This window comes from Candidatus Cryosericum septentrionale (assembly GCF_003570995.1).
GTDB lineage: Bacteria > Caldisericota > Caldisericia > Cryosericales > Cryosericaceae > Cryosericum > Cryosericum septentrionale.
On sequence record NZ_QXIY01000004.1, the window covers coordinates 1 to 48,859 of the forward strand.

Genomic DNA, 48,859 nt, shown 5'->3' on the forward strand with positions numbered 1-48,859 from the left:
CCTACCGGCGGTACGAGTGGCAAGTCCGGCAGGAAACCCAACATGAACCTCATCATCTCGGACTGGGCACTGCCATACGTTGCGTTTGCTGAATCGAAGGGATTCATCACGGCCGAGCAGGCCACTGCCCCGAAGCATCAGCTCACGAGGGGTGAACTGGCAGACATGGTCGTGAAGATGCGGTTCCCGACGGTGGTTATTCTGCACACCAACGATTTCCATGGCAACCTGGTGCCAGCGATCGATGCCAACAAGAACAGCGTCGCTGGGGCGGCCCGGGAGGCCACCATCATCAACAGCGTGCGCAGCACATTCGGGAAGGATCATGTTTTGCTTGTGGATGCGGGCGATGCCATTCAAGGCGCCACAGTAGCGAACCTGTTCCAGGGCAAGAACGTGATAGAGGTTTACAACGCGATGGGCTACAACGTGGCTACACTCGGCAACCACGAGTGGGACTACGGCCAGCAGGTCCTGAAGGACCGGATTGCAGAGGCCAAATTCGACTATGTGAATGCCAACGTGACGGGCGTGAACCTTGGGTGGAAGTCGAATGTCATCAAGAATGTGGCCGGGATCAACATCGGGCTGTTCGGTGTCATAACGTCCGACCTTCCCATTATCGTTGCGACGTCAAGCCTGACCGGCGTCGGTGTCGCGGATCCCATAACGACAGCGCAGAACCAGATTGTCGACCTGAAAGGACAGGGAGCACAGTACATCGTTGCTCTGAGCCACTGCGGGTATGACAATGGCGGCGCTCCGCTGGACCCTGCTATCGCCGCGGGAGCTCCTGGCATCAACCTGATCATTGGTGGTCACTCTCATACTGTCCTGAAGACAGAGGTCATGGTTGGCAAGACCATGATAACTCAGACCGGCACTGCCGGTGCGTACGTCGGCAAGGAAGTCATCGGTTTCACGACATATCAGGGGAAGGTCATCAGGCAGAACGTCTCGTATGAACTTGTACCAACTGTAACCTCTGTTCCTGAAGACCCGGCCATCAAGGCTATCGTCGACGGCTATAACAACCAGTTGAAGGGTAAACTGAGTGTCGTCGTCGGCAAGGCTCTCGTAGCACTTGACGGCGAGCGCGCGGACGTGCGCACGAAAGAAACCAATCTCGGCAACTACGTCACCGACTGGATGCGCATCTCCACAGGTGCGGACATCGCGTTCGAGGACGGCGGCAGCATTCGCGTCAGCGTTCCTGCAGGTGACGTCACGGTAGGCAGCGTTTATAGCGTGCTCCCGTTCGACAACTTCCTGGAAGTCCTCGAGATCAAGGGGTCCACGCTCAAGGCTGCCCTCGAGAACTCTGTCAGTGCCTATCCCGCCCAAGCCGGTGCGTTTGCTCAGGTGTCCGGATTCAGCTTCACGTTCGATCCGTCCAAGCCGGTGGGTTCACGTGTCGTCAGTATCACCAAGGACGGTAAGTCCATGGACATGGACGCCACGTACAAGCTCTGCGTTCAAGATTACACAGCGCTCGGGGGTGATGGGTATGCAATGCTGGTGGGGTCAAAGGTCGTCTACAAGTCCAGCGAGTGGATGCGTGACGGTCTTGTCGCCTATATCACGGCACATCCAGAGATCAACCCGACGGTTGAGGGTCGAATCACTATCGTCAAGCCATAACAGATTATCGACTGATTCGTCAAGGGGGCCGGCAGTCGCCGGCCCCCTTGTGTTTGACCGGTGTTGCACATCTGTCGAAAGAGGAGACAATCCATCCATGAACACAGTGAAGACGATGACGCATGAGCAGCAGGAACGTCTCAGATCAGCTCTGACCGTGGGTGGTGGCATCGAGGACCCGGAGTTGCCTGTGGGAACGTACTTTCTCACCAGGAGTGAAGGTTCGGTCGTCACCGCCTATCGGAGCGGCAAAGTTCTGTTCCAGGGGCAGGACTGCGACAGGCAGGTTCGGCTCGCGGAAGGAATTCTGGCTCACGCCAAACCGGCGAGTAAGGGTCTCGAATTCCCGATCGTCGGGGGAGATGAATCTGGCAAGGGGGACTTATTCGGTCCGCTTGTCGTTGCCGCGTTTGCCGCTCGCGACGAGTCAGAGCGACGGGAGGTCGTGCGTGCCGGGGCACGTGACTGCAAGCTCATGACAGATGCGGAAGTGCATGCCGTCGCGACGAGACTGGACGGTATCGGTATATCGAGCATCCGCGTCCTCATGCCCCAGGAGTACAACGCACGATACGCGGGTGTGCACAATGTGAACGTCTTGCTCAATGAGGTCTATGCTGGGTTACTGCTCGAATTGGCAACTGCATCGAAGGCTCACACCGTCATTCTGGACAAGTACGGTGGACGAGCGATGGCCCTTTGGAAGAGTCCGCAGAGCTTCCGCTTCGTCGTGGAAACGCATGCAGAACGGTATCCCGAAGTGGCTGCTGCTTCCGTTCTTGCCAGGGCCGCATTTCTCGACGGTCTCGAGCGTACGGCAAGAAACAGTGGAGTTGTCCGGCTGCCAAAGGGGGCTTCGATGGAAGCGCAGGCATTCATGCGACGCCTGGCGTCAGACAAGGGCAAGAACGTGCTTCGGTCGGTCGCAAAGGTGAATTTCGCTCCCGTGAAGGCGTGCCTCGAAAGCTTGTTCTAGACGGGGCCAGTGATTGTAGTCCGGTTGACAACACTACCCGGCCACGTAGTATATATGCTGATTTCCGCAGTGAAACCTTCACACGAGGAGACGCCTCATGTTTAAACCCGTATTGCCTGCCGACAAGGTTGTCGAGCAGGAGGTGGCCACCATCCAATTCTGGGAAACCGGTCATGTCTTCGAGAAGTCGCTTGAACTAAGCAAGGACAAGGAGCGCTTCGTGTTTTTCGAAGGGCCGCCGACCGCCAACGGAAGACCCGGCGTGCATCATGGCCTGGCCCGTGTTTTCAAGGACACGGTTCTGAGGTACAAGGCGGGTACAGGCTACTATGTTCCTCGCAAGGGTGGTTGGGACTGCCAGGGTCTGCCCGTGGAGATCGAGGTCGAGAAACGACTCCACATCAGCGGCAAGCAGGAGATCGAGGAATACGGCGTCGAAGCATTCGTGCGGGAGTGCAAGAGCAGCGTTTTCACTTATAAGGCGGAGTGGGAGAAGATGACCAGCCGCATCGGTTTCTGGCTGGATACCGAACATGCGTATGCGACCTACACCAACGACTACATCGAATCGGTGTGGCATATCCTCAAGACCTTCTACGACAAGGGGTTGCTGTACCAGGGACACAAGGTCGTCCCCTATTGTCCGCGCTGTGGGACGGCTCTCTCGATACACGAGGTCGCGCAAGGCTACAAGAACGTCACCGAGGAGACAGTCTTCGTCAAGTTCTCCCTGACGTCGGATGGACTGGAGGGTGTCAAGGCGCTGGTCTGGACGACGATGCCATGGACTCTGCCGAGCAACGTCGCGCTTGCGGTCAACCCGGGCCTAGAGTACTCAGTCGTCGAACTGGAAGGTGAACGGTATCTGCTGGCCTCTGCGCGGCTGGCGGCCGTGTTTGGTCATGACGCTGAACACGTGGCACTTGTGCGCACGTATCTCGGAAGCGAGCTTGCGGGGGTTCGATATGAGCGCCTCTATGACTATGCCAGTGTCGAACCCTGGGAAGAGGTGCGTGGGTGGCGCATTGTCACCGCAGACTACGTGACGACGACAGACGGCACAGGCATCGTTCATCTGGCACCTGCGTTTGGCGAAGACGACCTCAGCGTTGGACTGAAAGAAGGACTTCCGTTCGTGCAGCTTGTAGATCCTGCCGGCAAATTCACGTCTGAAGTGACCCTGTGGGCTGGCAAGGATGCCAAGGGAAGCGACCCCAATATCCGGCGTCAGCTCAAAGCTGACGGGAAACTGTTCAAGACAGAGAGGATCGAACACGACTATCCCTTCTGCTGGCGATGCGATACACCTCTTCTCTACTACGCCAAGGACTCGTGGTTCGTCCGCACGACGGAGTTCAAGGACCGGATGGTTGCGAACAATCAGGAGATTACCTGGTACCCCGACCACATCAAGGACGGGCGATTTGGCAACTGGCTGGAGAACATCAAGGACTGGGCGCTGTCCCGCGAACGCTACTGGGGAACTCCATTGCCCATCTGGGTCTGCGATTCCTGTGGACACCAGCATGCGGTAGGTTCCATCGCTGAACTCAACGAGATGGCTGTCAACCCGGATCCCGAGGTCGAGTTACATCGTCCTTATGTGGACAAGATCGAACTGCGGTGTCCGGTATGCGGTAGCACTATGCACCGTGTTCCAGAAGTCATCGACGTCTGGTTCGACTCTGGTTCGATGCCGTATGCACAGTGGCACTATCCATTCGAGAACCAGGACGAGTTCGCAAAGATGTATCCAGCCGACTTCATTTCTGAAGGAATCGATCAGACGCGTGGGTGGTTCTACACCCTGCACGCTATCTCCACGGCCCTCAACGACAGGCCCGCGTTCAAGCGTTGCATGGTGCTCGAACTGGTGCTCGACGAGAAGGGCCACAAGATGAGCAAGCATGTCGGCAATGACATCGACCCTTGGAGTATTCTCGATAAGCAGGGGGCAGATGCGTTCCGATGGTCCCTGTATACGAGCACTCCACCCTGGTACCCGAGACGGTTCGGGCCGAACGTAGTGGCCGACGCCCTCAAGAACTTCATCATACCACTTCGCAACGTCTACAGTTTCTTTGTGCTGTACGCCAATATCGACCACTTCGATCCGAAGGTTGCCCAGCTGCCATTCGACCAGCGGCCAGAACTGGACCGGTGGCTTTTGAGCCGGTTCCAGGTGCTCGTCCGGGATGTGCGTGCAGATATGGAGACCTATGATATCAATCCGGCGACGAAGCTCATTCAGGCTTTCGTCGAGGAGCTGAGCAACTGGTACGTGCGCCTGAGCAGGCGGCGTTTCTGGAGAAGCGAAAACGATACTGACAAGCTGTCGGCGTACGAGACGCTCTACAGGGTCCTGGTCGACCTTGCCAGACTGCTGACGCCGTTCACGCCCTTCATGTCGGAGGAGATCTACCAGAACCTCGTCCGGTCGGGTAATGTCGAGGCCCCGCTTTCTGTGCACTTCCTCGACCTGCCCGAGTTTGACAAGTCTATGTTTGACCCACAGCTTACGGTCGCGATGCAGGAGGTCATGGATGTCGTGTCGCTGGGAAGGTCAGCAAGGAAGCAGGCGGGCGTCAAGACTAGGCAGCCGTTGAGTGCAGTGACTGTTTACACCCATGACGCGCAGGCTCATGAAGTGCTGGTTTCCCATGCCGACATCATCCGCGATGAGCTGAACGTCAAGTCTATTGCCGAAGCGACTCACGCTGCGGACATTGCCGAGTTCACGCTTCGGCCTAACCTGCCTGTACTCGGTAGGAGGGCCGGAACATCGATCCCCGCCATCCAGAAGGCACTGGCCACAGATCCAGAGAGAGTCTATGCCGAGCTTGAGAGCACTGGCCAAGCTTCACTGGATCTGGACGGAACGGCATTCCTGCTGACGAAGGATGACGTCATCAGCGCGGTCTCAGGGAAAGGTGGACTGTTCGCAGCGTCGGGGGCAAACATTGTCGTGGCGGTCGATGCTACCGTCACGCCGGAGTTGCGAGCTGAGTGGTATGTGCGCGAGGTCGAGCACTTTGTTCAGGGACAGCGCAAGGACAAAGGCTATCAGGTGACGGATCGTGTACGACTTGCTTTGACGTGTACCGATGCTGCAGTGACGGCCGCACTTACCGCTGCGGCGCAGGACGTGGCCCAGGAAGTCCTCGCAAACGAGGTGACGGTGGTCACTGGCCCGGTCGAGGACAGTGTCGAGGCCCTGGAGCTTGAAGGTTCGAAAGTAGCGTGCCGACTGGAACAGTAAGGGCGTTCCGGCAGTAGCAACACGTTCACTTTCCCGGTAGAGTCTCCTGTCTTCAGCAGGAACTCTGCCGGGGATCTATTTTCATCGAGAACAACTCGGTTATGGTTGGTTGGTCACCACACACTCGGCACTGAGGGTCGCGTTCAAGTGGCACGAGCTCGAAGCGATTGTCCTCTCCATCCATGAGCAGCAGCTTGCCGGCTAGCCAGTCTCCGCACCCCACAATGTACTTGAGCACGTTCTGTGCAACGATGGAACCGATGATGCCGGGAGTGGTGCCGAGAATGCCGCGAGCTCTCTCCTCGCGTGCCATGGCAGCAGTAGGAGACTTGGGGTACAGGCAGCGGAAGCAGGCTGTTGTTCGCGGGATGACCGTGAATGCCATTCCGTGGAGGTTGCTTACCGCACCGACGAACAGCGGCTTGCCAAAAAGGACAGCAGCATCCGAAACGAGATATCGCGTGCTGTAGTTGTCTGTGCCGTCGACGACCATGTCGTAGGCGCTAAAGAGAGCATAGGCGTTGTCCGGATCCAGTCGACTGGGATAGGCCTCGATACGTATTTCCGGGTTCAGTGCCACCAACCGTTCCTTTGCGACAAGAGCCTTGGGTTGACCGATGTCTCCCGTGGAGTAGAGCACCTGCCGGTTCAGGTTGGACAGGCTCACGGAGTCTCCGTCGACCACTCCTATCGTACCCACTCCAGCGGCAGCCAGGCACAGCAGGATCGGAGAGCCAAGTCCTCCGGCTCCCACGACCAGAACAGACGCTTTTGCCAGCTTCTCCTGTCCCTGAGGGCCGACCTGTTTCATCCATAGTTGACGTTCGTAGCGACGCCCGGCGGGGGCCTCGCACGACGACGTGCGTACGTGTTTCGATGAAGTCATGTTGTTGCCTCCTCCGGCACGAAGAGTGCATGCAGTCCGAACGGTAGCGCGTACGGAAGCCATGCGCGGGCTTGTTCGGTCATTGTCGCAGCATCCAGAATCAGGACAAATGAACGTTTTGCCAGAACATTGAGCACGATAGTCAGTAGCCAGCCTTCTCCTTCTCGGCTGTCCGCAGCAGCGGGAACAAGAATTGGAGCGCCGGGGAGACAGTTGTCGAAGGACCACTCGATGAATCGACCGGTCGTCACGTCGGAACGGCACAGCCGGTCGATCGGCTCGCCTGTTCTCGTTGGCCCCGCCGCGAACAGGATGGTGTGCGGCCGCATCGAAAACCTGGCGTCTACCACGTAGAACTCTCCCGGCGGGCACCTCAGTGGCGAGCAAAGGACTCGCTTGTGCTCCAGGTCGATGACGAGGCGGGTCGCCAGTGGAGCGGGAAAGTCGCCTGCAGGAACCTCTCCATGGTCGAAAGTCAGAGAGTCGAGGATACTCGGATCCGCATATGCGGCAAGATCGACGATGATCTGATCTCCGTCGTCCCAGGCATTGATGTGGTGGAGTGCGAACAGCGGGCGCGTGGAAAGTGTCGTCTTCAGTGCACCTGTCCTCCGGTCGACGACCAGGACTCTACTCCCTCGCCCCGCATCCCAGACGTAATTTCGCAGGTACGGACGTCTGGATGAGCTCAGGGAGCGCGGATATGCCGTGAAGGGCCCTTCGACGAGAACGACCCATCGTGGCGTTACACTGAAGGAGTGCATGTATCCAAGGCGCGACGACGGGATAGCACAGAGGCGTCGCGTTCTTCCTTCAGGATTGGTGACTGTAATGACGTATGCGGCGGGATCCCCATTGCAGAGCGACAGGTCGAAGCGCTCTCCAGTGAGCCGGTCGAAGACGGGGTGTGGCGAAGAGGCACAGCATCTGTGCAGGTGCGCCCATCGCTTTGTGCGTACTGTCGCCAGCGTCGTGGGATCGATCAAGATGCTCTGTGGCGTATCGCCGAGAGCCTCGAGCTCGTTTCTCCAATGCGTGATGTTCATGTTGGCGTTGTCGTCGGAGAAATGACTGCGCCGGTGGACGGACGGGAAGTCGAAACCACCAGCCGGCAGGGCGTCTTCCGTCAGAGCCCGACGATACCAGGAACTTGCAAGAAAGCGGTTGCTGCAGGTGACGCCGTGTGATCCAAAGGTTACTGATGAGAGGAGGGCAAAGCCATCCAGCCAATGTCCAACAGTGTGACCCCCAATCTCGAACCTGCCGGGGCCGATTCTGTACATGGTGCCGACGAGGCCGGGAGGAACAAGTCCCGTGACGCTGAGGGGTACGCTGGACACTTCATCGAGAAGCGAAGTGAAACCAATGCTGTATCTGGGAGCATATCCTGGGTTCATGGCCGCTCGACAACATCAAGAAATGTGCAAGATGACGATAATGCCAGCATCCGTGTAATGCTGGCGGAGAGGGTGGGATTTGAACCCACGAACGAGGGAACCCCGTCACCTGCTTTCGAGGCAGGCGCTTTCAACCGCTCAGCCACCTCTCCGTTTGGACCTGATACGTGCAAAGAACTGCTGCAGGACAGCTTCGGCATCAGCGCGCAACAAACCAGAAACCACCTCTGGAGCATATCCAAAAATAGGCTGCGTAAGCATGTTGCCATTGCTGCCGACTGCTCCATTGTCGAAATCGTACGCTGAGAACACCACCCGCTGTACCCTCGCAAGAGCTATTGCGCCAGCGCACATTGGACACGGCTCAAGAGTAACGTACAGGACGCATCCGTCCAAGCGCCAATCTTCCAGACGCTCGGCACTAGAGCGCAACGCGAGCATCTCGGCATGTGCCGTTGGGTCCTTGGCGCTCTCTCGCATGTTGTGTGTGGAAGCAAGCAACTCACCAGCCCTTGTAACAACACATCCCACAGGGATCTCTCCTTCATCAAGGGCACGCCTGGCCTCGTCAAGCGCAAGGAGCATGCAATCAACATCAGTGAGAGCCATGTCAGGACTGGTGCGCCCGACAGGAATCGAACCTGTAACCTACGGTTCCGTAGACCGTCACTCTATCCAGTTGAGCTACGGGCGCACAGCGATGATTGTATTCCATTTCCCCCGGTTGGCAAGAAGAACAGTGAGGATTGCTGGGCAACGTGGCAGTAGTGACGCGCACAAATCTGTTATAATCTAGTTGCCGATGGGAACAAGAGCTGAGATCTGCGTCATAGGTGGTGGTGCTGCCGGAATGCTGGCGGCATTGTCTGCTGCAAGGTACCTCACAGCCTCTGGCCACGATGGCTCAGTCCTCATCCTGGAACGGAATCGGGTGCTTGGCAGGAAGCTGGCCATCACAGGCAAGGGCAGGGCAAACGTGACTAATGCGCGTTCACTGGACGAGTTTGTCCAGGCCTTCGGCCCTTCCGGCCGATTCCTCTACCCGGCTTTCGAGTCCTTTTTCTCGGATGACCTTGTCGCCCTTTTTGCCGAAGTCGGCCTGCAACTTAAGACGGAGCGGGGTGGCCGAGTGTTCCCTGTGACGGACAAGGCGCAGGACGTCGTCCAGGCTCTTGGGCTGCTTCTCGTGCGAGACGGCGTTGATACCCTCTACTCGGCTCGGGTCCGAAGTATCGATTCTGAGTCCGGCGACTGGACGATCGGCCTGGAGTCCCGTGGGCCCTTGCGCTGCCGGGCCGTGGTCGTGGCCACAGGTGGAAAATCTTATCCTGGTACCGGGTCGACAGGAGACGGCTATGAGCTTCTTGAGCATGTGGGCCATCATCCCGGTCGTCTGCTGCCTGGCCTGGTTTCCCTGCACTGTCCCGAGAAGTGGCTGAGAGAACTTGTGGGGATCTCGCTCGAAGGCGTTGCTGTGGAGGCATGGGTTGGCCCTAAGTTGTTGGCTCGAAGGCAGGGAGAAGTCATGATAACGGACCGAGGGATTGGGGGTCCGGCCGTGCTGTCGCTGAGCCTGGCCGTCACACCGGCTCTGGCCGAGAGCCACGCTGTCGTGCTGTGCATGGACCTGCGGCCCGAGAAGACACTGGCCCAAGAGCTTCACGACATCGAGGCTTGTGGGAATGCCGATGAGATCCTGGTGAATGTCTCGAGGTTCCTTCCGAGGCGGATGGCGCTTGAGCTGATGTATGTGTGGGGCATTGAAGGGAAGGGCAGCACACCATTACCCAAGAAAACCCTTGCAGCAGTCGCCCGATCAGTCAAGGGAGTGGAGCTGAGATGCACAGGGGCCGACCCTCTCGCCTCTGCGATCATCACGCAGGGGGGAGTGCCTCTACGAGAGGTCGACCCACGATCCATGGGATCGAGACTCGTTCCCGGATTGTTCATTGCCGGCGAGCTCCTGGACCTGCAGGCTGTCACCGGTGGCTATAATCTGCAGGCAGCTTTCTCGACCGGATTTCTGGCCGGAAGGTGTGCGGCCGAATACGTTGCCAAATCACCAAATGACAGTAAACTTTAAAGGTTAAAGAGGTGACAACGACATGGCTGAAATCGGAACGACCAAGGTAAAGCGGGGTTTGGCAGAGATGTTCAAGGGTGGCGTCATCATGGACGTCACGACGGTCGACCAGGCGAAGATTGCCGAAGAAGCCGGTGCAGTGTCAGTGATGGCACTCGAACGGATTCCGGCTGATATTCGCAGGGAAGGCGGCGTCGCAAGGTCGGCTGACCCGGGACTTGTCGAGCAGATCATGGACGCCGTCTCGATTCCCGTCATGGCCAAGGTGCGAATCGGACACATCTCCGAAGCACGGATACTGGAGTATATGGGCGTCGACTTCATTGACGAGAGCGAAGTGCTGACTCCCGCTGATGTTACCTATCATATCGACAAGTGGCAGTTCAAGATTCCCTTCGTATGCGGAGCGCGCAATCTGGGCGAGGCGCTGCGGCGTGTCAGCGAGGGAGCTGCGATGATCAGGACGAAGGGCGAGCCGGGCACCGGAGACGTCTCTGAGGCGGTCACCCACATGCGAGCGGTCATGAACGAGGTTCGCAAGGTGCAATCGATGCTTGAGGATGAACTCGTGGTCGAGGCGAAGGACCTTGGGGTCAATGTTGAGCTACTGCGCGAAGTGCGTACGCTGGGACGTCTTCCCGTGGTCAACTTTGCAGCGGGGGGCATTGCTACCCCGGCCGACGCGGCGCTCATGATGACGCTTGGGGCCGATGGTGTTTTTGTGGGTTCTGGCATTTTTAAGAGTTCGGATCCGCTTCCGAGAGCAAAAGCCATCGTGGCGGCAACGACTTACTGGGAAGATCCTAAGGTGCTCTTCGAGGTAAGCAAGGGCTTGAAGGAAGGTATGTCGGGCATAGACGCACGCACGCTCGTCGAGCTGGATAAGATGCAGGTGAGGGATAGCTAGACGTGGTCATCGGCGTCCTCGCTCTTCAGGGCGACTTTCGAGAACACGCTAACATGGTGCGGTTCCTCGGGGCGGAGGTCTGTCTCGTCCGTCTCCCCGACGAAGTCGACTTGGTGGATGGGCTGATCATCCCGGGAGGCGAGAGTACGACCATGGGGAAGCTCATGGTCAAGTACGGAGTGGATCGAGCTATCGTCGACCGTTTCAACGCAGGCAGACTGGCGATCTATGGCACGTGCGCAGGAATGATCGTTTTGGCCCTGGATATTGAGGGAAGTCAGGCACAGCCTCATCTGGGACTTCTGGATGTGACTGTTCAGCGGAATGCGTTTGGACGTCAGAAAGAGTCGAGCGAGGAAGATCTGGAAGTCCAGGGGCTGGGTACACCATTGCATGCGCTGTTCATTCGGGCGCCGGTGATCGTCCGGACAGGACCTTCTGTAGAGGTACTGGCAAGGGTAGCACAGGGGCCGGTCTATGTGCAGCAGGGAAGGCTCCTTGCTTCTTCGTTCCATCCGGAGCTTGGAAGCGATACGAGGGTACATGAACATTTTCTGCGATTGGCAGAACAGAGCTCAAATCAGGAGGTCTAGATGTCTGGGCATTCCAAGTGGCACAATATTCAGGCCAAGAAGGGCGTAGAAGACGCCAAGCGTGGTCGTGCTTTCACCAAGATCACTCGTGAGATCATTATCGCGGCGAAGGCAGGAGGAGGGAGCACCGAAACGAACACGCGGTTGAGGGCGGCTGTAGAAAAGGCCAAGTCAGCAGGTATGCCCAATGACAATGTCAAGAAGGCAATCATGCGTGGAACCGGAGAGATGGAGGGTGTCAGCTACGAGGAGACCTCATACGAAGGTTACGGCCCCAATGGCACTGCATTCATCATCCAGGCCTCGACTGACAACAAGAACCGCACTACTTCGGAAATCAGAAGGATCCTCTCTCAGCACGGTGGTGCGCTGGGCGAGAACGGGTCTGTCAGCTGGGGTTTCGAGCGCAAGGGTTCGCTGGAAATCGATCCGGCTGACAAGGCATACGACGATCTGTTCATGATTGCAGTCGACAGCGGCGCAGAGGACCTCAAGCAGGATGATGAGACCACGACCGTCATCACCGGACCTGAGGATGTCTATAAGGTGCGCCAGGCTCTCGAGGCTGCCGGGATTGTCGTGAAGTCGGCGTCTCTGGTCATGATCCCCAAGACCCTTGTTGCCGTCGCCATTGACGATGCGCGAAAAATCGCGCGGCTGGAGGAAGCGCTGGACGAGCACGATGACGTCAGCGACTACTTCTCCAACTATGAGATGAGTGACGACGTCATCAAGCAGCTGGAGCAGGAAAGCTAGAGACTGTATGCTTACTCTGGGAATCGACCCCGGATTGGCACGCATCGGCTACGGTGTCGTCTCGTCAGACGGCGACACTGTAGCCCTTCTTGACTATGGGTGTCTGGAGACCCATCCTGGTACGCCATATCCAGACAGGCTCAAGTACATCTACGACGGCGTCCGCCGACTCGTCCGCAGGTACAAGCCGGACGCAGTGGCGCTCGAGTCCCTGTTCTTCTTTCGAAACGCCCGGACGGTCATGAGGGTCAGTGAGGCGCGCGGAGTCATTGTCCTTGCCATCGGCACATGTCACGTTCCTGCGTTCGAGTATACCCCTCAGCAGGTGAAGCAGGCCGTCTCATCATATGGCATGGAGAGCAAGAAGAACGTCGAGATTGCTGTGCGCCAGATTCTTGGTGTCGAGGAGCATATTACGCCTGATGATACAGCGGACGCCATTGCTATCGCCCTCTGCCATACGTTCACGGGGGCCTATCGCGAGGCAGTTCTGGCGGAGGAGACCGATGATTGCTTTGATTAGGGGGACCATATATCGCAGATTGGATTCCGCCGTCATCGTTCTTGTCGGCGACATCGGTTATGAGGTAAGAGTGGTGGACCCCGCTATGTTCGAGGTTGGGGAAGAGGTCGAACTGCGGACATACCATGTTGTCAAGGAAGACCGGCAGGAGCTCTACGGTTTTGTCGAACCACTGGACTATGAAGTTTTCGCCGACCTGGTCGAGCATGTTCCAGGCGTTGGGGCCAAGACCGCTCTGAGCCTTCTGCGTGCTGCACCTGCATCTCGCCTCATCGAAGCAGTGCGGGAACAGAATGTTGGGTTACTCACTTCGGCGCCCGGCATAGGGAAGAAAAATGCCGAGCGCATCCTCATCGAGTTGCGTCCGATCGTCAACCGCAAGTACGCTGAACTTCTGTCTGTAGAGGGCATGACAGGAGCGGAACCCACCGTGCTGGCAGAGGTGGAGATGGCGCTCCGGTCTCTCGGATACTCACAACGAGAAATCAGTGGGTCTCTCCGGGAGCTTGGCGCTACAAAGGACCGTTCGGCCGAGGAACTCGTGAGTGATGCCTTGCAGCATCTTTCGAGGAAATAGGGTATGGCTGCCGGCGAGGAGAAGCGTGTACGTCGGAAAGCGACTGTTGCTCAAGCCCCAGTGTCGTCGGGGAAGCCCGAGGGTGACGCGGTGGGTTCAACTTTGCGGCCACGACGTCTTGAGGATTTCATAGGACAGGAGCAGCTGCGGCGCAACCTGTCCATTTTCATCAAGGCCGCACTCAGCCGCAAAGAGCCTTTGGACCACTGCCTGCTCTACGGCCCTCCTGGTCTGGGCAAGACAACACTCGCACAAATCATTGCCGTGGAACTTGGTGTACGGTTCAAGTACACGAGCGGACCGGCACTCACACGGGCAGGTGATCTTGCCAGCATTCTGGCATCGCTTGGGGAGCGGGATGTGCTGTTCATCGACGAGATTCATCGTCTGCCTCCCGCGGTGGAAGAGGGTCTCTATGCTGCAATGGAGGATTTTCAACTGCCCATTATTCTCGGGAAGGGGCCAAGCGCCAAGACACTTACGATACGCCTCAAGCCGTTCACTCTCATAGGAGCGACCACCCGGTTTGGCATGTTGTCCGCCCCTCTTCGCGAGAGGTTCGGCATCGTCATGCGCATGGATCCATACAATGAGGAGGAACTGGCTCAGATTATTGCCAATGCAGCCTGCCGGCTTGAGACGGCTGTCGAGCCGGCTGCTGCCAGACGCATTGCTGGTCGCTCACGCGGCATTCCTCGAATAGCACTTCGGAACCTGAAACGCATCAGAGACTACTTGGCATATGCGGGGGGGCTCGTAGTCGATGTCAAGCTGGTCGACGAGGCTTTCTCACGACTCAACATCGACAAGTATGGCCTGCTGGACATCGATCGGCGGCTCCTTGGGGCTATCGATGAAAAGTTCAGAGGCGGCCCTGTGGGGCTCGACAGCTTGGCTTCTGCGATCAGTGAAGACCCCGATACGGTGTCCGTCGTCATCGAGCCGTATCTGGTGCAGTTGAACTTCATCGCGCGGACGTCGCAGGGACGCGTCATAACGGACCTTGGCCGGCGATATCTGAAGGGTCATGATAGTGTCTCCGGCGGCGGGGAAGATGTGCTGTTCTGACGTCTGCGAAGGCTCTGCCCCTTGATAATGTCCGGGAAACCAGTATAATCAGCAAGAGCCCGTGCAATAGTGCGGGTTTGTCAGTTTCCAAAGCACGGAGAGATGGCCGAGTGGCTGAAGGCACTCGCCTGCTAAGCGAGTGGGTGGCTAATACCGCCTCCCGGGTCCAAATCCCGGTCTCTCCGCCATTCTGGTTTTGAAGGTGTGCCACCATGCTTCTTGCCATTGATGTCGGGAACACCAACATAGTCTGTGGCCTCTTCGACGGTACTGTCCTGCGCGATAGTTGGCGCCTGACGACCGACCGGGGTAAGACTGCCGATGAATACAGTGTGTTCATCCGCAGTCTGTTTCAGTTTTCCGATGTTCAGCTGGGGGATGTAGAGTCTGTCATTCTGGCTTCTGTTGTCCCGCCGCTTACGCCAATCATGCGCCGCCTCGTTGATCGCATGTTTCATCTCCGACCCCTCGTGGTCTCGACAGCACTCAACACGAATATCACATGGGAGGTCGAGTCTCCATCAGAGATGGGGGCCGACCGTATTGCCGATTGTGTCGGCGGGTATATGAAATACGGGGGGCCTTGTATCATCATCGACCTCGGGACTGCCACGACGTTCAACTTTGTGAGCGCCGATGGACGGTATCTTGGGGGGTCCATAGCACCCGGCCTTCTCAACTCGAGCGAATCCCTGTTCACCAAGACGGCCAAGTTGCCCCGTATTGAGCTTGAGCGCCCTGCAACGAGCCTCGGAATCGACACGATCACGCAGATGCAGGTTGGCGTCGTCTGGGGTGTGGTCTTTATGGTCGACGGCATGGTCCAGCGTATCCGCCAGGACACGGGTTGCCCGGATGCCAGAGTGATCCTGACGGGCGGGCTGTCGGGTGTGGTGGTTCCTGGTTTGCAGACCAAGTGCGTGCACGACCCGAATCTCACGCTCGATGGCTTGCGAATCCTCTTTGAACTGAACAGAGGTGGGACCGAGTGAACATAGGGCCCCTGAAGCTCGATGGGCGAGCCTTCCTGGCGCCCCTTGCGGGGTATGGCGATTCGCCCTTTCGCATTCTGTGCAGGCACTATGGCGCGGCGATGGTCTACACAGAGATGGTTTCATCCCTCGGCATCAAGTTCAGTAACACCAAGACATTCGGGATGCTGGTGTTCGATCCTGTTGAGCACCCAGTCGACTTCCAGATGTTTGGAGCTCGACCTGATGCAATGGCACAAGCGGCAGAGGTTCTGGCGAAGGCAGGGGTTGATGCCATCGACATCAACATGGGATGTCCCGAGCCAAAAATCGTGAAAACCGGTGCCGGATCGGCGCTGCTGAGGGATCTCCCCCTTATCGATGCAATTACGTCCGCCGTTGTGCGGGCGACGCGGCTGCCGGTGACCGTGAAAATACGCAAGGGATTCCTGCTCGACGACAACGTTGCCGAGGAAATCCTGAGCATTTGCGAGAAGAACGGCGTGGCAGCCCTTGCGATTCATGGCAGTACCGCCGTGCAGGGCCGCTCGGGCTCGAAGGACTGGGATGTCATCGCTGCAACAAAGGCGAAGGCGACCATACCAATCATCGCGAACGGAGGCGTCAAAAAGGCGGAGGACGCGAAGAAATTTCTCGACTACACTAGAGCTGACTACGTGATGGTAGGACGGGCGGCTCTCGGGAATCCGTGGGTCTTCGAGCAGATAAACGATGTTCTCAATGACAGGAGTCCTCGGGAGCCCGGAGTTGACGAGCAGTTCAGGGTTATGCAGGAACATGTCGACCGCGAGGTCGCTCTCAAGGGTGAGGTCATTGGAGTCAAAGAGATGCGCAAGCACCTTGCTTTCTACTTCAGGGGCTTCCCTGAGGCGACGACGTATCGAGGGCGTATCAACCAGGTGAAGGAAGTAGACCAGCTGAAGAAGCTGCTGAATGAGTACCGTGCACTGTGCACGGGTGCCAGCGAGGAGGTTCGCCATGATGCATGACGAAGAAGAGCATTTCGACGAAGAGATTGAAATCACCAATGTGCGTGAAGATGACGAAGAGAAGCTGTACATCAGCCCCTCTCAGCACAAGAAGATGCTTGAGGAGCTCGACAGGCTGAAGACCAAGGAGCGCCTTTGCATCGCAGAGCGCATCAAGGACGCCAAAGGGTTCGGTGATCTCTCGGAGAATGCCGAGTACGAAGAGGCCAAGAAGGAGCAGGCGTTCATCGAGGGAACCATCATGGACGTCGAGCGTCAGCTCGAGCACTCCGTGGTCGTCGAACCAGGCGATACGGGTACAGGCGAAGTTCACATGGGCTGCAAGGTCCAGGTACTCGACATCGAGACTGCCAAGACTCGCTGGTTCACCATCGTCGGCAATCTTGAAGCCGATCCAATGGAAGGTCGCATTTCCATTGATAGTCCGGTGGGCAAGGCCCTCGTGGGGAAGCGCGAGAAGGAGACCGTCGCTGTGCGTATCCCGAAGGGTCGCGTCTCATACAAGATTCTCTCCATAGCGAAGGTATAGTCGTGCTGGAACTCAACGAGGTTGAGCAAAGCCGCAGGGACAAGATTGGGGAACTTCGCGAACAGGGGATCGACCCGTTCGGGCACAGTTTTGGGGATGCACTTGCGACAGCCTACATCGTGGAGCACTTTGATGAGCTGGGAGAGAGGACGGTTCGTGCCAGAGGGCGCGTCATGGCCGTTCGTGGCCATGGAAAGGCGTGTTTCCTCGTGTTGGCGGACATGTCCGGGCGGATCCAGCTGTATGTGCGCTCTGACGACCTCAAAGAGCCTGCCTATGACTGGTTCAAGAAGTATGTCGATTCTGGTGACATCATTGGGGTCGAGGGAACACTGTTCGTAACGAAGACCGGAGAGAAGACCATCGCCGTCGCAAGACTGTGGGTTCTGTCGAAGGCGATCCGTACGTTGCCCGAGAAGTTTCATGGCCTCACGGATGTGGAAATCCGTTATCGCCAGCGCTACGTCGACCTCATGGTCAACCCCGAGGTTCGAGACGCTTTTGAGAAGAGGTCTTGTATGGTTTCGCATATCCGGACATATCTGACGGAGCGAGGGTATCTTGAGGTCGAGACTCCAATGCTTCAACCAATCGCAGGTGGTGCAACTGCGCGTCCGTTTGTGACGCATCACAATGCACTTGATCAGGATCTTTTCCTGCGCATTGCTCCCGAATTGTACCTGAAGAGGCTTCTGGTCGGCGGTTTCGAGAAAGTCTTCGAGATCAACCGGAGTTTCAGGAACGAGGGCATCGACACGGTTCACAATCCGGAGTTCACGATGATGGAACTGTACGAAGCCTATTCAGACCTTGATGGCATGATGAGCCTGACCGAGAACCTCATCCTTGACCTGGTCGAGAAGGTCACGGGCATGTCGCACGTGCATATGGGCAAGCGGTTGATCAACTTCACCCGGCCATTTGCACGGACGACGTTCGACGAGGCCATGCAGAAGTACGCGGGCGTCGGTCTGGAAGAGCTACGCGATGATGGGCTGGCGCGTCGCAAGATTGCAGAATTCGGCATTCACATGGACAAGTCGTTCGAATATGCCAACATCGTCAACGAGGTGTTCGACAAGATGGTCAAGCCCAACTTCATCGACCCGACGTTCGTGCGTGACTATCCCGTGGAAATCTCTCCACTTGCCAAGCGCATGGCTGAACAACCGCAGAGAGTCCAGCGCTTCGAGCTTTTTGCCGGCGGGATGGAGCTTGCCAATGCCTTCACCGAACTCAACGACCCCATGGACCAGGAAGAAAGATTTACGCAGCAGGCTGCCGCGAAAGCCAGGGGCGATGACGAAAGCCAATCCATGGATTTCGACTACGTGCGTGCTCTGCAGTACGGCATGCCGCCTGCGGGTGGACTGGGCATTGGTATCGACAGGCTGGTCATGCTTCTGCTCGGCGTGGAGTCTATCCGTGAGGTTATTCTGTTCCCTCAGCTGAAGCGAAGGGAGTCACAGGACTGACGTTCTTGTCTCGACATAGGAGGGCATGATGGCGAAGCCCCAAGTTCAGTATAGGTGCAGCGAGTGTGGACATATCAGTGTCTCGAAACTCGGAAAATGCCCCGAGTGCGGGGCTTGGGGCTCCTTTGTTGAGGATGTTCCCGAAATCGAGGTCACGGCGCGGCCGGCCTCGAGAGTGCCGATTTCCGGGATACTGCCCGCTGAGGCGGATCTGGACGTCGCAGTGGAGAATGTCCAGCCTGAGCAGCGCATGATGACTGACATCGGACCGTGGGACGAAGTATTGGGAGGTGGCCTGGTGGTTGGTTCTGCCGTCCTTGTGGGAGGGGAACCCGGCATCGGAAAGTCGACACTTGTCCTGCAGGCGGCAACTGCTCTGGGACAACACGGAAAGGTACTGTACGTGAGCGGTGAGGAGTCTCGGTCTCAAATCCTCGGGCGCGTTCGGCGACTGGGGCTGGACCCGAAGAACCTTCTCCTTGCTACCACCAATTCGCTTGCTGATGCGCTGGCCATGGCTGATCGAGCCAGGCCGGTGGCGCTTGTTATGGACTCGCTGCAGTCGTTCTCGACGGAGGAGGATTTCTTCGGATCCGGTACGCCGGCTCAACTGAAGATCACTGCTGCTGCCATCGCCGGGTTCTCCAAGAAGTCTGGAGTGGCAGCGCTGATCATCGGGCACGTGACCAAGGACGGGACGATTGCGGGTCCCAAGTACGTCGAGCATCTGGTCGACGCCGTCCTCTACATGGAGGGAGACCGATTTGGTGCTTACCGACTGCTGAGGTCGGGGAAGAACCGCTACGGCAAGAGTGGGGAGACCGGATTCTTCGAGATGACCTCGACAGGGCTCATACCGATTTCCGATCCGTCGAGCGCGTTTGTGACCGACGTACACAACCTTCAGCCAGGGTCCGTGGTGGTCCCTGCAGCCCAGGGGAGTTTTGCGGTACTCGTGGAGGTGCAGTCTCTGGCTGCTACCAGCTACCTGCCGTCCCCGCGCCGCATTGCGACCGGACTGGACTATGACAGGCTCATGATCGCGCTGGCGATAATCGAACGTAGAGCGGGCACGAGCGCCGGAGGCAGAGACGTGTACGTCAATATCTCAGGTGATTTTTCGGTTGAAGATCGAGGTATTGATCTCGGCGTCGGCCTGTCGCTGTACAGTGCGATACGCAACGTAGCAATGCGTGACGGGGTCATGCCGATCGCGGAGGTCGGTCTTGCAGGAGACCTGCGTCCCGTGTTCAACCTGCACCGGCGCATCGAGCTGGGGGCACGCATGGGGTTCAGGGAGTTCATCGTGAGTGATAAGGCTCGCGACGACCTTTCGGATCTCCATGGTCTGACGATTCATCGAAAACGCTATGTGAGTGAGGCGATTGCCGCCAGTTTTCCGCGACTCTCCGATGCCGGAGGCGAGTCACAGTGAAGGCTGTCAGGGCTCATCGGCCGAGTCTTTGTGCCATTGTTGTGGCGGCAGGAAGCAGTACGCGGTTTGGAGGGGACAAGCTTCTCGCTCCTTTCGCAGGGAAACCGCTCATCTGCACTACTCTGGAAGCAGTGTGCCAGGTGCCCGTGCACCGGCTGGTTCTGGTCTGCAGACTGCAGGACCGTGCGAAGATGGAGAAATGCGTCACTCAGGCAGCCCTTCCGCGCCGCGTGCACGTTTTTCTGGCGAGCGGAGGCCCAACGCGAGCCGAAAGCGTCCTCAACGGCCTCAAGACGCTTGCAGACAATGGTGCTTCCGGCCAGGACTGGGTTCTGGTCCATGACGGGGCTCGTCCCCTGGTCTGCAGAGCACTTCTCAAGAGACTGCTCGCGGCCAGGGATATGGGAGACATCGTTATACCAGTGATTCCGGTGGCCGACTCATTGCGGCGAACGTCGGCAGGCAGGACAGAAATACTGGACAGGAGAGGGGTCGTTGCCGTACAGACACCTCAGTTCTGCCGAGTGGCGACGCTCCGGTCTGCGTATTTCAACTGTGTGGATAGTGCATCTTTTGACGACGAGGCGACGCTCATCGAGTCAACTGGTGGGCAGGTCGCGACTGTTGAAGGCGATGCCCAGAACATGAAGGTGACGGTGCCAGAGGATGCTGAGATTGCCGAGGCGGCATTCAGCGCAAGGGCCAGGACCGTGGTCGGGTTCGGTTACGACGTCCATCGGTTCGTTTCCGGGCGACCGTTGATCCTCGGCGGTATCAGGATCGCCTCGGAACTGGGGCTTGACGGGACATCAGACGCCGACGCCGTCCTGCATGCGGTCATGGACGCTGTCCTCGGGTGCGCTGGGGCGGGAGACATCGGCGGTATGTTTCCATCATCAGACGGGCAGTTCGTTGGAATTGAGAGCGCCGTGCTTCTGGGACGCGTTATGGCGGATAGAAAGATTCGCAGACTGAGGATTGTTTCGGCGGACATCACTATTGTCGCTGAGAGGCCGAGATTGCGGGATTACCAAGTTCCCATGCAGAGGAGGCTCGCGCGCCTCCTTGGACTTAGGTCGACTGATGTCGACGTCAAGGTGACGGGTAACGATGCGATAGGCTGGATCGGCAGGGGTGAGGGCATAGCCGTTCTCTGCGTTGTGACTGCTCTCCATCCAAGGTAGGAAGAAGAAAAGGCCGTACGCTGAGCACTTGTTGCGCAGACCCCCGGCGTGGTCGACTGTCTCCGGCTCCAGTTGCATCGGGCCACGGCACATGTTCTACTCACTACTGTTGCTTCCTTCCGGACCTGGCAGAGTTCAGAGCTTCCCACTGCATGGTTTGCAGCCTTCAACGCCTTCAACAGGGACTGTTTCGGAAACGTGCGCCCCGCATGCCCAGTATGGACCCCGGTAAGCGGATTCCGGGCAACAGGGCACCGCTGGCTCCCCATCCTGTACGGCTTCAGTAGTATATACGCTGAGATGTTCCCCGTCAACCTGTCGTTAATACAGCTTCGTGAGGGCGATGGAGAGACGAGTCGTCTGTCCTTTCGGCATTGATACCTCGTCTGACCATGGGAGGTACCCTGGCAGTTCCAGCTCAACCACATGCGTACCCTCCTTCAGCGTGCTGAACGTGAAGGGCGTGATATGACTCGTGGCCTGGCCGTCGATTGTTATGGACGCTCCGGCAGGGTCAGTGGAGACAGCAAGCCCGCCAAGCGTAAGGTCGAACTTGTACCGCTTTGTCAGAACGATGCCTTCTTTCACCGAGAGCGTATCAGTGATGTCCGTGCCCCCATCCAGCTTGAGTGTCAGAGCGTAGTCGCCCACAGGGAGGGAGTCGATCTTCAAGGGTGTCACCCCATGTGACTTGCCGTCTATGATGACTTGAGCTCCGGTAGGGTCTGACACGACGCTCAGTTTGCCAAAAGCCTGCACGAGAGAGAAGTCCTGCGTGCTCTGCGTCGCATCGGAGAGGTCGACAGTGCGCGAGATTGCGGCGTAGCCCTTGAGGGAAACGACCAGTGCATAGTTGCGCGGCTTGAGATCTATCAGCGTCAAAGGCGTGACGCCTTTGGTTGCTCCATCGAGTGCCACTCTTGCACCGCGCGGGGTAGACGTGACGACCAGGGAGTAGGCAGCGTGTGTCATGTTTGCAATGACCTGCGTTGTGGATCCCCTTACTGCCGTCGTGGTACCGTTCCAGACGTCCCATCCCGATACGCGGATTTGTATCGCATGGGTCCCCGGGGTCACGTGGGGCAGCACCAGCGGCGTCGTCCCGACCTGCTGTTCGTCGAGGAACACGGTCGCTCCTGATGGAAATGATCGGATGTTTAGGCTGGCCGCCCTTCCCTGGAGAAGCAGGAAGACCACAGCGGCCGCAACTGCGGCGACCAGTACGAACACGATCCAGATCCTGCTTCTGCGAGGGCGCTGCGGGGCTGGTGGGAGCACACTGGCTCCAGCAGGAGCTTGTGCCGTGCGTGACTCGTGGAGGCTTCCAAGAAGTTCGTCGATGCGGTCAGGTTCGTGAGAATGCCGTTCGGACATGTTCATACCTCCTTTATTCCAGTCGTTTCAACACTGCCTTGAGCACGTCGCTGAAGACGTTATCCGCAGGACGAGCCGCGTCGATAATCACCCATCGTTCCGGCTGTCTCATGGCCATGTCCAGAAAGGCGCGGCGCACCACGTCGAGGAATGGGCCTCGTTGCTCGATCCGGTCGAGGTCGGTCTTCCGAGCCAGGGAAACGCGCGGATCGATATCCAGAAGCAGCGTCAGGTCAGGAACCAGGCCCGAGGTGACGATATCCATGAGTCGCTCGACTCGTTCTTTGCCGACGTTTCCCGCAACCCCCTGATAGGCGATAGATGAATCTGCAAATCTTTCGCCAATGACGATGTCGCCGCGTTCCAGTGCGGGATTGATGACCTCATCGATGTCCTGTCTGCGATCGGCCGCGAACAGCAACACTTCAGAGAACAGGGACAGGTTGAGTTCATCATGCACGAGGATCGTTCGGAGCTTACGTCCGAGCATTGTTCCTCCCGGCTCGAATGTGTGCGTGACAGGGAATAGTCGCTCCGTCAGCGCCCGCTTGAGCCGTTCAGCTTGCGTGCTCTTGCCGCATCCGTCGATCCCCTCGAAGGTAAGAAAGAAGGCGCGTCGCATCACACTGCTCCTGGTGGCCCTTGAGTCGGCTTCGTCGCCGGAGAGTACACGACAACGCGCCGGAATGGCTCGATGCCTTCGCTCTCACTGAACAGCCCAAGTCGTTCTGCCAGTCTGTGTTGCATCCGCCGCTCGAAGGCACCGGAATATGGCAGTTCACGCGAGGCCGAGGAGACGACGGCTTCGCGCATGAGATGAATCCAGGAAGCATACTGGTCCTTGTCCACGGACATCGAGTGGATGCGTCTGAGGAGGTCCTTGATGGCAGCCAGACTGTTCTTGCTGGTTGTATACAACGGCAATCCGAGTGCCTCGGCTCGTTCTACAAGAAATGGTTTCTTGGCTGCGACTGTGTCACTGAGCAGCACGATGTCTGCATCCTCCATCGTGCGCGCGACCCGTACGTCGGCATGCAGGCTGTGAGAAGCTCGCTCGATGTAGCTCTGGCTGACTCCCTGGATGTAGAGTCTGACGCTGGAATCCTGCGTCCATAGCTGCTCGGTGCCAGTTTGTGAAGTGGGAGCCTCTCCCTGATGAGGAGATTCGATCATAAACTCCTTGCCGGCCGTCCTCCTGCGTATCTCGGGTTGCACGTCGAAGCCGCGCAGGACTCTGTCGACGACGTCTGCCAGGTTGCGGTATACGGCCAGGACATCGCGTTCACGCAGTTCTACGAGGACGTCAAACGTGGGAGCAGACTTGCGTTCGAGAACGCTCTTCCGTGTCCCACGGCGCTGCGCTTCTTCATCACCCAGCGTAACCGTCTGGATACCTCCGAGCAAGTCGATGAGGGTCGGATTGGTGATAAGGTTGCCCAGATCGTTGCCATGCGCCGTTCCAATGAGCTCGACGCCGCGCTCAGCGATCGTCCGGCATGCCTGCGCCTCTTCGATGCGGCCGATTTCATCTATGACGATGACTTCCGGATTGTGGTTCTCCACGGCTTCAATCATGATGTCGTGCTGCTCTTTGTTGGGCGGTACCTGCATACGGCGAGAAGACCCGACGCCGCGATGGGGAACGTCACCATCCCCACCGATCTCGTTGCTGGTATCGACAATGATGACGCGTTTTTTCAGCGTATCGCTCATGTACCGGGAAGCCTCGCGCAGCAGCGTTGTCTTGCCTATGCCCGGTCGGCCCAGTATCAGGATGCTCGAGCCTTTCTTGACGAGGTCTTCAATGATCTCGATCTTGCCGTATAGGGCGCGCCCAACCCGGCACGTTAGCCCGACCACGTCGTTGTATCTGTTCCGGATGGCGGAAATGCGATGCAGCGTCTGTTCGATTCCGCCCCGGTTGTCACGGTCGAATTCTCCGACTTTCTGGACGATGAAGTCGATGTCCCCCTTCGTGACCGTGCTCTCGCTAAGGGGAACGAAGTCGAATTCGAACCGAGCTTCAGGGACACGTCCGAGGTCCAGCACGACCTCGACGAGCTCGTCGAATCGGTCGAGCCCCTCGAGTGCCTCCTGCAGAGGTTCGGGGAAGATGCTCAGGAATGCCTGGGTATCGTAGTCGTGTACTGCCATGTCAGTCCTTTCTGCAGAAGCGCTTCAGCAATACGATCGGTGACCCTCTCATACTCACCGAAGAGGCTGAACAGATCAAGATCGTCTGTATCGATGGCAATCAGGGGGGCGCGCAAAAACGAGCTTGCCCATCCATTATAGCGTTCGTTGAGTTTCCGAAGGTAAGAAGAGGGCAGGGACTTCTCGAACGAACGTCCCCGCGACTGTATGCGTCGCGAGAGTGTTCTTGTGGATGCACGGAGATAGACAACGAGGTCGGGTACCGGGAGGTTCTCCAGCAGGTACTCGTACAGTTGCAGGTAGATCTGGTATTCGACGCGCGAGAGCGCTGTACGCGCGAATATCTCTGCGTCTTCATACAGGGTGCGGTCCACGATCTTGGTATGATCCAGGGCACCGGCTTCCTTGAAGAGCCTCACTCGTTGCGTGAGGAAGAAGAGTTGTGACTGTATTCCCCATCGCTTGGGATCATCGTAGTAGAGCTTGAGGAAAGGGTTCTGTTTGACTGGCTCAGGGAGCAGAGTGAGCCCCCACTTGTCGGCAAGATGACGGGTCAGGGTAGACTTTCCTACGCCGATGTTGCCGGCGATGGCAAGGAACAGGGGACGGTCGCCGCCGGCCGTCGTGGGCTGAAACTCACCGCTCATGAATTCTTGAGCTGAGCCGGGTCGAACGTACCCTGCTCGAAGATATTCTGGTAGAACGAGGCCCAGGAGACTTTCTTGTTGCTGGTCCGGGAGATTCTGCGCATTTCGCGGAAGTGAGCGCGGAACATGAACCGGGCGAGAGAAACTCCAAAGTCGAATGTGGCGATCGATGAGAACGACGATGCAAGATCAGGAGGCAACGGGACGCGTTCCTGGAGGAATGAGCGGGCATCATGATGGGACAGCCTGTTTTGCAGGATCTCGATATCGAGAGCAGCTGCCGCGTCCTCGATGAGGAGCTGGAGCGTTGTAAGCAGACTATTCTGCGGCGTCAGCATGCCGTCGAGATTGGCGATGTTCTGCAGTTCGAACAGCGAAAGTGCCGTGATGAATACCTCTCGCTGAATGTGAAATGCCAGACATGGGTCCCAGCTGCTGATTGCGGTCTGGATGTAGGCCTTACCAGGGAAGTAAGTCATCATGAGAGCGATCTCGGGCGAAAGCCAGCGACGGGAAGACGCCATCGGACAGACGGTCTGTCGGTGGTCGAGCGAGGCACCCTTCAGGGCAACCGCCTCTGGATCATCATAGGCCGGGCGAGTCGCGGACTCGTCTCCTAACACGGGTACGGACTTGAGTCTGTAACCAGGGAAAAACGAGTGGAGGCGGGGATAATCCTTGTTCATCCAATCATCGATGGTTGCTTGATCCAGGCGCCGCGCGAGAGAAGCCCGGAGAACGTCATTGACAACCTCGTCGGTGCTTCTGGAGGCATCAAGCTGGGCAGCGGTCTCGCTCAATTGACGCTTCAACGCCTCTGTCTCATGTTCCAGATGCTCCTGTGCTTCTTTCGTGCTTACCTCTTCGAGTGAAGGCAGCAGGACAGAGAGTATTGGGTCCCGGGTGGAATCGCCCGTACTGGTGGAGTGAACCAGCCGTGGGTCCAGTCTATTCATGTACTGGCGTGCCTTGAGGATGCGCTCTGCAATAACCTGCTTGTCATCGAAGCGGCTGGTCCTGTCTTCCGCGAAGAGGAGATATTGGTCAATGATGTGCATTTCCTCAAGAGCCAATTCTTGGTGAGAACCTGAACGCAGTTGGATTTGTTCTGCAGGCGCGGTCGGGGGTGTCGACAGTTCCTCGAGCCGGCGAACGAGAGCCTTCCCACGGACGTATGTGGGGATCTCCGTCATATACAGCAACTGGTAGAGGCCCCGCCGGGTGTTGCGTAGCTGCCAGAGAGTGTCCCCGAAATACCCGGCCCCAATCAGGAGGGACAAGCTGTCCATGTAGGGCCGAAGGAGGAGCGCTGAGCGGTGCTCGCTGTTGCTGAGCTTTCCTTGTTCGAGTTTTGCAAGCACTTCACGTTTGTCGTCGAGAAACCGCTGCATCTGCGCAGCGTTTGCTGCCGAGAAGTCTCCCAGATGATAGAGGTATCTCTGTGTGCCTGCGCTGAGCGCATCCACGGGAAGGAAGTAGCTGGTTTCATCCTGGATGTCTTGAAGCAGTTCGTTGTACTTGGTCAATGCGGGCAGAGTCTGAGGACTGTTCTGGCGGGCGTCCGCTCTGGAGCGTCTGCTGCGAGGCGGACGGTTTGTTTTCGGGCTAGTGTTCCTGGGGTTCTCCGGGGCGGCCAAACCAGCCGGAGTCTCTCTTCGTGGGCGTGTCACGAGCCTGTGTCGACCTTCAGTATCTCAAGTGAATCCGGGACCTGGATGTCAAACATGATGTCCCACCACCTCATGAACTGCTTGTAGCGTGTATCACCACTCACAAGACTGTTCTCCTTCTTGAGAAGCTGTGCCCGATTTTCAAGGATCAGCTGGAACTTCTTGTTCGCCAGAGCATCTTTTGCAAGCCTTGCGCTTGCCTGCTCGAAGGTGAGCTGGTGTCCCGCCGTGTCCGTATAGTTCCAGCCCCATGTAGCGAAGTACTCGTGCACTTTAGCTGACGACACTGTGGCATCCTTCGTCAGGCTCTCTTCATAGGCTTTGGACGTGGCCCAGAGCTGGATGTACGAGCGCATATCCGGGGACCGCAGTCTTGCGGTCTCGGTCGTGTCGTCAGGTGAGGCGTGGTTGTTCACGTAGGCCTCGACGGCAGTGTCGATGGCCGATGGACTCACGACGATTCCCAGTCGTAGAGCTTCGTCGGACTGAGCGTGCATGACAATGAGTCGTTGAATGGCTTCTGTCTTCAACCCCGCAGCAAGATACTGCGTCTTTGGGTCTGAGGGGTCTCCGAGATCCACTCGTGCGTTGTAGTGGTCACTGGTCTCGTCGAATGGCAGGTCCACAATCATTGCCGAGACATGTTCCTCAGTAACTGGTTTGCCATTGACATAAAAGGCGACGTTGCGTGAACCTGCTACCGGGACGGCAACGATTGCTACCACAAGGGCGACCAGAAGAAGCGATGCCACAATGATGAAGGCCGTCAGGCGCGTCCGAGGGCGCGCCTGGACTGTGGGCTTTCTGGACGAATCGATGCCGTCTTTCGCAAGCATGACTATTGCGCTGATGGAGTGCTTGGCGTTGCTGCGGGAGTCGTCGTTGTTCCCTTGCCGGTAGCTTTAACGATCCACTGCCCGATTGTTCCGAGCACCTTGCCGATACCATGGCTATACCATCGGGTGATACGCGACCACTGACCCTCGCGGACGGGGAATTGTACCTTGAGTTTGGTCACCAGTGCAGTTTTTGCATCCGCCTTGCGCTCGTCTTCCAGTGCGGTCTTGACCTTATCATGCGTAGCCTTGTCACTCAGGTTTGCCTTCACGAGTGGTTTTCGGCCCAGAAGCTGGATGATCTCATAGGAAGAACCATCGACGAAGGGTTTTGAGTACTGGCCGGTTTTCAGACCGTTGAGGGCGTTGAAGCGGGTCTCATCGCCCACGCTCGAGAAATAGTCCAGGATTCCTCCCGTCTTGGCGTCGGCATCCGTGGAGTACTTCGTGATCGCCGTCTTGAACGACAAGCCCTTCTGGAGCTCTGCATACACCTTGTTTGCAAGGGTCTCGGCAGCCTTTGCTCCAGCTGTCTGGTCTCCGGTACCGAAGCCCAGGACGATGTGTGCGGCTTTCACCGTCTCCGCCGTATCGTAGATTGTGCTGACAGGTTCTTGTCCGATCTTGTGAATGATATGGAAGCCAAACTCGGTCTGGATGGGTCCGACGATGTCGCCCGTCTTGGCGGCAAAGGCGGCAGTCTCGAATTCTTTGACCATCTGCCCTTTGGTGAAGAAGCCCAGTGTCTCGTAGGTAGCATATCCTGCGGTCTTCTTGTTGAGCTCGGCCGCCTTCTCCTGTGCGTACTTGGCGAAATCGAATGTGGCATTTTCAGCCTTTTGTTTCACGACCTCGTCATAGATGGCTTGAGCGACCTTCTTTTTCGCAGCAATTGTCGAAGAAGAGTCATTGTCAGCGTCTATCGTGATGAGAAGATGATCGGCGTTAACACGTCCCTGAGAGCCGAAGTAGGTCTTGATATCCGCGTCCGAGACGGTGACGCCGGCATTGATCTCGGCAGTCACCGCGTCAGCAAGTTGCTGCCGTTCGACAAATGGCTGAATCTGAGTGCGCAGGGTGGCTTTGAACTTGTCCATCGAGCCATATTGGGCTATGACTGCGTCATTGAATCCCTGAGTGTCCGTTCCAAACTGCTGCTGTGACTGCGCGACGGCATTCTCAACTTCTGTGTCGAGAGCAGTCTTCAGCTTGGCCTGGTCGATCGTCATGTTCTTGGATTTGGCATATTGGATGAACAGCTCCTGCTCGATCGAGCTGTCTATAGCGTCTTTGCGAACGGACTTGAGCGTGCTGGCATTCTCTGCAGTCGTCAGATCCATTCCGTACTGCTTATACATATCTATATAATTCTGGACGCGCGCCGTGATATCGGACTGGAGGATTTTCCCGGCGCCGACCTGATATGCTATCGTTCCGGTAGCGCTCTTGATTGCAAAGAAGGAGCCCCATGTGGCGAGCGCTACGATGAGTACGAGGGCAATGACTCGCATGACAACGGGAAACCGATCCTTGTGATACGCCCCCGGCTTCTCGACGAGTCCCGCCTTGCGTTCCTGTCTGATCCTGCTTTCTTTTCCCATCCTGTCACTCCTCGGTCGAGTCTGCCTCTGTGGACAGACGACTCAGATAATAATCATAAAACTATACCATGATTCCTCTCATCTTAAAGCGTTCCAGTCTTCTCTGCCGTATTTCCGAGCGACAATGCCGGCGGCGTTGAGTACCTCTCGCTGAGTAAGAGAATCGGCAAGGAGATGGACGCCTTTGGCAGCCGAGAAGGCTGCAACGAGTGTATCTGCCATTTCGCGGAATGAGACGGCTCGGTGAGCCTCGTCGCTGACGCTGGTCATAAGACGAGCGGCCCGCCGCGCGGCATCGTGCACGTTTGGCTGAGACGTCCGGACTACGGCAAAGAGCTTTTCCAGGTCATTCTTCAGGACGACTGAGCCGTGCTGGAGGAACCCGTCCCGCGTTCGCATCTGTGCCGAGCCGACAAGCTTCCTTTGACAAGCAACGATGTCGGTGGTCCCCGGTGCGGTGAAGCACGATGCGGACACAAAGCCGGTGGAGCCATGTGGAGCAAGTGTGGCTGATACTCCAACAGCCAGGAGAGCCGCGACAATCGGCCCGCATATCCACTCATATGACGCCTCCAGCCCCAGAGCATAGAGAGGATCCGACTGTGGTATCGACACCGAGTAGGTGACTTCCATGTCGTGGAGCACCACTCTGCCTCCCGTAGGGCGTCGGACCCACGCAACATGTCTCCTGTCCATTTCGGTGAAGTCCAGAGCCTCTGAAGCTCGCTGAGCGAAGCCAAGCGATGCGGTGGCAGGTGTCCACCCATAGAAACGGAGAACTGGAACGCCCGACCTGCAGGCAGTGTCAAACAGTGCCTCGTCTGTGGCCATGTTCTCGTATGGAGTGCCGATGCCGGACATGATGCATCGCCAAGTTCTCATGCCAACATGCTATGGGTATGGGCGCCACTGTCAAGGAAGAGCTGAGTGAAGACAAGTCCAAGAGCTGCTTTCGTGTTGCATTTTGGCCCTGATGTCTTAGTATTTATGGCACATGATGATCACAGACTGGACACAGGAGTACTTTGACGATACATACAGGCGCCTCTTTCTGGACACGGTAGAACCGGCCAGAACAAGGTACCAGGTGCAGCAGCTCCTGAGGCTGTGCGCAGTACTCCCTGGAGCCGCTGTTCTCGATGTTGGATGTGGTGTTGGGCGACATAGCATCGAGCTTGCGAGACTTGGGTTCAGGGTAACGGGCGTGGACATGAATGCAGACTACATCGCTGCGTGTCGCGAGCGTACTGCGCAGCTGGGCTTGAAAGCGGAGTTCTATGCAATGGACAGTCGTGTCATGAAGCTTCACGTGAGAGCAGATCTGTCCATCTCTCTCTGGAGCTCATTCGGCTACTATGGTGAGATCGGTGACCTGCAGATACTTCAGAGAGTCTCGGAGCACACGAGGCGGGGCGGGCATGTAGTCGTAGACGTCGAGAACCGTGACTACATCGTGAAGCACTTCGTACCCGAAGAATGGCATGAAAATGAGCAGGGGCTTGTCTGTGAGAAGCGTCGATTCGATGCGGTGGATGGCACTGTCTCCACGAGACGCGTTGTCCTGAGCGGGGGAGAGCGTTGCGAGTACCGTCGCGTGCTGCGTATGTATACTGTGGCTGAGCTGGCAGCGCTGTTTGAGGCAGCGGGACTGCGGCCCGAACGCTGGTGCGGTGACTATGATGGATCACGGTTTGGACCTGAGTCCAAACGCATGATCGCTATTGCTGAGAGGTGATATGGTTTTCCTGCAGAGGTTTTTTGCTGACCTGTTCGTGAATCTTACGCTAGGACGAGGCATTTCTATCGTCATGGACGTCGCTCTGACATCCCTGCTCTTCTACGCCGTCCTGAGGCTCATCTCGAACACGCGTGCACTGCAGTTGGCTCAGGGTCTCGTGATCTATTATCTGCTCGTGTTCGGAGTCGAGTGGCTCAGTCTCAAGGTTGGGCTGCTGGCTCTCAACAGCGTATTCAGCTGGTTGCGCAGTTTCTCGACGTCGTTCCTTCCGCTGCTACTTGTCATGGTTTTCCAGCCAGAACTGCGGCGGATGCTCGGTCGACTTGGCAGCAGCAAGCTGGTGTCATCTGACACGCACACCCAGTTTACGGACGTCCACGATTGGGAAGAGTCCGTTGACGAGATTGTGAAGAGTGTCAAGTACCTGTCGATGAACCGGATCGGCGCGCTCATCTGCCTGCAGAGACAAACGGGTCTCGAAGACTATGTCGAGACCGGAGTCCGGCTTGACGCTCTGGTGAGAGCCGAAACACTGTCCACGCTTTTCTACCCCAACAGCGCGCTTCATGATGGTGGCGTCATCATAGCAAGCAATCGTGTCCTTGCCGCGAGGTGCCTGTTTCCGTTGACTGCAAGCGCAGACCTGGAACGAGGACTTGGAACAAGGCACCGTGCTGCCATCGGCATTACGGAAGAGACTGACTCCATTGTTGTCGTCGTATCCGAGCAGACAGGGGTCATTTCTCTTGCAGTACACGGCAAATTGACACGCTATCTGAGCCCACTTGAGCTCAGAGGAATGCTGCTGGTCATGACAAAGCCCATAGCCAGCGAGCACAGGTTCAACTTGACCGGATTCTTCCGTAAACGGAAGCCCAACGAACAACAGGGAGGTGGAGATGGCCAAGCGTAATATCGGCGCTATGTTGTTTAACTCCAAGATCATCTCTGTGCTCCTGGCCGTTCTGCTCTGGGTCTACGTCGTTGGTATCCGGGGTCCTGACACGACGAAATCCGTCGAGGCCCAGTTGATGGCTGTGAACGTACCTCAGGGCTACGTCCTGGCAGGGACGCTCCCCACGGTCACCGTGACACTGCGTGGTCCCATGAATACGCTGTGGAACATCACGGGTGGCTATGTAACGCCGACCGTCGACTTGGGGGGAAGAACCGAGGGATCCTTCATTACATCGGTTCAAGCTCAGGTCGTTGGGCTTACTGGCGTGACAGTAGAGACCGTTGCTCCCAACGAAGTCAATGTCCAGCTCGAGCGTCTTGAGACGATCACCGTCCCTGTCCACGCAGAGGTGAGCGGCACCCTGCCCCTGAGTCTGGTCCTCGGGACCCTGCGGATTGAGCCGGGGTCCATCGAGGTGTCGGGGCCCGGTTCGCTCGTGAGCCAAGTGAAGGATGCAGCGCTGGTCGTTGCACTGGACAAACTGGGAGCGACCACAAGCGGCAATCTCACGATTGCTGGGGACGTCGTTGCCTATGATGCCAGGGGTAATGTCGTTGAGGGCGTGCTGTTGTCTCCTCGATCGGCAGTTGCCATTCTGCCGATTCTTGATGCTGCAACCGTGAAGACGGTGCCGGTCATTCCGACTGTCATCGGGCATCCGATGAGTGGGTACGCCGTGGCGAGCGGCTCATGCACCCCGGCAATTGTCATGGTCACAGGAACGGCAGCGGTGCTCAGTCGGGTTCAGGCGGTTTCGACGATTGCGGTTGATGTCTCAGGTGAGTCGGGATCTCTCACGAAACAAGTCAACTTGGTCCTTCCGCCGGGAGTCTCGCTTTTGGGTGGAAGCAAGACCGTGTCATGTCATGTCGTTATCGAGCAGGTTGTCGTTCTTGCCATCCCGGACGTGCCGATCGAGGTTCGAGGAGCTGGATCGGGGTGGCAGGTGTCCCTTGGTACAACGTCCGCATCGGTCCTCATCAGCGGGACGAATTCCGTCGTCATGGCTCTCAAGTCTTCCCAGATCACGGCATATGTCGACGTCAGCCAGCCTCCACTGACCGATGGTAGCTATGCAGTCTCAGTGGACGGGCTGACACAGGGAGTTGTTTCTGCTATGGTGACGCCGTCTTCGGTTGATGCTGTTGTGCAGAAGGGACCGTAGCGGACGCATGGCTGCTGTGGTGAATCCAATCTGGGGCACAACAGGCATCCATGCTCGCGACTTGGTGTCCGGCCTGTGAGTACCTCACATCCCGAAGGCTTCTTTGCACTGTTCAAACCCAGCGGCCTGAGCAGTGCTGGCGCTCTGCGCGTGGTCAAGGGGATTCTGAGCGCGGACAAGGCTGGCTTTCTGGGAACGCTGGATGTGCCGGCAATGGGAGTGCTTCCTGTTGCTGTTGGCTCTGCAACGAAGCTCATCTCCTTTCTTCCGCCGAGCGAAAAGGAGTATGTCGGCGAGCTCGTTCTAGGGATCACCACGATCACCGACGACATGGAGGGAGAAGTCATCGAGCGCAGGGGTGCCACGGGTCTCGAGGATGCAGTCGTGAAGAAAGCTATTGAAAGCGTGACAGGACAGACGGAGCAGGTTCCCCCGCACGTTTCAGCCAAGCAGCAGGATGGCGTACGAGGATACAAGGCAATGCGAGGCCAGGGCCGCCTCATCGATTTTGCTCCGGTCCCAGTAGCAGTGCGGCGGTTGAGTGTGCTTCAGGAGCGGCAGGACGCTGACCTTCGTCGTATCGTATTTCGCATGACGGTGACCCCGGGCTTCTATGTGCGTGGGTTCTGCCGGGATGTGGGAGCTATCCTGGGATGCGGTGGATGTATGGGGCGACTCCTGCGTACGGGAGCTCACGGGTTTGGCGTCAGTGACACACTGTCACTGGCAACGCTGCGGCGCAGGGTGCAGGCGGGTGACCTGTCGTTTCTCACGTGGGGCGAGACAGACGTAGGTCTTCTGGCGACACTGCCACAGATTTTTCTTGACGATGTGCAGTGGAGCGCATTTGGGCATGGGCTGGCCGTGGACTGCGACATGAGGGAGGGAACCACCGCCATGGTGAAGCGTCCCGATGGTCGACTGGGCGGTGTGGCGGCGGGCAGAGCCGGGAGGGCATGGCCGCTGAAAGTGTTCAGCGAGTGAGCAGCATCTACCTGTCGTCTTCGGAGTTTCCGGGGATCGCCTCTGTTGTCGCCGTAGGGGCCTTCGACGGTTTTCACGTCGGTCACCAGCGGATTGTCCGGGAACTTGTCGATTGTGGTCACAAGGCATCTCTTGCCACTGTTATCTATACCTTCCGACGGAACCCGAAACTAACGACTCGGGGTATCCAGGGTCTCCTGACGACGAACAGCGAGCGTGTTGAATTTGCTGAGAAGACCGGGGTCGACTCCATTGTCCTCGAGGATTTCTCAGCTCGTTTCCAGGGACTGCCTGCTGAGGTCTTCGTAAGTGAGATCCTTATCAGTCGCCTGAATGCATGTGTTGTTGTCGTAGGTCAGGACTTCCATTTCGGTAAGGGCCGCGCCGGCGACGCGGAGATGATGTCCCGAATCCTCGACAACGCGGGGCGCAGACTCATCATCGTTGCTCCAGTGATGGTCGACGGGGAACCGTGCTCCAGCTCGATTATCCGCACGTCCATTGCGGAGGGTGACATGGAACGCGCAGCAAGGCTCCTCGGGCGTTCCTACTCCATTGAGGGGGTCATCGTCACCGGAAACCAGATAGGAGGGCGCCTTGGTTTCCCGACAGCAAATGTTGAGGTCCCCGATCCGGTGAAATTGCTCCCCGGCAATGGTGTGTATGCGGTGCGAGCTGTGGTAGATGGAGCGATTGTGAATGGCGTCTGCAACATCGGCGTTCGTCCGACGATCGTTGCCGCATCGAGGCGAGTCGTCGAAGTACATCTGCTCGACTTTGACCGGCAAGTATATGGCCATCTGGTGTCTGTACAGTTTGCGGCCCGCCTTCGCGGGGAGGTGCATTTTGCCTCGCCGGCCGCGCTCGTGAAACAGATTTCGCGCGATGTACTCAGGGCGCGTGTCATTCTTGGGTCTGTCGGCGGCCGCCAGGGAATGACAAAGTGAAGCCTTTTGTTGACCGGTTTTCCTTTACTTGTTCCGTGTTTCTGGTACAATTCTAGTACATTTCTCCCGCACTTGGTCCCTCGTTCCGGCTGGACGTGAGACTGGGTCATGGGACACCTTGGAGGTACAACATGCTTACAGCCGAAGAGAAGTCAAAGATTATCGGTGAGTTCAAACTCAGTGAAGACGATACCGGCTCGTTTGAAGTTCAGGTTGCGATGCTATCGAAGCGCATTCTTGCGCTTACAGAGCATCTCCAGAGCCATCGGAAGGATTTCAGTTCCAAGCGTGGGCTCTACAAGCTGGTCGGAGAGCGCCGGAGACTCCTCAGCAGTCTGAGACGCGTCGACGAGGACCGTTACGCTTCATTGATCAAGCGGCTGGGAATCCGCAAGTAGGAGCCAATGTTGCAGAATGATGAGATAAAGACCGTTCGCGGTAGTATTGCAGGCAAGCCTGTCACGTATGAAACTGGACGGCTGGCCAAACAGGCCGGTGGAGCTGTTCTGGCTACAATGGGGGGCACTGTCGTGCTCGCCGCAGCCACTGTCAGCAACACCACAAAGGAAGGGATTGATTTCTTCCCGTTGACCGTTGACTATTTTGAGAAAATGTATGCAGCCGGGAAGATCCCGGGTGGATTCTACAAGAGAGAAGGACGTCCCAGCGAGCGTGAGATTCTTCGTTCGCGGCTCATCGACCGGTCGATCCGCCCTCTGTTCCCCAAGCACTTCCGTCGGGAAGTGCAGGTCATTGTCTACGTGCTGTCTGCCGATGGAGAGAATTTACCTGACGTGTTGGCCATCAATGCGGTATCGGCGGCGCTTCTTATCAGCAATGCCCCGTTCGGTGACGCAGTCGCCGCAGTGAGGGTCGGAAAGATCAATGGCGAACTTGTTTTCAACCCTTCCTCTTCTGCGATAGACGAGAGTATGCTCGATCTTATCGTGTCTGGCACGGCTAATGGCATTCTCATGGTCGAATCCGGGGCTCGCGAGATTAGTGAGGCAGAGATGGTCGAGGCCTTGGTACTGGCACAGGAACCGATCAAAAAGACGTGCCGCATGGAGGAAGAACTTCGCGTTCAGGCTGGCAAGGAGAAGATTGTTGTCCCCGAGCTGGAGTTTGATGCAGCTATCCAGAGCGAAGCTCGTTCCATGATCGAGGAGCGCCTTCCTCTGGTGCTCAAGGACAAGGAGAAGCTGAAGAAGGAGAAGATCCTCGATGAGTTCAAGGGCGAACTCGCCACCGAACTGCTGGCGAAGTACCCTGAAAGTGGGCTGGCCATCGGCGAGGTTCTTGACGCAGAGATCAAGCATTTCATCCGGCATCGTGTCGTGACTGAAGGCGTACGTATCGATGGTCGCGCTCCTGAAGAGATTCGGCCAATCGGGGTCGATGTTGGTGTTCTTCCAATGAGCCATGGCTCGGGATTGTTTTCCCGAGGTCAGACGCAGGTCCTTTCGATTGTCACCCTCGGAGGAAAGAAAGAGGGTCAGTTGGTCGAGAGCCTCGAGGAAGAGGTTACCAAGCATTACATGCACTACTACAACTTCCCTCCCTTCTCGGTGGGCGAGACCCGTCCCATGCGTGGACCTGGACGTCGCGAGATTGGCCACGGCGCTCTGGGAGAGAGGGCGCTGCTCCCCGTCATTCCGGATGAGAGCGAGTTCCCATACTCGATTCGCGTTGTCTCTGAGGTGCTTGAGTCCAACGGTTCGACGTCACAGGCTTCCATTTGTGGCAGTACATTGGCCCTTATGGATGCTGGAGTGCCGATCACGGCGCCGGTTGCCGGTATCGCGATGGGTCTGATGAAAGAGGGCGACAAGAGTGTCATCCTGACCGATATCCAGGGAGCCGAGGACGCCAATGGCGACATGGACTTCAAGGTCGCGGGCACTGCGAAGGGCATCACGGCATTGCAGATGGACATCAAGATTCACAGCGTCGACAGCGACCTGCTGTCCGCGGCCCTGGATCATGCCCGCACTGCGCGTCTCTTCATTCTGGACAAGATGCTGTCGGTTCTTCCTGCCCCTCGGAGCGAAGTCAATCCGCTGGCTCCACGCATCTTCACGATGCACATTCCCGGAGACAAGATCGGCGCTCTCATCGGCCCCGGTGGCAAGGTCATCAAGAAGATCATTGCCGACACCGGGTGTGACATCGATATCGAGGACGATGGCTCAGTGTTTGTGACTGCACCAGACGGAGCCAAGGGTCAGATTGCTATGGATGCGATCAACGCGATTACCGAGGATATCGTTGTGGGCAAGGTCTACATGGGCAAGGTCACCGAGTTGCGCGACTTTGGCGCTTTCGTCGAAATCGCACCCGGCAAGTCTGGCCTGCTGCATGTCTCACAGATATCGGACTCTTATGTCAAGGACATCCATTCTGTGCTCAAGGTCGGCGAACAGATTCTCGTAAAGACTCTGCCTCTCAAGGACGATGGCAAGATTTCTCTGACCCGTAAGGGCCTGGCTGCTGGGAATGCCGACAAGGCTTCCCATGAGTCTGACGATGACCACCACCATGGTGATCAATAGCGGAGAGCGCAAACCGGAAGTCATAACACTCAGCAATGGCATTCGCGTCGTTTTTGACGTTGACAAAGGGCACCCGACCGCAGCGGTCGGGGCCCTTATTGCTAGTGGCTCCCGGTTTGAGGATGAACATACGCGTGGGTTGAGTCACTTCATGGAGCATATCCTGTTCAAAGGCACAGAGCATCGAAGCTCACTCGAGATTTCGTCAGCTATCGAGAATGTGGGCGGTAAACTGAACGCATTCACCGATACCCAGTACACGATGTTCTATATGCGTGTCCCGGCAATCCACACGTCTGTCGCTCTCGATGTGCTGTCCGACATACTCCTGTATCCTTTGTTCGACCTTGGTGCCATCGAGCTTGAGCGCAGAGTCATCGAACAGGAGATCTACTCATTTGAGGACAGTCCCGATGACGTCGTCACGGATGAGCTTCTGAAGGGGGTCTACGGAAGCGACCCTGTTGCGTCGAATCCGCTGGGAACCGTAGAGTCAGTGCGTTCGTTCAGGCGGAGCGACTTTGTCGACTATTTCCATAGGCATTTTGTTGCCCCCGACATCGTTCTTTCGCTTGCGGGAGACATCGATGTCGACGCATCGGCACGTTTCCTCGAAGATTCCTTTGGGCGGCTTGCGAAGGGACCAGGCAGGGCCGAGTGGGGAATCCCTGTCCGGGCTGCTGTCTGCAGAGAGACAGAGCGCCCCACGGAACAGGTATATATGGCGATGGCGCTCCCCGGCTTCGCTCAGTATTCGAAGCAGGGGTCCATTCTGAATCTCGTCTCCAGTATCTTCGGGGGCAACATGTCGAGTCGCCTGTTCCAGAGGGCTCGCGAGAAGGAAGCTCTTGTCTACAGCATTGGTTCTTTTCCCGTGAGTTTCAGCAATACTGGATTGCTGGGCGTCTCGGCCGAAAGCTCCCCCGAGAACGCTTCGCGTGTCCAGCAGGTCATCCGCGAGGAGATCGAGAACATGCGGCAGGACAAGATCAGCATGGTTGAGCTTCAGCATGCCAAGGAGACTGTTCTCGGCGGATTTCTGCTTTCGCTGGAATCCTTCTTCCGTCGCATGCATCGAAACGCTTCCGAGCTCTACATGAAAGACCGGATACGGACGGTCGCGGACGTCACGGAACAGGTCAACTCGATCACGCTCGGCGAAGCATTGGGCGTTATCGATGACGTTTTTGACACCTCCCAGCTGGCAGTGTCGATTGTTCATGGACCCGAAAAGCACTGACTTGCGTGTAGGTGTTCGCAGGCTGGTTTCACGCGCAGGACAGCTGACACGCGCAACGTCAGGGTCGTCAGGCTATGATCTTGCAAGTGCAGAAGACGGGGAGCTGATTATCCTGCCTGGCGCCGTTGCACTCGTGCGGACGGGGTTGGCACTTGAGTTGCCTCCTGGCCTCGAAGGGCAGGTTCGCAGTCGTTCCGGCCTGGCAGCCAGAAGCGGCGTGTTTGTCCTCAATTCGCCAGGCACCATCGACAGCGACTACCGTGGCGAAGTGAAGGTTGTACTGGCAAACTTTGGCGATGCCCCCTTTTCGGTGTTCCCGGGAGATCGCATCGCGCAGTTAGTGTTCATGGAGGTTCCGAATGTTTGCCTTGTGGCCGTCGACGAAATGGCGCCGACCGAGAGGGGGGCCGGTGGCTTTGGGTCCTCAGGGAGCTGACTTGAAAGAGACTCTCCTGGCTTCAATTGCCGAGGAGGTCGTGTCCTGTCAGAACTGCAAGCTAGGGGCCACCCGGACGAAGGCTGTCCCGGGCGTCGGATCAGCCCATGCCCATATCTGTTTTGTGGGTGAAGGTCCGGGGCGTGAGGAGGACTTGTCGGGGGTCCCATTCGTCGGTCAGGCGGGACGTTTGCTGGACAGGATGCTGATAGCCGAGGGACTGAGCCGCAGAGACTGCTACATATGCAATATCGTGAAGTGCAGGCCCCCGAACAACCGACTGCCGGAGCCTTCTGAGGTGGCTGCCTGCTCACTCTATCTGTATGCGCAGTTGGCCATCGTGGAGCCGGAGGTCATCTGCCTCCTTGGCAATACGGCGCTGCGCTTCTTCTTTGGAGAGCAATACTCCATCGGGCAGGTGCGCGGCACGATTCTGGTCAAGGATGAACAGCGTTTCATGCCAACGTATCACCCAGCGGCTGCTCTAAGGAATCCTCAGTATGTGCAGGTCATCCAGAGCGACCTGCGAAAACTTGCTGCCTTGATTCAGCGCACCAGGGACTAGGTTCGGACTGACTTCAGAGAGGAAGGCTGCCAATCGTAGACTGGAAGCAAGTTCCTGCGGCTCTCCAGACCATCAGGTATGGTTCAGTCGTTTGAGGCAGCTGCTCGCTCAGTCTCCGAGAACGTCGCTCAGCGACTGTTGGTCCACAGTATCGCAAACCCCCGGCTCTAAGGTCGGGGGTTTGCCTTTGTCTGTTTGAGAAGGTTCAACCAGATCCGGGGGATGGTGGAGGCAGTATTACTTGCACAACTCTACGAACTCGGTCAGCATGGCCACAAGGCAGTCGGCTGCCCCAGGTTGCATAGTCTTTGTAACCTCCTGTACACTCTGGATACGCTGTCGGATGACTTTCCGAATGATCGAGGCTCCCTGCTTCGTGCACTTCAGGACGACCTGCCTCTTATCCAGTACGTTCTGTGTCTTAGTGACATAGGCGAGTTCGACGAGGCGATCGACCATCTCTGAGACCGTGGACGCAGCGAGGCCCGTAAGGTGTGAGAGGTCTTTGACGTTGACGGCCTCACCAAAGTAGACAAGCTGGAGTACCTGAAACTGGGGCAGCGTGATTTTCACGCTCGACAGTGCATCGCGCCCCTTCTTCTTGATCCAGTATGAGATGTCGCGTAGTAGGGATTCTAGTTCTGTAGCCGTCTCCCTCATGGTTTCCGTACCCCTCTCTGGTTGATTTTTGATTCTAGGCATCTATTCGCGTCCAGTGCCGAGAGTTGCATGAGAGTCCCCAAAGACAAGCGCCAACTCTCGTTCTGCATCACTTGAGGATGCGGACGCATGTACTACATTTTCGGTCAATTGAGTTGAGAAGTCTCCTCGAATCGTCCCGGGCAGTCGGTCTTCGGGTCGGGTTGCCCCGATCGTTGTTCGAACAAGCGCTATTGCGTTGGGCGACTCGACTTGAAGGGCAACGACGGGGCCGGATGTCATGAACGAAAGCAGGGCGGGAAAGTAGTCACGGCCATCGTGTTCAGCATAGAAGGTCCGCGCGAATGCATCGTCCATGCGAAACATCCGCATGTTCGAGATCACAAGGCCCTTTTGCTCGACGCGCGCTATGATCAAACCGATGAGACTGCGGCCTACGCCGTCTGGTTTCACCATCAGGAGTGTTCGCTCGCTAGTCACTTCGGTTTCCTCCAGGAAGAGCTGTTCGTGCAGGGTTGAGAGTGGAATTGCTTCGCTTCCAATTGTAGCCATTTCTCGCTGCTGCGCAACGTTTTTCTGACATGGTAAACAAACGCCTCACTTGCCAGGCGCTGCCGGCCTGATATCATCTAAGGATGCCAGGAAAAAGGATTCAGTGGTTTACTGTACTTATCGCAGCGCTGCTGGCGGCCGCATTGGGGCTCGGCTGGATGGGCTTGCGAGGCGCTGCGCCCGCGTCCGCTATTCCGGTCGTACCCCTGGGGGCTCAGGCCCTTTGTGTCGTGACACCCAGTGAACAGGCGCGGAGTCTTGTCGTAGATGACATTCTGAACGCACAGAAGTCGGTTCTGGTGGAGTGTTATCTGATCTCCGACCCTGCGATTGTCCAGGCGTTGCAGTCTGCCAGGCTGCACGGATGCGATGTGCGAGTCCTCATGGAGGAGGCGCCGTTCGGGGGGTTCTCCATGAACCAAACAGTTCGCAACGAACTGAGAAGCGCCGGCATCGACGCCAACTGGGGCAACAGGGTCTACTCGTTTACTCACGCCAAGTATGTGGTCATCGACGATATCGTTGCCTGGATCATGACGGCTAATCTCAGTAAGAGCGCCTTCGACAAGAACCGCGAAATCCTTGTCAGGACTTGCAGCCAGAGCGTGGTGGCAGATCTTGAGCGCATTTTCTGGGCAGATCGACGGCGAAATCCCTGTGCGGCTGGGTCGCTTGTCGTCAGCCCCGTGAACGCTCGGCAACGTCTTCTTGGTATGCTGAGAGGGTCGTGCCACAGCGTGGACATTGCAAGCGAGGTACTCGATGACCAGGAGACGTGCAAGCTCTTGCGGGATCTCGCCGGGCGGGGTGTCACAGTGCGTGTTCTGGTTGCAACACCGGAGAGCATTGCCGTCAATGCTGTGACAAGATCGGAGATGGAAGGGACAGGTGTTACCGTCCGGTACCTTGATACTCCCTATCTTCACGCGAAGTACATCGTGGTGGACACGCACCTGGCGTATGTCGGGTCGCATAATCTCAGCGCCGGCTCACTCGATGAGAACCGTGAAGTTGGAGTCGTGACGGACGACAGCATGGTTATCTCGACTCTCGAGGCGACCTTCTCGGGCGATTGGGACTCAGGGAGATAGAGAAGTGCCCCGCAGTGGTGCGGGGCGCGTGAGGTCATTGGTTGCTCAGTCGTGGGCCAATGCTAGATGCCGGCGAAATCCCAGTCAAGATCAGTCAGTCGGTCCTGAAACGCCATAAGATCCGCGTGCGATCTTAGTGCCTGTTGTAGCTGGCGCACTCCGTTCGTTGTTCCGTAGAGGATAACGCCGACGATGATGCCATTCTCGAGGACAACCTTGCGATAGGTCTGTCGCCCTTGCGCCTGGATCACTTGGACATGCTGCTCCTGGGTCGGATTGATGTTGCCCATGCTTAGAACGTCGATTCCGCAAGTCTTGAGCGAACTCGACATAATACTTCCCTCGTACGTAGCCGTGCCGGGTGAAACCATGTTCTGAGCTGCAACCCTGGCTTGTTCCAGGCAGGGAGGGATAATGCCGTAGACACGTCCGCGGTGCTCGACGACGTCGCCGGCGGCATAGACGTCAGGTGCAGACGTTTGCATCGAATCATCCACCTGAACGCCTCGTCCTATTGCGATATCTGCTTCCCGAGCGATGCTGACGTTGGGACGGACTCCGGTTGAGAACAGGACGAACTCTCCTTGTGCGAGGCGACCGTCCTTGAGGAGGACGCCTGCTGCGCCATGTCCTCCCGAAACAATCTGCTGAGACTCGGCGCCGAGCAGAGGTGTGACGCCTAACCCTTGGAGGTGTTCCACGAGCATTTCCGCTGAGCGTTCGTCGAGCTGGTTGGGCAACAGCCGGCCGGCGAACTCGATGACGGATGCTCTCATTCCTCGCTCTGCCAAAGCCCTCGCTGCTTCAAGGCCCAGCAGGCCTCCGCCCACGACGACCACGGTGGCACCTGGAACGATGCGCCCCAGCAAAGCATCTGCATCATCGAGTGTTCTGAGGGTGAAGACATCGATCTGGTCTGCGCCGGGCAGGGGCGGCACAAAGGGTGATGCTCCGTTCGCCAGCAACAGCCTGTCGTAGGGAAGCACAGTACCGTCGTCGAGCGTCGCTTCATGCTCTATGGCGTGCACGTGTATGATGCGGCGTCCACTGATGAGAGTTATCCTGTTTTCGCCATACCAACTTGGCCCGTGCACAATAAGCTGGTCTTTGGACTTGCGGCCGGCCAGGTACTCGATCAAGTCAGGGCGAGGATAATATGCAACAGGCTCGGCGTCGACGACCGTGATCTCCGACGATGGCTCAAGCTTTCGCAGGTGCTGTGCCGCGGTTGTGCCGGCAGTCCAGCCTCCTGCAATAAGGTACTTCATTGTGACCGTTGGCCGTCAGGCTTTCTCAAAAAGGTCCTTGGCGGCACCGCAGTTTGGGCAGACCCAGCTCTCGGGGAGATCCTCAAACTTGACGCCGGGGTTGATTTCCTGCGTGCTGTCACCGATAGCAGGGTCGTAGACGTATCCACACACAGTGCAAATCCACTTCTCCATGACAGTTCCTCCTTGTGTCGAGCGGTTGGGAAGAGGAAAACTCTTCTGTATACGCAGTGTACGGTGAAAGGCCCTTTCCTGCAAGTCAGCAAGCCACACACGGTGCAGCAGCTCTTTGACAGCCGCAGCGGACGCGCTACTCTGTAAAAACAGCGTCTGAAAAAGGTCAGGAGGTGACATGAAGTATCAAGCGTTAGTTGACGGTAGGGTAGGGGATCATGAGCTGCTGCTTGGCAACGAAGCTGCAGTCCGTGGTGCTCTGGAAGCCGGTATCGGTGTAGCGGCCAGCTATCCTGGGACCCCGTCGTCAGAGATCGGGGACGTGTTCAGCGTCGTGGCGAAAGCCTCAGGAGTGTACTTCGAGTACTCTGCGAACGAGAAGGTAGCCCTTGAGGTCGCAGCAGCCTCAGCAGCAAGTGGTGTCCGGTCCTTCACGTTTATGAAGCACGTTGGGCTGAACGTTGCCTCGGATTCCTTCATGACGACGGCATACATAGGAACCAGGGCGGGGTTCGTCGTGCTTTCCGCGGACGATCCATCGACGCACTCGTCACAGAATGAACAGGACAACAGATACTACGCGCGCCTCGCGAACGTGCCCATGCTGGAACCCTCGAGTCCTCAGGAAACCAAGGACTACATGGTAGAGGCCTACAGCATTTCGGAGAAACTGGAGCTGCCGGTTATGTTCCGAACGACTACCCGTGTGGCTCATATGCGCGGTGACGTCGTTTTCGGCGACCGGAGGCCCGTCGTGAGGCGCGGGGTCTTTGAGAAGGACCCTGCAAGGTTTGTACCGGTGCCCGCCAACTCCTCAAAAATGCATGTCAAGTTGCTGGGTAAACTCGCCGAGGCTCGACATCTCAGCGAAACCTCTTCGCTGAACCGCGTCGTTGATGTGGGTGTGGGGGGACGGGTGGGGATCGTTACCGTGGGCACCACCTTCAACTACGTCGTTGACGCCCTGGAGGAACTCGGACTTTCTGCTCGAGTGTTCAAGATAGGTTTCTCCTATCCGTTGCCGCTCGACAGGATCCGAGAGTTTGCCGCGGGCGTCCACGAGCTGCTTGTCCTCGAAGAGCTCGAGCCTCTCATGGAAAATGACATCAAGGCCGATTTCTTGTCGCATGGTACCAGGACGCCGGTATGTGGCAAGGAGGAACTTCTCGTGCCGCGCGTGCACGAACTCAATGTTGATGTTGTGGCAAAGGCTTTGGCCAATCACTTTGGCGTACCATTGCATGTGCCTGCTGGGGGCAAGGCGCAGCTCTGGTCGTCGCCCCTTCCATCACGGCCGCCGGTCCTGTGTCCCGGGTGCCCTCATCGCGGATCGTACCTTGCTGTGCGTCGAGCTATACGCGAACTGGGAATCCCGGAACCTGTTTTCGCCTCCGACATCGGCTGTTACACGCTCGGTATGACGGCTCCATTCAGCGCAGCGGACTATCTCCTGTCCATGGGATCGAGCGTGGGGACTGCGGGCGGCTTCGACGTGGCAACTGACCAGAAGGTCTTCTCGTTTATCGGTGACAGCACATTCTTCCACGCCGGGCTGTCCGCTCTTGCAAGCGCCATTCACAACAAGCATCGGTTTGTCCTGACGGTCCTGGACAACCGGACGACCGCGATGACGGGACATCAGCCCAATCCGTCCATGCTGACGGATGCCGTGGGCGATCCGGCACCAGCTATCAGTATCGAAGCGGTGGCAAAGGCAATGGGTGTTCCATTCGTGAAGGTCATCAACCCATACAGGGTGGCCGAGGCTACCGAGGCCTACAAGGAAGCCGCCCAGGTGGATGGCGTCGCCGTCATCGTATCTAAACAGGTTTGCAGCCTCCTCCTGGACCGTGCGAAGCGTGCGAAGGGGATCTGGCAGACGTTTCAGGTCGACCGCAGCGTCTGTACGGGCTGCCTGGCATGCGTACGCGAAGTCGCTTGCCCTGCCATCTTTGTGTCCGAAGGAAAAGCGGAGATCAACCAGGAACTGTGCGACGGATGCGGCGTGTGCTCGCAGGTGTGTCCAGTGCATGCGATCGGGGTGAAGAAATGAGTCCACTGAATGTGTTTTTTGCCGGAGTCGGAGGTCAAGGGATTATCACTGGGGCCAGTATTATCGCACGGGCTGCCATTGCGGCTGGCGTGGATGCTGTCATGAGTGAGGTTCACGGCATGGCACAGCGAGGTGGCTCGGTCGTGTGTGAGCTTCGATTGGGAGGGGTACACAGCGCGATGATCCCGGAGGGCGAGGCAGACCTCATTATCGGGTTCGAGCCGGTCGAGACGGTCCGGTCACTCATAAAGGCCAACCATCATACCGTTGTCATTACCGAGGTGCGCCCGATCATTCCAGTGAGTGTCTCGCTGGGAGGTATAGCTTACCCTGCGGTGGAGGATCTGCTGGCGTATCTTCGCTCGCAGGTTGCAGCGGTCTACGCTGTACCTGCCGCTGCTATGGCCGAGGAAATCGGGTTGCCCCAGGCCGCAAACGTTGTCTTGCTTGGAGCGGCCATGGGAACCAGCCTGATTCCTCTGGAGCTTGGGACAATCCGAGATACGCTATCTCATACCGTGCCAGCAAAGGCCTTGGAGGCCAACTTCCTGGCACTGCAGGGGGGATTCGAGTTGACTCGGAAGGCTTAGAACAACTGCGAGGGAATCGAGCTAGGCGAGGTGGCAGGTCGAGTCGATGACTCTGGCCTGCCACTTGCTGGTCTCGGCTTCGAAGACCGAAATGCAGGCGTTTGGTTGGGTGAGGCTGCTATAGCTGCTGAGGGGAAGGTCCAGCAGAACGGACATGAGGACACGGTTGAACCCTCCGTGAGCGACAACGAGCACTAGGTCCCCGGAACCGGATTCGACTATCGAACGCACCTTTTCGGCGCGGCGACCCACATCAGCCAGGGACTCGCCGCCATCTGGCCGGGCTTCCAGCGACTTGAGTTCCCATGCCGCCAACGTTGCCGGGTACATGGCCCCTATTTCGTCCCACGTATGTCCTTCCCAGCCTCCGAACTCGATCTCCCGCAGCTCGGGCATGACGATGGGTGAGATGCCTAAGTTGACACCCACGGGTTCCGCGATGGCACGGGCCCGAGTCAGTGGACTCGTGAAGATCGTATCAAATCGAAGAGCTGAGAGAAATGCCACAGTCTTCGCTGTCTGGGCGAGGCCGTCGAGGGACAACGGCGTATCACGACTGCCCTGCACTTTGCCTTCCAGATTCCAGGTTGTTTCGGCGTGACGTACGAGATAGATGGTTTTCATGCTGAACCTCTTGACTTATCGCTGCTTATCGTGGATATTATGTGGACAAAATCTTGGTTTGAGAAGGGAGCAACACTGTGAAGTTCATCAAGGTGGTAGCAACAAAGACCATTGACGTCGACGACAAGCTTGCGAAGGCCTGTCGTGAGTGCCAGACTCCCTGCAAGTCCGCTTGCAAGACGTCCTCGACCGTAGGCAATCAGGTCTGCGAAACCAGGAAGAAGCCCGAGCGGTTCATCTGGTAGTTCGTGGCGCTCTCCTGCATTCTACCCGCCTCGACCCATCTCTTCGAGAGAGGCGGTTTTTTTGTGCTCCTGGACGTTCCATCAGGGTCGATCTTCTCGCTTGACGAGCGAGTGTACCAATATCTTCAGGTGGTTCTCGCAGACTCTTCGATGAAGGGCGAGTCGGTCCAACGGCTGACAGGTCTGGACGCGCAGACAATCACCGAAATCGAAGGTGAACTCGAGCAGCTTGTTGCTGCAGGGTGTCTGTTCACGCAGGCAACACAGCCCACGGAGGACGGATCGGTGTTGACGCTGAAGTCGCTGTGCCTCAACGTCGCGCATGAGTGCAACTTTTCATGCGCATATTGTTTCGCTCATGGGGGTGACTACCATGGCGATATGACGTTGATGACACGGGAAGTTGCCCGTGCAGGAATCGATTTCCTCGTGCGCGAGAGCGGTGTCCACCACAACGTCGAGGTCGACTTCTTCGGTGGTGAGCCGCTCATGAATTGGGACGTTGTCGTTGACACCATGGCGTACGCGCGGTCAGGATATCCACTGAAGAAGTGGCGGTTCACGCTGACGACCAACGGCTCATTGCTTCGGGACGACATGTTCCCGGTGCTCGAGGCGAATGACGTGTCTGTTGTCCTCAGCCTGGACGGCGGCCGGAGGGCCAACGACGCCAACCGTGTCTTCAAGGACGGGCGTGGCACGTTCGATACCATTATTGAACGGATACGGCACTTCACGCGGACGCGCGATGAAGGTGGCTACTTTGTGCGGGGAACATATGCACGCAACACCTTGGCATTTGCCGAGAACGTTCGAGAGCTCCATAGCCTGGGATTCAAGTACATCTCGATGGAACCTGTCGTACTTTCCGCAGACTCGGCTCTTGCCCTTCAGACAAGCGACCTGCCGGCAATTCGTACCCAATATGAGGAACTCATTGCGTACTTCCTGAGTGAACTGGGCTCAGGTGCGGGGTTTGACTTCTTTCACTTCAAGCTGGATCTCGAAGCAGGGCCATGTCTCAGCAAGCGCATCTATGGATGTGGCGCTGGTGTCGAATACATGGCTGTTGCTCCGAATGGGGACGTGTTCCCCTGCCATCAGTTTGACGGCGTTCAGGAGTACAGGATGGGTAATGTCCTCGTGAGCCGGGCTCTGGGCCGCCCTGAACTGGTGGCAGAGTTCGTTCACGCCAACTTTCTGTTTGCCAAAGAGGAGTGTGGTAGCTGCTGGGCGCGTTTCTACTGTAGCGGCGGGTGCCTTGCCAACAACTACGCGACCACTGGTAGCCTCCTGAAGCCGTACGCGCTCGGATGCGCTGTCCAGAAGGAGCGGATCGAGGCTGCACTGGCGGTGAAAGCGGCGGAGTCTCCAGAGAACAAACCATGACTAGTACGTGAGTTGACAGCTTGAGGGAAGACCCGTTGCCGCCCGGTGCGCAGAGCATTGTGGCGGCGATGGCTTT

Annotated in this window: 47 protein-coding genes, 3 tRNA genes and 1 other RNA gene; 32 read left to right on the forward strand and 19 right to left on the reverse strand. The window is 57.4% G+C overall.

Going from position 1 to position 48,859, the window contains the following annotated elements:
- From SMC1_RS01490 to ileS, 3 genes are all read left to right on the forward strand, one after another.
- On the forward strand, positions 1-1,641 hold a 1,641-nt coding region (locus SMC1_RS01490), incomplete at its 5' end, for a bifunctional metallophosphatase/5'-nucleotidase (protein WP_119085048.1).
- A 97-nt stretch (positions 1,642-1,738) separates the two neighbouring features.
- Positions 1,739-2,617 (forward strand): DUF3378 domain-containing protein, encoded by an 879-nt coding sequence (locus SMC1_RS01495; RefSeq protein ID WP_165849120.1) that lies wholly within the window; start codon positions 1,739-1,741, stop codon positions 2,615-2,617.
- A 97-nt stretch (positions 2,618-2,714) separates the two neighbouring features.
- On the forward strand, positions 2,715-5,876 hold the full coding sequence (gene ileS, locus SMC1_RS01500; protein ID WP_119085050.1) for an isoleucine--tRNA ligase: 3,162 nt from the start codon (positions 2,715-2,717) through the stop codon (positions 5,874-5,876).
- 52 nt (positions 5,877-5,928) lie between these two features.
- On the opposite strand, the gene SMC1_RS01505 is transcribed toward ileS, so the two are convergent.
- The 5 genes from SMC1_RS01505 to SMC1_RS01525 form a co-directional block, all read right to left on the reverse strand.
- Entirely contained in the window at positions 5,929-6,762 is an 834-nt protein-coding gene (locus tag SMC1_RS01505; RefSeq protein WP_119085051.1) for a HesA/MoeB/ThiF family protein, read from the reverse strand.
- Positions 6,759-8,159 carry a carotenoid oxygenase family protein gene (locus SMC1_RS01510; RefSeq protein WP_119085052.1) on the reverse strand — a complete coding sequence of 467 codons (1,401 nt, stop codon included), beginning with the start codon at positions 8,157-8,159 and terminating at the stop codon, positions 6,759-6,761. The genes SMC1_RS01505 and SMC1_RS01510 overlap by 4 nt, the downstream gene beginning before the upstream one ends.
- 61 nt (positions 8,160-8,220) lie before the next feature.
- A tRNA-Ser gene (locus tag SMC1_RS01515) sits at positions 8,221-8,311 on the reverse strand.
- Positions 8,298-8,768: a nucleoside deaminase gene (locus tag SMC1_RS01520; protein WP_243626448.1), complete on the reverse strand. Its 471-nt coding sequence runs from the start codon at positions 8,766-8,768 to the stop codon at positions 8,298-8,300. The genes SMC1_RS01515 and SMC1_RS01520 overlap by 14 nt, the downstream gene beginning before the upstream one ends.
- An 8-nt stretch (positions 8,769-8,776) precedes the next feature.
- Positions 8,777-8,853, reverse strand: a tRNA-Arg gene (locus tag SMC1_RS01525).
- A 108-nt stretch (positions 8,854-8,961) separates the two neighbouring features.
- On the opposite strand from SMC1_RS01525, the gene SMC1_RS01530 reads away from it, so the two are divergent.
- From SMC1_RS01530 to ispF, 14 genes are all read left to right on the forward strand, one after another.
- Positions 8,962-10,242 carry an NAD(P)/FAD-dependent oxidoreductase gene (locus SMC1_RS01530; protein ID WP_119085054.1) on the forward strand — a complete coding sequence of 427 codons (1,281 nt, stop codon included), beginning with the start codon at positions 8,962-8,964 and terminating at the stop codon, positions 10,240-10,242.
- A 22-nt stretch (positions 10,243-10,264) separates the two neighbouring features.
- Entirely contained in the window at positions 10,265-11,149 is an 885-nt protein-coding gene (gene pdxS / locus SMC1_RS01535; RefSeq protein ID WP_119085055.1) for a pyridoxal 5'-phosphate synthase lyase subunit PdxS, read from the forward strand.
- Positions 11,150-11,151: 2 nt separating this feature from the next.
- Complete coding sequence (gene pdxT / locus SMC1_RS01540; RefSeq protein WP_119085056.1) at positions 11,152-11,742, forward strand: pyridoxal 5'-phosphate synthase glutaminase subunit PdxT; 591 nt, start codon at positions 11,152-11,154, stop codon at positions 11,740-11,742.
- On the forward strand, positions 11,743-12,498 hold the full coding sequence (locus SMC1_RS01545) for a YebC/PmpR family DNA-binding transcriptional regulator (protein ID WP_119085057.1): 756 nt from the start codon (positions 11,743-11,745) through the stop codon (positions 12,496-12,498). It abuts the gene before it with no gap.
- A gap of 7 nt (positions 12,499-12,505) precedes the next feature.
- A complete protein-coding gene (ruvC, locus tag SMC1_RS01550) occupies positions 12,506-13,021 on the forward strand; it encodes a crossover junction endodeoxyribonuclease RuvC (RefSeq protein ID WP_119085058.1) in 516 nt (171 codons plus the stop codon).
- Positions 13,005-13,598, forward strand: a complete 594-nt coding sequence (ruvA, locus tag SMC1_RS01555) for a Holliday junction branch migration protein RuvA (RefSeq protein ID WP_165849121.1) — start codon at positions 13,005-13,007, stop codon at positions 13,596-13,598. The genes ruvC and ruvA overlap by 17 nt, the downstream gene beginning before the upstream one ends.
- A gap of 3 nt (positions 13,599-13,601) precedes the next feature.
- Complete coding sequence (gene ruvB / locus SMC1_RS01560) at positions 13,602-14,666, forward strand: Holliday junction branch migration DNA helicase RuvB (protein ID WP_119085060.1); 1,065 nt, start codon at positions 13,602-13,604, stop codon at positions 14,664-14,666.
- Between the two features lie 96 nt (positions 14,667-14,762).
- Positions 14,763-14,854 (forward strand) — tRNA-Ser (locus tag SMC1_RS01565).
- A 24-nt stretch (positions 14,855-14,878) separates the two neighbouring features.
- On the forward strand, positions 14,879-15,658 hold the full coding sequence (locus SMC1_RS01570) for a type III pantothenate kinase (protein WP_119085061.1): 780 nt from the start codon (positions 14,879-14,881) through the stop codon (positions 15,656-15,658).
- Positions 15,655-16,647 carry a tRNA dihydrouridine synthase DusB gene (gene dusB, locus SMC1_RS01575; RefSeq protein WP_119085062.1) on the forward strand — a complete coding sequence of 331 codons (993 nt, stop codon included), beginning with the start codon at positions 15,655-15,657 and terminating at the stop codon, positions 16,645-16,647. Before SMC1_RS01570 ends, dusB begins: the two co-directional genes overlap by 4 nt.
- Positions 16,637-17,176, forward strand: a complete 540-nt coding sequence (gene greA / locus SMC1_RS01580; RefSeq protein WP_207799263.1) for a transcription elongation factor GreA — start codon at positions 16,637-16,639, stop codon at positions 17,174-17,176. The genes dusB and greA overlap by 11 nt, the downstream gene beginning before the upstream one ends.
- A gap of 2 nt (positions 17,177-17,178) precedes the next feature.
- Positions 17,179-18,651: a lysine--tRNA ligase gene (gene lysS / locus SMC1_RS01585; RefSeq protein ID WP_207799264.1), complete on the forward strand. Its 1,473-nt coding sequence runs from the start codon at positions 17,179-17,181 to the stop codon at positions 18,649-18,651.
- Positions 18,652-18,679: 28 nt separating this feature from the next.
- Positions 18,680-20,086 carry an AAA family ATPase gene (locus SMC1_RS01590; protein WP_165849122.1) on the forward strand — a complete coding sequence of 469 codons (1,407 nt, stop codon included), beginning with the start codon at positions 18,680-18,682 and terminating at the stop codon, positions 20,084-20,086.
- A complete protein-coding gene (ispF, locus tag SMC1_RS01595) occupies positions 20,083-21,270 on the forward strand; it encodes a 2-C-methyl-D-erythritol 2,4-cyclodiphosphate synthase (RefSeq protein ID WP_119085065.1) in 1,188 nt (395 codons plus the stop codon). The genes SMC1_RS01590 and ispF overlap by 4 nt, the downstream gene beginning before the upstream one ends.
- Positions 21,271-21,283: 13 nt before the next feature.
- Here ispF and ffs read toward each other — a convergent pair.
- The 9 genes from ffs to SMC1_RS01640 form a co-directional block, all read right to left on the reverse strand.
- Positions 21,284-21,548: signal recognition particle sRNA large type (gene ffs / locus SMC1_RS01600), an RNA gene on the reverse strand.
- Positions 21,549-21,591: 43 nt separating this feature from the next.
- A complete protein-coding gene (locus SMC1_RS01605) occupies positions 21,592-22,644 on the reverse strand; it encodes a PEGA domain-containing protein (protein WP_165849123.1) in 1,053 nt (350 codons plus the stop codon).
- A gap of 13 nt (positions 22,645-22,657) precedes the next feature.
- A complete protein-coding gene (gene tmk / locus SMC1_RS01610; protein ID WP_119085067.1) occupies positions 22,658-23,266 on the reverse strand; it encodes a dTMP kinase in 609 nt (202 codons plus the stop codon).
- Positions 23,266-24,798: a R3H domain-containing nucleic acid-binding protein gene (locus SMC1_RS01615; protein ID WP_119085068.1), complete on the reverse strand. Its 1,533-nt coding sequence runs from the start codon at positions 24,796-24,798 to the stop codon at positions 23,266-23,268. Before SMC1_RS01615 ends, tmk begins: the two co-directional genes overlap by 1 nt.
- Positions 24,762-25,445 carry a deoxynucleoside kinase gene (locus SMC1_RS01620; protein ID WP_119085069.1) on the reverse strand — a complete coding sequence of 228 codons (684 nt, stop codon included), beginning with the start codon at positions 25,443-25,445 and terminating at the stop codon, positions 24,762-24,764. Before SMC1_RS01620 ends, SMC1_RS01615 begins: the two co-directional genes overlap by 37 nt.
- The gene (locus tag SMC1_RS01625) at positions 25,442-26,971 is read right to left on the reverse strand and encodes a hypothetical protein (protein ID WP_119085070.1); all 1,530 of its coding nucleotides are present in this window, start codon (positions 26,969-26,971) and stop codon (positions 25,442-25,444) included. Before SMC1_RS01625 ends, SMC1_RS01620 begins: the two co-directional genes overlap by 4 nt.
- Before the next feature lie 140 nt (positions 26,972-27,111).
- A complete protein-coding gene (locus tag SMC1_RS01630; RefSeq protein ID WP_119085071.1) occupies positions 27,112-27,951 on the reverse strand; it encodes a hypothetical protein in 840 nt (279 codons plus the stop codon).
- Positions 27,952-27,953: 2 nt separating this feature from the next.
- Positions 27,954-29,552: a peptidylprolyl isomerase gene (locus SMC1_RS01635; protein ID WP_119085072.1), complete on the reverse strand. Its 1,599-nt coding sequence runs from the start codon at positions 29,550-29,552 to the stop codon at positions 27,954-27,956.
- 78 nt (positions 29,553-29,630) lie between these two features.
- Positions 29,631-30,434: a biotin/lipoate A/B protein ligase family protein gene (locus SMC1_RS01640; protein ID WP_119085073.1), complete on the reverse strand. Its 804-nt coding sequence runs from the start codon at positions 30,432-30,434 to the stop codon at positions 29,631-29,633.
- A 112-nt stretch (positions 30,435-30,546) separates the two neighbouring features.
- On the opposite strand from SMC1_RS01640, the gene SMC1_RS01645 reads away from it, so the two are divergent.
- The 10 genes from SMC1_RS01645 to SMC1_RS01690 all read left to right on the forward strand — a co-directional run bounded on the left by SMC1_RS01645 (position 30,547) and on the right by SMC1_RS01690 (position 40,137).
- Positions 30,547-31,287, forward strand: a complete 741-nt coding sequence (locus SMC1_RS01645; RefSeq protein ID WP_119085074.1) for a class I SAM-dependent DNA methyltransferase — start codon at positions 30,547-30,549, stop codon at positions 31,285-31,287.
- A 1-nt stretch (position 31,288) separates the two neighbouring features.
- Positions 31,289-32,203: a diadenylate cyclase CdaA gene (gene cdaA / locus SMC1_RS01650; RefSeq protein ID WP_119085075.1), complete on the forward strand. Its 915-nt coding sequence runs from the start codon at positions 31,289-31,291 to the stop codon at positions 32,201-32,203.
- Positions 32,190-33,413 (forward strand): YbbR-like domain-containing protein, encoded by a 1,224-nt coding sequence (locus SMC1_RS01655; RefSeq protein ID WP_119085076.1) that lies wholly within the window; start codon positions 32,190-32,192, stop codon positions 33,411-33,413. The genes cdaA and SMC1_RS01655 overlap by 14 nt, the downstream gene beginning before the upstream one ends.
- Before the next feature lie 75 nt (positions 33,414-33,488).
- Entirely contained in the window at positions 33,489-34,397 is a 909-nt protein-coding gene (locus SMC1_RS01660) for a tRNA pseudouridine synthase B (protein ID WP_119085077.1), read from the forward strand.
- Entirely contained in the window at positions 34,370-35,344 is a 975-nt protein-coding gene (locus tag SMC1_RS01665; protein WP_119085078.1) for a bifunctional riboflavin kinase/FAD synthetase, read from the forward strand. Before SMC1_RS01660 ends, SMC1_RS01665 begins: the two co-directional genes overlap by 28 nt.
- Before the next feature lie 131 nt (positions 35,345-35,475).
- On the forward strand, positions 35,476-35,742 hold the full coding sequence (gene rpsO, locus SMC1_RS01670) for a 30S ribosomal protein S15 (RefSeq protein WP_119085079.1): 267 nt from the start codon (positions 35,476-35,478) through the stop codon (positions 35,740-35,742).
- A gap of 6 nt (positions 35,743-35,748) precedes the next feature.
- A complete protein-coding gene (locus tag SMC1_RS01675; RefSeq protein WP_119085080.1) occupies positions 35,749-37,896 on the forward strand; it encodes a polyribonucleotide nucleotidyltransferase in 2,148 nt (715 codons plus the stop codon).
- Complete coding sequence (locus SMC1_RS01680; RefSeq protein ID WP_165849124.1) at positions 37,859-39,136, forward strand: M16 family metallopeptidase; 1,278 nt, start codon at positions 37,859-37,861, stop codon at positions 39,134-39,136. The genes SMC1_RS01675 and SMC1_RS01680 overlap by 38 nt, the downstream gene beginning before the upstream one ends.
- Entirely contained in the window at positions 39,117-39,572 is a 456-nt protein-coding gene (gene dut / locus SMC1_RS01685; RefSeq protein ID WP_119085082.1) for a dUTP diphosphatase, read from the forward strand. Before SMC1_RS01680 ends, dut begins: the two co-directional genes overlap by 20 nt.
- Before the next feature lies 1 nt (position 39,573).
- A complete protein-coding gene (locus SMC1_RS01690; protein ID WP_207799265.1) occupies positions 39,574-40,137 on the forward strand; it encodes a uracil-DNA glycosylase in 564 nt (187 codons plus the stop codon).
- A gap of 237 nt (positions 40,138-40,374) precedes the next feature.
- Here SMC1_RS01690 and SMC1_RS01695 read toward each other — a convergent pair whose 3' ends face one another.
- Positions 40,375-40,839 carry a MarR family winged helix-turn-helix transcriptional regulator gene (locus SMC1_RS01695; protein ID WP_119085084.1) on the reverse strand — a complete coding sequence of 155 codons (465 nt, stop codon included), beginning with the start codon at positions 40,837-40,839 and terminating at the stop codon, positions 40,375-40,377.
- Entirely contained in the window at positions 40,840-41,349 is a 510-nt protein-coding gene (gene ndk, locus SMC1_RS01700; protein ID WP_119085085.1) for a nucleoside-diphosphate kinase, read from the reverse strand. It abuts the gene before it with no gap.
- Between the two features lie 83 nt (positions 41,350-41,432).
- Here ndk and SMC1_RS01705 point away from each other — a divergent pair, with 83 nt between their 5' ends.
- On the forward strand, positions 41,433-42,440 hold the full coding sequence (locus tag SMC1_RS01705; RefSeq protein ID WP_119085086.1) for a phospholipase D-like domain-containing protein: 1,008 nt from the start codon (positions 41,433-41,435) through the stop codon (positions 42,438-42,440).
- Between the two features lie 62 nt (positions 42,441-42,502).
- Here the strand turns inward: SMC1_RS01705 and SMC1_RS01710 are convergent, their stop codons facing one another.
- Complete coding sequence (locus SMC1_RS01710) at positions 42,503-43,708, reverse strand: NAD(P)/FAD-dependent oxidoreductase (RefSeq protein WP_119085087.1); 1,206 nt, start codon at positions 43,706-43,708, stop codon at positions 42,503-42,505.
- Between the two features lie 15 nt (positions 43,709-43,723).
- A complete protein-coding gene (locus SMC1_RS01715; RefSeq protein ID WP_119085088.1) occupies positions 43,724-43,882 on the reverse strand; it encodes a rubredoxin in 159 nt (52 codons plus the stop codon).
- A gap of 178 nt (positions 43,883-44,060) precedes the next feature.
- On the opposite strand from SMC1_RS01715, the gene iorA reads away from it, so the two are divergent.
- Both iorA and SMC1_RS01725 read left to right on the forward strand, forming a co-directional pair.
- Positions 44,061-45,935 carry an indolepyruvate ferredoxin oxidoreductase subunit alpha gene (iorA, locus tag SMC1_RS01720; protein ID WP_119085089.1) on the forward strand — a complete coding sequence of 625 codons (1,875 nt, stop codon included), beginning with the start codon at positions 44,061-44,063 and terminating at the stop codon, positions 45,933-45,935.
- Positions 45,932-46,525, forward strand: a complete 594-nt coding sequence (locus tag SMC1_RS01725) for an indolepyruvate oxidoreductase subunit beta (protein WP_165849125.1) — start codon at positions 45,932-45,934, stop codon at positions 46,523-46,525. The genes iorA and SMC1_RS01725 overlap by 4 nt, the downstream gene beginning before the upstream one ends.
- 21 nt (positions 46,526-46,546) lie before the next feature.
- Here SMC1_RS01725 and SMC1_RS01730 read toward each other — a convergent pair whose 3' ends face one another.
- On the reverse strand, positions 46,547-47,149 hold the full coding sequence (locus SMC1_RS01730) for a histidine phosphatase family protein (RefSeq protein WP_119085090.1): 603 nt from the start codon (positions 47,147-47,149) through the stop codon (positions 46,547-46,549).
- Between the two features lie 77 nt (positions 47,150-47,226).
- On the opposite strand from SMC1_RS01730, the gene scfA reads away from it, so the two are divergent.
- Positions 47,227-47,394 (forward strand): six-cysteine ranthipeptide SCIFF, encoded by a 168-nt coding sequence (gene scfA / locus SMC1_RS01735; protein ID WP_119085091.1) that lies wholly within the window; start codon positions 47,227-47,229, stop codon positions 47,392-47,394.
- A 3-nt stretch (positions 47,395-47,397) separates the two neighbouring features.
- A complete protein-coding gene (scfB, locus tag SMC1_RS01740; protein ID WP_119085092.1) occupies positions 47,398-48,783 on the forward strand; it encodes a thioether cross-link-forming SCIFF peptide maturase in 1,386 nt (461 codons plus the stop codon).
- Positions 48,784-48,859: the final 76 nt, after the last annotated feature.

Excerpts from the sequence above, each read along its gene's own strand:
- SMC1_RS01495 (WP_165849120.1), top strand. The coding sequence starts at position 1,739 with ATGAACACAGTGAAGACGATGACGCATGAGCAGCAGGAACGTCTCAGA.
- ileS (WP_119085050.1), top strand. The coding sequence starts at position 2,715 with ATGTTTAAACCCGTATTGCCTGCCGACAAGGTTGTCGAGCAGGAGGTG.
- SMC1_RS01505 (WP_119085051.1), bottom strand. The coding sequence starts at position 6,762 with ATGACTTCATCGAAACACGTACGCACGTCGTCGTGCGAGGCCCCCGCC.
- SMC1_RS01510 (WP_119085052.1), bottom strand. The coding sequence starts at position 8,159 with ATGAACCCAGGATATGCTCCCAGATACAGCATTGGTTTCACTTCGCTT.
- SMC1_RS01520 (WP_243626448.1), bottom strand. The coding sequence starts at position 8,768 with ATGGCTCTCACTGATGTTGATTGCATGCTCCTTGCGCTTGACGAGGCC.
- SMC1_RS01530 (WP_119085054.1), top strand. The coding sequence starts at position 8,962 with ATGGGAACAAGAGCTGAGATCTGCGTCATAGGTGGTGGTGCTGCCGGA.
- pdxS (WP_119085055.1), top strand. The coding sequence starts at position 10,265 with ATGGCTGAAATCGGAACGACCAAGGTAAAGCGGGGTTTGGCAGAGATG.
- SMC1_RS01545 (WP_119085057.1), top strand. The coding sequence starts at position 11,743 with ATGTCTGGGCATTCCAAGTGGCACAATATTCAGGCCAAGAAGGGCGTA.
- ruvC (WP_119085058.1), top strand. The coding sequence starts at position 12,506 with ATGCTTACTCTGGGAATCGACCCCGGATTGGCACGCATCGGCTACGGT.
- ruvA (WP_165849121.1), top strand. The coding sequence starts at position 13,005 with ATGATTGCTTTGATTAGGGGGACCATATATCGCAGATTGGATTCCGCC.
- ruvB (WP_119085060.1), top strand. The coding sequence starts at position 13,602 with ATGGCTGCCGGCGAGGAGAAGCGTGTACGTCGGAAAGCGACTGTTGCT.
- SMC1_RS01570 (WP_119085061.1), top strand. The coding sequence starts at position 14,879 with ATGCTTCTTGCCATTGATGTCGGGAACACCAACATAGTCTGTGGCCTC.
- greA (WP_207799263.1), top strand. The coding sequence starts at position 16,637 with ATGATGCATGACGAAGAAGAGCATTTCGACGAAGAGATTGAAATCACC.
- SMC1_RS01590 (WP_165849122.1), top strand. The coding sequence starts at position 18,680 with ATGGCGAAGCCCCAAGTTCAGTATAGGTGCAGCGAGTGTGGACATATC.
- SMC1_RS01605 (WP_165849123.1), bottom strand. The coding sequence starts at position 22,644 with ATGTCCGAACGGCATTCTCACGAACCTGACCGCATCGACGAACTTCTT.
- tmk (WP_119085067.1), bottom strand. The coding sequence starts at position 23,266 with ATGCGACGCGCCTTCTTTCTTACCTTCGAGGGGATCGACGGATGCGGC.
- SMC1_RS01615 (WP_119085068.1), bottom strand. The coding sequence starts at position 24,798 with ATGGCAGTACACGACTACGATACCCAGGCATTCCTGAGCATCTTCCCC.
- SMC1_RS01620 (WP_119085069.1), bottom strand. The coding sequence starts at position 25,445 with ATGAGCGGTGAGTTTCAGCCCACGACGGCCGGCGGCGACCGTCCCCTG.
- SMC1_RS01630 (WP_119085071.1), bottom strand. The coding sequence starts at position 27,951 with ATGCTTGCGAAAGACGGCATCGATTCGTCCAGAAAGCCCACAGTCCAG.
- SMC1_RS01635 (WP_119085072.1), bottom strand. The coding sequence starts at position 29,552 with ATGGGAAAAGAAAGCAGGATCAGACAGGAACGCAAGGCGGGACTCGTC.
- SMC1_RS01640 (WP_119085073.1), bottom strand. The coding sequence starts at position 30,434 with ATGAGAACTTGGCGATGCATCATGTCCGGCATCGGCACTCCATACGAG.
- SMC1_RS01645 (WP_119085074.1), top strand. The coding sequence starts at position 30,547 with ATGATGATCACAGACTGGACACAGGAGTACTTTGACGATACATACAGG.
- cdaA (WP_119085075.1), top strand. The coding sequence starts at position 31,289 with ATGGTTTTCCTGCAGAGGTTTTTTGCTGACCTGTTCGTGAATCTTACG.
- SMC1_RS01655 (WP_119085076.1), top strand. The coding sequence starts at position 32,190 with ATGGCCAAGCGTAATATCGGCGCTATGTTGTTTAACTCCAAGATCATC.
- SMC1_RS01665 (WP_119085078.1), top strand. The coding sequence starts at position 34,370 with ATGGCCGCTGAAAGTGTTCAGCGAGTGAGCAGCATCTACCTGTCGTCT.
- rpsO (WP_119085079.1), top strand. The coding sequence starts at position 35,476 with ATGCTTACAGCCGAAGAGAAGTCAAAGATTATCGGTGAGTTCAAACTC.
- SMC1_RS01675 (WP_119085080.1), top strand. The coding sequence starts at position 35,749 with ATGTTGCAGAATGATGAGATAAAGACCGTTCGCGGTAGTATTGCAGGC.
- SMC1_RS01680 (WP_165849124.1), top strand. The coding sequence starts at position 37,859 with ATGAGTCTGACGATGACCACCACCATGGTGATCAATAGCGGAGAGCGC.
- dut (WP_119085082.1), top strand. The coding sequence starts at position 39,117 with ATGGACCCGAAAAGCACTGACTTGCGTGTAGGTGTTCGCAGGCTGGTT.
- SMC1_RS01695 (WP_119085084.1), bottom strand. The coding sequence starts at position 40,839 with ATGCCTAGAATCAAAAATCAACCAGAGAGGGGTACGGAAACCATGAGG.
- ndk (WP_119085085.1), bottom strand. The coding sequence starts at position 41,349 with ATGGCTACAATTGGAAGCGAAGCAATTCCACTCTCAACCCTGCACGAA.
- SMC1_RS01705 (WP_119085086.1), top strand. The coding sequence starts at position 41,433 with ATGCCAGGAAAAAGGATTCAGTGGTTTACTGTACTTATCGCAGCGCTG.
- SMC1_RS01710 (WP_119085087.1), bottom strand. The coding sequence starts at position 43,708 with ATGAAGTACCTTATTGCAGGAGGCTGGACTGCCGGCACAACCGCGGCA.
- SMC1_RS01715 (WP_119085088.1), bottom strand. The coding sequence starts at position 43,882 with ATGGAGAAGTGGATTTGCACTGTGTGTGGATACGTCTACGACCCTGCT.
- iorA (WP_119085089.1), top strand. The coding sequence starts at position 44,061 with ATGAAGTATCAAGCGTTAGTTGACGGTAGGGTAGGGGATCATGAGCTG.
- SMC1_RS01725 (WP_165849125.1), top strand. The coding sequence starts at position 45,932 with ATGAGTCCACTGAATGTGTTTTTTGCCGGAGTCGGAGGTCAAGGGATT.
- SMC1_RS01730 (WP_119085090.1), bottom strand. The coding sequence starts at position 47,149 with ATGAAAACCATCTATCTCGTACGTCACGCCGAAACAACCTGGAATCTG.